Annotated in this window: 55 protein-coding genes and 1 tRNA gene (1 of these 56 running past the window's edge); 6 read left to right on the plus strand and 50 right to left on the minus strand. The window is 44.5% G+C overall.

Going from position 1 to position 57671, the window contains the following annotated elements:
• Window positions 1-365: 365 nt before the first annotated feature.
• The 3 genes from AC6CIF_RS29345 to AC6CIF_RS29355 form a co-directional block, all read right to left on the minus strand.
• On the minus strand, window positions 366-533 hold the full coding sequence (locus AC6CIF_RS29345; protein ID WP_017691462.1) for a CxxH/CxxC protein: 168 nt from the start codon (window positions 531-533) through the stop codon (window positions 366-368).
• 275 nt (window positions 534-808) lie between these two features.
• Entirely contained in the window at window positions 809-1333 is a 525-nt protein-coding gene (locus tag AC6CIF_RS29350; RefSeq protein ID WP_498202522.1) for a hypothetical protein, read from the minus strand.
• A gap of 300 nt (window positions 1334-1633) precedes the next feature.
• The gene (locus AC6CIF_RS29355; RefSeq protein WP_498202523.1) at window positions 1634-2911 is read right to left on the minus strand and encodes a S1C family serine protease; all 1278 of its coding nucleotides are present in this window, start codon (window positions 2909-2911) and stop codon (window positions 1634-1636) included.
• Window positions 2912-3628: 717 nt separating this feature from the next.
• Between AC6CIF_RS29355 and AC6CIF_RS29360 the strand changes: the two genes are divergently transcribed.
• On the plus strand, window positions 3629-3841 hold the full coding sequence (locus tag AC6CIF_RS29360; RefSeq protein WP_036611899.1) for a hypothetical protein: 213 nt from the start codon (window positions 3629-3631) through the stop codon (window positions 3839-3841).
• Here the strand turns inward: AC6CIF_RS29360 and AC6CIF_RS29365 are convergent.
• The 31 genes from AC6CIF_RS29365 to rpsF form a co-directional block, all read right to left on the minus strand.
• Window positions 3810-4616 carry an MBL fold metallo-hydrolase gene (locus tag AC6CIF_RS29365; protein ID WP_036671861.1) on the minus strand — a complete coding sequence of 269 codons (807 nt, stop codon included), beginning with the start codon at window positions 4614-4616 and terminating at the stop codon, window positions 3810-3812. The genes AC6CIF_RS29360 and AC6CIF_RS29365 overlap by 32 nt on opposite strands.
• A 6-nt stretch (window positions 4617-4622) precedes the next feature.
• The gene (gene yycI / locus AC6CIF_RS29370; protein ID WP_047841111.1) at window positions 4623-5366 is read right to left on the minus strand and encodes a two-component system regulatory protein YycI; all 744 of its coding nucleotides are present in this window, start codon (window positions 5364-5366) and stop codon (window positions 4623-4625) included.
• A 235-nt stretch (window positions 5367-5601) separates the two neighbouring features.
• On the minus strand, window positions 5602-6882 hold the full coding sequence (locus AC6CIF_RS29375; protein WP_498202524.1) for a YycH family regulatory protein: 1281 nt from the start codon (window positions 6880-6882) through the stop codon (window positions 5602-5604).
• Entirely contained in the window at window positions 6866-8716 is a 1851-nt protein-coding gene (gene walK / locus AC6CIF_RS29380; RefSeq protein ID WP_133386401.1) for a cell wall metabolism sensor histidine kinase WalK, read from the minus strand. Before walK ends, AC6CIF_RS29375 begins: the two co-directional genes overlap by 17 nt.
• Complete coding sequence (gene yycF, locus AC6CIF_RS29385) at window positions 8716-9438, minus strand: response regulator YycF (RefSeq protein ID WP_017691453.1); 723 nt, start codon at window positions 9436-9438, stop codon at window positions 8716-8718. Before yycF ends, walK begins: the two co-directional genes overlap by 1 nt.
• A 247-nt stretch (window positions 9439-9685) precedes the next feature.
• Window positions 9686-11218 (minus strand): peptidoglycan DD-metalloendopeptidase family protein, encoded by a 1533-nt coding sequence (locus AC6CIF_RS29390; protein WP_498202525.1) that lies wholly within the window; start codon window positions 11216-11218, stop codon window positions 9686-9688.
• A 486-nt stretch (window positions 11219-11704) separates the two neighbouring features.
• Entirely contained in the window at window positions 11705-12514 is an 810-nt protein-coding gene (locus tag AC6CIF_RS29395) for a class I SAM-dependent methyltransferase (protein WP_498202526.1), read from the minus strand.
• 297 nt (window positions 12515-12811) lie between these two features.
• Window positions 12812-13579, minus strand: a complete 768-nt coding sequence (locus tag AC6CIF_RS29400) for a hypothetical protein (protein WP_498202527.1) — start codon at window positions 13577-13579, stop codon at window positions 12812-12814.
• Between the two features lie 219 nt (window positions 13580-13798).
• Window positions 13799-15085: an adenylosuccinate synthase gene (locus AC6CIF_RS29405; protein WP_091012210.1), complete on the minus strand. Its 1287-nt coding sequence runs from the start codon at window positions 15083-15085 to the stop codon at window positions 13799-13801.
• A 445-nt stretch (window positions 15086-15530) separates the two neighbouring features.
• Window positions 15531-16892, minus strand: a complete 1362-nt coding sequence (dnaB, locus tag AC6CIF_RS29410) for a replicative DNA helicase (protein ID WP_036611922.1) — start codon at window positions 16890-16892, stop codon at window positions 15531-15533.
• Between the two features lies 1 nt (window position 16893).
• Window positions 16894-17337 carry a 50S ribosomal protein L9 gene (rplI, locus tag AC6CIF_RS29415; protein WP_036611925.1) on the minus strand — a complete coding sequence of 148 codons (444 nt, stop codon included), beginning with the start codon at window positions 17335-17337 and terminating at the stop codon, window positions 16894-16896.
• On the minus strand, window positions 17334-19325 hold the full coding sequence (locus AC6CIF_RS29420; protein WP_498202528.1) for a DHH family phosphoesterase: 1992 nt from the start codon (window positions 19323-19325) through the stop codon (window positions 17334-17336). The genes rplI and AC6CIF_RS29420 overlap by 4 nt, the downstream gene beginning before the upstream one ends.
• Window positions 19326-19336: 11 nt before the next feature.
• Window positions 19337-20248, minus strand: coding sequence for a DUF2232 domain-containing protein (locus AC6CIF_RS29425; RefSeq protein ID WP_036612044.1), 912 nt, complete (start codon window positions 20246-20248; stop codon window positions 19337-19339).
• Between the two features lie 5 nt (window positions 20249-20253).
• Window positions 20254-20556, minus strand: coding sequence for a MazG-like family protein (locus AC6CIF_RS29430; protein WP_017691445.1), 303 nt, complete (start codon window positions 20554-20556; stop codon window positions 20254-20256).
• Window positions 20557-20820: 264 nt separating this feature from the next.
• Complete coding sequence (locus tag AC6CIF_RS29435; protein WP_017691444.1) at window positions 20821-21246, minus strand: CBS domain-containing protein; 426 nt, start codon at window positions 21244-21246, stop codon at window positions 20821-20823.
• Window positions 21247-21430: 184 nt separating this feature from the next.
• The gene (locus AC6CIF_RS29440) at window positions 21431-22465 is read right to left on the minus strand and encodes an LCP family protein (RefSeq protein ID WP_498202529.1); all 1035 of its coding nucleotides are present in this window, start codon (window positions 22463-22465) and stop codon (window positions 21431-21433) included.
• 437 nt (window positions 22466-22902) lie between these two features.
• Entirely contained in the window at window positions 22903-24489 is a 1587-nt protein-coding gene (locus AC6CIF_RS29445; RefSeq protein ID WP_498202530.1) for an MFS transporter, read from the minus strand.
• Between the two features lie 271 nt (window positions 24490-24760).
• Window positions 24761-25648 carry a D-alanyl-D-alanine carboxypeptidase family protein gene (locus AC6CIF_RS29450; RefSeq protein ID WP_498202531.1) on the minus strand — a complete coding sequence of 296 codons (888 nt, stop codon included), beginning with the start codon at window positions 25646-25648 and terminating at the stop codon, window positions 24761-24763.
• A gap of 301 nt (window positions 25649-25949) precedes the next feature.
• Window positions 25950-27233, minus strand: coding sequence for a hypothetical protein (locus AC6CIF_RS29455; RefSeq protein WP_498202532.1), 1284 nt, complete (start codon window positions 27231-27233; stop codon window positions 25950-25952).
• The gene (locus AC6CIF_RS29460; protein WP_498202533.1) at window positions 27205-27735 is read right to left on the minus strand and encodes an isochorismatase family protein; all 531 of its coding nucleotides are present in this window, start codon (window positions 27733-27735) and stop codon (window positions 27205-27207) included. The genes AC6CIF_RS29455 and AC6CIF_RS29460 overlap by 29 nt, the downstream gene beginning before the upstream one ends.
• Before the next feature lie 3 nt (window positions 27736-27738).
• Entirely contained in the window at window positions 27739-28818 is a 1080-nt protein-coding gene (locus AC6CIF_RS29465; RefSeq protein WP_498202534.1) for an arginase family protein, read from the minus strand.
• A gap of 138 nt (window positions 28819-28956) precedes the next feature.
• Complete coding sequence (locus tag AC6CIF_RS29470) at window positions 28957-30081, minus strand: ThiF family adenylyltransferase (RefSeq protein ID WP_498202535.1); 1125 nt, start codon at window positions 30079-30081, stop codon at window positions 28957-28959.
• A 364-nt stretch (window positions 30082-30445) separates the two neighbouring features.
• Window positions 30446-32272 (minus strand): oligopeptide ABC transporter substrate-binding protein, encoded by a 1827-nt coding sequence (locus tag AC6CIF_RS29475; RefSeq protein WP_498202536.1) that lies wholly within the window; start codon window positions 32270-32272, stop codon window positions 30446-30448.
• Window positions 32273-32290: 18 nt separating this feature from the next.
• Window positions 32291-33196 (minus strand): ABC transporter permease, encoded by a 906-nt coding sequence (locus tag AC6CIF_RS29480; RefSeq protein ID WP_498202537.1) that lies wholly within the window; start codon window positions 33194-33196, stop codon window positions 32291-32293.
• 29 nt (window positions 33197-33225) lie between these two features.
• Complete coding sequence (gene opp4B / locus AC6CIF_RS29485; RefSeq protein ID WP_498202538.1) at window positions 33226-34188, minus strand: oligopeptide ABC transporter permease; 963 nt, start codon at window positions 34186-34188, stop codon at window positions 33226-33228.
• A 7-nt stretch (window positions 34189-34195) separates the two neighbouring features.
• Entirely contained in the window at window positions 34196-35128 is a 933-nt protein-coding gene (locus AC6CIF_RS29490; RefSeq protein ID WP_017691436.1) for an ABC transporter ATP-binding protein, read from the minus strand.
• A 14-nt stretch (window positions 35129-35142) separates the two neighbouring features.
• Window positions 35143-36132 (minus strand): ABC transporter ATP-binding protein, encoded by a 990-nt coding sequence (locus AC6CIF_RS29495; protein WP_498202539.1) that lies wholly within the window; start codon window positions 36130-36132, stop codon window positions 35143-35145.
• A 730-nt stretch (window positions 36133-36862) separates the two neighbouring features.
• On the minus strand, window positions 36863-37450 hold the full coding sequence (locus tag AC6CIF_RS29500) for a M15 family metallopeptidase (protein WP_498202540.1): 588 nt from the start codon (window positions 37448-37450) through the stop codon (window positions 36863-36865).
• Between the two features lie 227 nt (window positions 37451-37677).
• Window positions 37678-37950, minus strand: a complete 273-nt coding sequence (rpsR, locus tag AC6CIF_RS29505) for a 30S ribosomal protein S18 (protein ID WP_017691433.1) — start codon at window positions 37948-37950, stop codon at window positions 37678-37680.
• Between the two features lie 57 nt (window positions 37951-38007).
• Window positions 38008-38493 (minus strand): single-stranded DNA-binding protein, encoded by a 486-nt coding sequence (gene ssb, locus AC6CIF_RS29510; protein ID WP_017691432.1) that lies wholly within the window; start codon window positions 38491-38493, stop codon window positions 38008-38010.
• 48 nt (window positions 38494-38541) lie between these two features.
• Window positions 38542-38835 carry a 30S ribosomal protein S6 gene (gene rpsF / locus AC6CIF_RS29515; protein ID WP_036611944.1) on the minus strand — a complete coding sequence of 98 codons (294 nt, stop codon included), beginning with the start codon at window positions 38833-38835 and terminating at the stop codon, window positions 38542-38544.
• 202 nt (window positions 38836-39037) lie between these two features.
• On the opposite strand from rpsF, the gene AC6CIF_RS29520 reads away from it, so the two are divergent.
• Window positions 39038-39232 (plus strand): YjzC family protein, encoded by a 195-nt coding sequence (locus tag AC6CIF_RS29520; protein ID WP_036671877.1) that lies wholly within the window; start codon window positions 39038-39040, stop codon window positions 39230-39232.
• 439 nt (window positions 39233-39671) lie between these two features.
• On the opposite strand, the gene AC6CIF_RS29525 is transcribed toward AC6CIF_RS29520, so the two are convergent.
• The 4 genes from AC6CIF_RS29525 to AC6CIF_RS29540 all read right to left on the minus strand — a co-directional run bounded on the left by AC6CIF_RS29525 (window position 39672) and on the right by AC6CIF_RS29540 (window position 41278).
• A tRNA-Ser gene (locus AC6CIF_RS29525) sits at window positions 39672-39762 on the minus strand.
• A 103-nt stretch (window positions 39763-39865) separates the two neighbouring features.
• Complete coding sequence (locus AC6CIF_RS29530; protein WP_036611950.1) at window positions 39866-40075, minus strand: DUF951 domain-containing protein; 210 nt, start codon at window positions 40073-40075, stop codon at window positions 39866-39868.
• Complete coding sequence (locus AC6CIF_RS29535; RefSeq protein ID WP_076216643.1) at window positions 40065-41000, minus strand: mechanosensitive ion channel family protein; 936 nt, start codon at window positions 40998-41000, stop codon at window positions 40065-40067. Before AC6CIF_RS29535 ends, AC6CIF_RS29530 begins: the two co-directional genes overlap by 11 nt.
• Before the next feature lie 14 nt (window positions 41001-41014).
• Window positions 41015-41278: a putative Se/S carrier protein gene (locus AC6CIF_RS29540; protein ID WP_017691427.1), complete on the minus strand. Its 264-nt coding sequence runs from the start codon at window positions 41276-41278 to the stop codon at window positions 41015-41017.
• Window positions 41279-41395: 117 nt separating this feature from the next.
• On the opposite strand from AC6CIF_RS29540, the gene yyaC reads away from it, so the two are divergent.
• Window positions 41396-42001 carry a spore protease YyaC gene (gene yyaC / locus AC6CIF_RS29545; RefSeq protein ID WP_036611957.1) on the plus strand — a complete coding sequence of 202 codons (606 nt, stop codon included), beginning with the start codon at window positions 41396-41398 and terminating at the stop codon, window positions 41999-42001.
• Here yyaC and AC6CIF_RS29550 read toward each other — a convergent pair.
• The 12 genes from AC6CIF_RS29550 to rpmH form a co-directional block, all read right to left on the minus strand.
• Complete coding sequence (locus tag AC6CIF_RS29550; RefSeq protein ID WP_036671879.1) at window positions 41976-42476, minus strand: DUF4446 family protein; 501 nt, start codon at window positions 42474-42476, stop codon at window positions 41976-41978. The two genes, yyaC and AC6CIF_RS29550, sit on opposite strands and share 26 nt — an antisense overlap.
• 140 nt (window positions 42477-42616) lie before the next feature.
• A complete protein-coding gene (locus tag AC6CIF_RS29555) occupies window positions 42617-43771 on the minus strand; it encodes an aminotransferase class V-fold PLP-dependent enzyme (protein ID WP_498202541.1) in 1155 nt (384 codons plus the stop codon).
• Between the two features lie 161 nt (window positions 43772-43932).
• On the minus strand, window positions 43933-44778 hold the full coding sequence (locus tag AC6CIF_RS29560; RefSeq protein ID WP_076216640.1) for a ParB/RepB/Spo0J family partition protein: 846 nt from the start codon (window positions 44776-44778) through the stop codon (window positions 43933-43935).
• Complete coding sequence (locus tag AC6CIF_RS29565) at window positions 44771-45532, minus strand: ParA family protein (RefSeq protein ID WP_024629525.1); 762 nt, start codon at window positions 45530-45532, stop codon at window positions 44771-44773. Before AC6CIF_RS29565 ends, AC6CIF_RS29560 begins: the two co-directional genes overlap by 8 nt.
• A gap of 189 nt (window positions 45533-45721) precedes the next feature.
• Complete coding sequence (gene noc, locus AC6CIF_RS29570; protein WP_036611968.1) at window positions 45722-46540, minus strand: nucleoid occlusion protein; 819 nt, start codon at window positions 46538-46540, stop codon at window positions 45722-45724.
• 514 nt (window positions 46541-47054) lie between these two features.
• Window positions 47055-47777: a 16S rRNA (guanine(527)-N(7))-methyltransferase RsmG gene (gene rsmG / locus AC6CIF_RS29575; RefSeq protein WP_076216638.1), complete on the minus strand. Its 723-nt coding sequence runs from the start codon at window positions 47775-47777 to the stop codon at window positions 47055-47057.
• Window positions 47777-49666, minus strand: coding sequence for a tRNA uridine-5-carboxymethylaminomethyl(34) synthesis enzyme MnmG (gene mnmG, locus AC6CIF_RS29580; protein ID WP_498202542.1), 1890 nt, complete (start codon window positions 49664-49666; stop codon window positions 47777-47779). Before mnmG ends, rsmG begins: the two co-directional genes overlap by 1 nt.
• 222 nt (window positions 49667-49888) lie before the next feature.
• Window positions 49889-51265: a tRNA uridine-5-carboxymethylaminomethyl(34) synthesis GTPase MnmE gene (mnmE, locus tag AC6CIF_RS29585; RefSeq protein ID WP_124118699.1), complete on the minus strand. Its 1377-nt coding sequence runs from the start codon at window positions 51263-51265 to the stop codon at window positions 49889-49891.
• A gap of 211 nt (window positions 51266-51476) precedes the next feature.
• The gene (gene jag / locus AC6CIF_RS29590) at window positions 51477-52178 is read right to left on the minus strand and encodes an RNA-binding cell elongation regulator Jag/EloR (RefSeq protein ID WP_339306327.1); all 702 of its coding nucleotides are present in this window, start codon (window positions 52176-52178) and stop codon (window positions 51477-51479) included.
• Complete coding sequence (locus tag AC6CIF_RS29595) at window positions 52175-53053, minus strand: YidC/Oxa1 family membrane protein insertase (RefSeq protein WP_076216630.1); 879 nt, start codon at window positions 53051-53053, stop codon at window positions 52175-52177. The genes jag and AC6CIF_RS29595 overlap by 4 nt, the downstream gene beginning before the upstream one ends.
• A 74-nt stretch (window positions 53054-53127) precedes the next feature.
• Window positions 53128-53478, minus strand: a complete 351-nt coding sequence (gene rnpA / locus AC6CIF_RS29600) for a ribonuclease P protein component (RefSeq protein ID WP_036611981.1) — start codon at window positions 53476-53478, stop codon at window positions 53128-53130.
• A 357-nt stretch (window positions 53479-53835) separates the two neighbouring features.
• Window positions 53836-53970 carry a 50S ribosomal protein L34 gene (rpmH, locus tag AC6CIF_RS29605; protein WP_017691413.1) on the minus strand — a complete coding sequence of 45 codons (135 nt, stop codon included), beginning with the start codon at window positions 53968-53970 and terminating at the stop codon, window positions 53836-53838.
• Window positions 53971-54547: 577 nt separating this feature from the next.
• On the opposite strand from rpmH, the gene AC6CIF_RS29610 reads away from it, so the two are divergent.
• The 3 genes from AC6CIF_RS29610 to gntK all read left to right on the plus strand — a co-directional run.
• Window positions 54548-55222, plus strand: coding sequence for a GntR family transcriptional regulator (locus AC6CIF_RS29610; protein ID WP_498202543.1), 675 nt, complete (start codon window positions 54548-54550; stop codon window positions 55220-55222).
• Window positions 55223-55435: 213 nt separating this feature from the next.
• Window positions 55436-56797 (plus strand): GntT/GntP/DsdX family permease, encoded by a 1362-nt coding sequence (locus AC6CIF_RS29615; protein WP_498202544.1) that lies wholly within the window; start codon window positions 55436-55438, stop codon window positions 56795-56797.
• A 66-nt stretch (window positions 56798-56863) separates the two neighbouring features.
• Window positions 56864-57671: the 5' portion of a gluconokinase gene (gntK, locus tag AC6CIF_RS29620; RefSeq protein ID WP_498202545.1), read on the plus strand. The gene runs 740 nt beyond the window's last position; 808 of the gene's 1548 nt are visible here — the first part of the coding sequence; the start codon lies at window positions 56864-56866; its stop codon lies beyond the right edge, outside the window.

The following is a 57671-nucleotide window of genomic DNA, read 5'->3' on the forward strand; positions in this document are numbered from 1 at the left end:
AGCTACTCGGCCGGTCTACACCCACGTTCCTCCCACATCGCTGTTACCCAACGTCACTTTCACCCATGCCCAGACTTCCATTCTATTACCTACACACCTTGCACGCTTGTTACAACCTAGCTCACTCCCAACTCGGAACTCCGCACCTAACTAACTTTACCTATTACTCTCCCCTACTCCACCGTCATCCCCCACAACCCTCGCCAACGCCACGCTGCCTAACAACCACTCATTCCCCCACAAAGACAAAAAGAGCGCTCATCACGCTCTCCTTGGTTTCTTGCTGTGATGTTCATACCGGATGGAAAGTCAGCCCGAAGCGCCACCTTAAGTCACGCCTCCAGCCGTCTAAGTCCTACAGTACGCTAAACGACGAGGAATTCCGCATGCTGTTCGCACTCGGCGCATTTCGCAGGCGGGTCCCAGTCGGCAAATTCCGTCTCCTTCAGATCAACAATATCTGGAGCGTCCTCATACTCATCGACAAACATGTCAATGGCAATGTCCACGTGTTCTTTGCATACAACGTACATCCGTTAAGCATCCTTTCTGTAACCAGCTATGTTCCCGATTCACAACCGCTTATCCCATTACAGGATAGCCACTTCTCAGTTCTATCACACCTGCCGCCGAAAAGAAACCCCCAGCCCTAATTTATCGTGCCCATCCTCCACCAAACCTCTCCATTCGCCGTAAAAGAACACAAAAAGCATCCCTTCCAGATACCTCCACGGTACCACGAAAAGAATGCCCCTGTAACATTAACAATCCATTTCACATAGTGAATGAATCTTGCTCCACACTCGTTTTAATTCAATCCCGACTGCGCCTTCGTCAACAGCTTCCCACCTTGAAAAGCAATAACCGCATTGGCACCATTGCCGGCTGTACCTTTGTAGTTGTAAACCACCATATTCTCCGCTTCACTCAGCGCTTCACCTTCACCGCCGAGGATCTCGATGACATCTTCCACCGACATGCCAACCTCAAGCTTCTCATACTGGGCAAAGGTAATCAGCACCCCGTCGCCTTTCCCGGCCGATCCGTTGTTTCCCGATGTTACAGGCGTTTGACCACCAGCCTCACCTACCGCAATCACACTTGTACTCAACTCATTCAACTTGGTCTCAAGTGCTGCGATCTTTTGCTCCTGCTCAACGCTCTTGGCTCCCTGCTCCACCAGTTTCTTCTCAAGCCCTGCAATCTTCTCTTGCAGAGCACTTGTATCTACAGATGCTCCTGTCGTAGCTACCTCAGATCCACAGGCGGACAGCACAAACAGTGACAGCGCCAAGCTCGTTCCCCCAAGCATCTTTTTCCTCAAATGTTTCATTATAAATACCCCTTCCATTCTGAAATAAAAATATGATCGACAAACAGATGTTATTGCATCAGCGACCGTCTCCAACATATTGACAACAGTTTACCACAGCCCTAGTCTGATGTATCTGCTCCTTTGGCTCCGGGTCTAACTAATCATGGGAAGATATAAATGGTTAATCTACTCATTTACTGTCGAACGAACACGTCCACCCATAATAACTAAAAAAGAGTGGTCAGTTGATCTGATCACTCTTCTAGCATTCCCTATTTCAATCCACGCAACAGTGTGGGCTCGCTCGTTGATCTTCCCTTACTCCGGTTTATCCGTCAGCTTCACCGATACTTTCTCCACTTTGCCATCCCGGTAGAAGGTCACTTCAATCGTGTCCCCAATCTTCTTCGAATCGTACAGATATTTCCGCAGATCCAGCGTGGAGGTAATTTTTTGCCCGTCAAACTCCGTAATGACATCATTCAGCTTCATACCTGCTTCGGATGCCGGACCGGATGCTTCCAGCACAACCACACCGCTGTCCACATGAGATGGCAGCTTCAGATCCTTGCGCTGCTCGTCATCCAGTGGTGCATAAGGGTTGCTCAGATCAACCGTGTACACGCCTAGGTATGGACGAGAAACTTTGCCGTTCAGTAGCAGGGAATCTACCGTTTTCATCACTTCGTTCATCGGAATCGCGAAGCCAAGACCTTCAACGCCCGTATCCGAGATCTTCATCGTGTTGATGCCGACCACTTTGCCGTTCAGATCGACCAAAGCACCACCGCTATTACCTTCATTAATCGCCGCATCCGTCTGGATCACGTTTTGCTCCCAGTCGTACACCCCGTCCTGATTGATCGATACAGGTAGAATACGATCCGTGTAACTGACAATACCGGATGTCAGGGTACCGCCCAGACCGAGCGGGTTCCCGATCGCCAGCACCGTTTGACCACGCTGAAGTTTGCTGGAATCGCCGATCTCCGCAACCGCACCCAGCCCTTTATCTTCTGCGGATAATACAGCAATGTCACTCACACGGTCCTTGCCGACCAGCTTTGCCTTATGTGTCTCCCCATCTACGGTCACAATCTCCAGATCACTCGCACCCTCCACAACGTGGTGGTTGGTCATAATATATGCCTTGCCATCTTCCTTCTTGAAAATGACCCCTGAGCCCAGCGCCGAATCTTCCATCGATAGACTACTACCCGTTTTATGGTTCACAATGCTCACCACAGAAGGACGAACGTGGGCTGCTGCCTGAATAATCCGATCGTATGGATCAGCTGCCTGCGCTGTCTGTGCACCGCCTCCACCACCGTTGCCTGTAGTATTAGCCAGCGGTAACGAAGCGGGCTGTGTGATGAAGCTAAACAGCATGACGGTCACGATGGAGCTGATCACCGAGCTAATCACAGCTACCTTCACTGTGGAACTGATTCCCGTACGCGATCTGCGCGGATTGCTCCAGCGGTCACGTCCACGTGCTCTGCCTCCAGGGCGGATGATCTGAAGTTTGCCTTTCTGTTCAGGTTCGGCGCGTCTTGATACTTTGGTTGAATAAAAATCGTCTCCAAACAATCCCATCGTGATCCTCTCCCCTTCGTTGTCACGCATCAAGACCCTGACTGCCGCCTAAGTTGTCGCATGGTTCAACGATGGTGTTCTTACGTTACACCACTCCGCCAACAGACGAACCTTCCGATCGCTGTTACTCACAAATTTTTTTGATCCCCTCTTCCAAGGTAAAAATTTGTTCCTAAAGGCGAACACTTTGTTTCTTCAGGTTTCTTCTGTCGTCTTCGTTACGTGAAGACTCCAACGGTTTCCCATGCTTTTTTGCAATTTAATAAAATGGTCTTGCATATCGCCGCATCCCGGCATCAAATCAGGATACAACGTCTATGTACAACAGAACGGACACGCCATTCTGTCAGTGACTCAATCAATCATGCTCTCGCATTCTATGACATGCCATTTCACACGCAAAACAGCCAAAATCACAATGCTCCTCATATACTAAACACGTCAAATCACAAAAAGTTGCATATTCACGAAAATTAAAGCAAATTTCCGCTATAACGCGCTTAACAATAAAGGTCCATAGTATCTATCACCACAAAATCCGGTCCGCTAAGCGCCATTTGGGCAAATTTGAAGAACTTTTTCACCCCTGCATAGTCACAGGTTCAGCATACACGTCTCATCACACAAATGTTAGCGGCAAAAAGAGGAATGTTTTCCATCAAGCCTGACTACAATAATAGTAAAAGACAATTCGAAGCTTCATAGAGGAGGATATATATGGATCGCACACGTACACTCACAGCCATGGATGAAGTTCATATGGCGGCCAAGCTGGCCGATCTCAAGGAAGAACACTATCGCAATACCCTTGCACTCAGCACCATCATTGAACTGCTTATTGATAAAGGCATCCTAACCCGCGAGGAAGTCGAGCGCAAAGCCGCCGAACTGGACAGCTTTATGGCTCACCCACCCTATCCCATGGCGTAGGACGGTCGTAATACGTATCACAGAGTTTGAACTCATGATCCCGATAAAAACATCCACGGCTCTCCATCGCGTCGCGCACCGACATTTTTGCCAAGTCCATCATATTATGATCTCGGCTAAGATGTGCCAGATACGTGCGCTTGATGCGTCCGTTCATCAGTTCACTAAGCGCTGCCCCTGCCGCTTCGTTCGACAAATGCCCAATGTCGCTCAAAATCCGGCGCTTGGTGTTCCATGGATAACGCCCCATACGCAGCAATTCGACATCATGATTCGCCTCCAGCACCAGCACGTCAGAATCGGAGATCGCATCGCGAACCTTGTCGCTCATGTACCCGAGATCCGTTGCAACAGACAGCTTCTCCGTACCATCATCGAATGTGTACCCTACCGGCTCAGCCGCATCATGCGAGATCCCGAAGGATTCCACGCGCAGTGACCCAAAATCATGCTTTTCACCCGTCTCAAATACCCTCCGGTTTTCCTCTGGAATCGCCCCAACCGACTTCTCCAGTGCCGCCCACGTATTCAGATTCGCGTAGATTGGTAAATTATATTTCCGAGACATCGCGCCTAGTCCTTTAATGTGGTCGGAATGTTCATGTGTAACCAGAATCCCGTCCAATTCTGCCCCAGAAATCTCCCTTTCCTGAAACAGTGCATCCAATCGCTTCGCACTAAGACCCGCGTCAATCATGAGAGAGGTACCCCCATGCTGTATGACTGTGGCATTACCTGTCGAACCGCTGGATAACACGGTAAAATATATCCCCATAACGCATTACTCCCCTGGTTTGTCTGTCTTGGGACTGAATACATCCCCACTGATGCCCTGCACGTACAACACTTCGCCACTTTCCAGCACGAACCGCCATGCCGGCATCGCTACCTGTATATCTGAATTGAACAACTGGCCATAATAGCCCAGCTGAATATCTTTGACAATTGCATCATTTGGCAAAAAGTTCTCGATCAGCGTTCCCAGCGCCTTCGACGCCGGAAGCACCTGCTGATCGCTCTCCTCTGCGGTCGTAATCCGCACTGGAGTTTGACGGTAACCCGTTATTTTCTGGTCGCTGTAGAATAACTCCAGACTCACATTGAAGAGCGGCCATTTGCCATCCACCAGTGGGTGAAGCACAAAAGCCCCATCCTCGGCCATCAGCTGATCCAGCCGGTATGTCCCGATCTGTGGAATCTCACGCTCTAATGCATCTTCCAGCTCACTCTGCGAGAAGATCAGCTTGCTATCTACAGGCTGTTCCAGTTCCATATCCACGCCAGCCCTGTCCTCTTCAATGAACTCATAGGACAACTTTGGCAGCTTCGGCGTTTCATTTGGAATCGGAGCCAGCACCTGAATGCCCTTCTCTTCCATCGCCTGCTGTGTATTATCTGCCAGTGAGGTGAAGTCCAGATTGGCTCCGGCCGTCTCCCGCGCATCCATCCAGATCTGGTATCCCAGCACCAGATTGAGCAGCAGAAAGGCATAGATCAACACATTTTTCGCCCGTCCCCAATCCAAAACATTCACCTCCGTCCATTTGATAAAAGCAACTAATATCACACTGGCCCACTCCGCGGTCAGAACAACCTTCCGATCGCTGTTATCCCCAGATTTCTTGATTCCCTTTTCCTAAGGGAGAAATCCGGCGATAAAGGCGAACGCTTCGCTTCTCCAGCTTTTTTCTGCCCTCTCCGTTATCGTGTGACCTTACACCTCGCTCGGATATCGAATGACTCCATTACCCTACAACCCATCAAGAAACGGTGGTTTCCTCCCCATTTCCGAATCGGATCACCCATACCGGAATCAGCTTTAGTCCGTCCTCAATCGAAGAAGGACGATATGCCGGGTACACGTCCACAACCTGGCGATTCTCACCTGCGACCTTTTTAATAAGAGCCTTCAGCTTTTCTCCGCCAGGTAACTTTACCGATTTCTTCGTCTCTGCACCTTCGTTCAGGTATTCCAGTGATCGCTCATAGCTGGATACCGTCTCCTGCTGCATCTCCATACTGATCGTGCCAAAGCGGAACTGCATGGAATCCATAATTGGATAGCTACCATAATACTGCTGGAATTCAAGCTGCGTCTTGCTGTCAGCGGTCTCCAGCATCATGCGTGACCTGCCTTTCCAGCCACCATGCTGATTCACAAAATCAACCGCAGACAACGCATCCTTCGCGGGATCAATCTGTCCCGCAGGCGGTGCCGCCGGATCGGTGTAACTGATCCAGCGCTGTTCCTGTTTTACCTGCAGACTACGTTTACTATCCGTGTAGATCTCCGATCCATCTTTTTCCCGGATATTCCGGGTCATGCTTGGATCGAAAAACAGACTACGCTGCATTTGCTCAACCGTGAACTGCCCTGTCGGCACATCTGCCTCAATCGTCTCCAGAGCTTCGGCCGGGATATAATACCCGCCATCCATCAGCGTATATGGCGTCCAGTTCGTACCGAAGTCAACATGCTGCTGCACGTCTTGTACTGTCAGGTCCGCCTGCGTTGCTTCGTATACCACGTCTCCCTTGGCGCTGAAGAACAGCGCATGGGCCTTCGTTTCATTTTTGGACGTATAGATCGAGATTCGGTTAATGGTCTCCCCTTGGAACAAGGAATCCGTCCCAAGCCTCATCACCCGCTGTAACAATGCTACGGGAATACCTTCTTTGAACGATAGCTCAAACCCAGGGTTCTCCTTGCGAATCTGATCCCAGTTCACCGATTGCACACTGCGGCGCTGAAAATCATCGAACGCCCGCCCCTGTAACCGCGAATAGATTAACTGATAGAACGTATTGCCAGGGTAAAACACCGTATGTTTATCCTCACCCAGATGAATAATCATCTGATCAGGGAAGATCAATTCTTCAATATTGCGTTCCTGACCCATATTTTCCGTCTTCACATAGTTCGTTTCTGACGTCACAATGGAATCCCCGCCTCCGGGCAAACGGTAGATCAGAAAATAACTCTGAACCAGACTGGCTACAACAAGGGCAGCAAGCACCAAGGATTTAATCCGTTCCTTCACGGTGCTCACCCCCTTTCTCACGCATCGGCAGTGTGAACGTTACTGTCGTTCCCACATCTACCTCAGAATCCAAAGAGATGCTTCCATCATGTGCCTTCACAATTTCCCGGGCAATGGACAGTCCTAGCCCTGTGCCTCCCATACTGCGGGAACGAGCCTTGTCCACCCGATAAAACCGCTCAAAAATGCGATCCAGATCGCGCTGTGGGATACCCATTCCGGTATCCGATACCGAGATGGCAAGTGCGTGTTCATCACTGCGTCTAGCCGCAATCGTAATGGTGCCGCCTTCCAATGTATATTTCAGCGCATTGGATACGACATTATCCAGCACCTGATCAATCTGATCACGATCCAGCGGGACAGCCGGAATATCATTTTCCACAGATAATACAGGCTGAATATCCTTCTGATGCATCTGGAACGAGAATCGATCCGTCACTTCCTCCAGCATTTCCAGAATGTCAGTTGGCTGTTTCCGTAGCAAAGCCTCTTTGGAATCAAGCCGCGATAAATGCAGCAGATCCGTAACCAGTCGTATCATTCGCTCCGTCTCGTTCTGAATAACACCTACGAAACGACCGGCAAGCTGCGGATCTTCCAATGCACCGTCATCCAGTGCTTCCGCGTAACTCTTGATCGTAGTCAGTGGTGTGCGCAGTTCATGGGATACATTGGCTACAAATTCACGCCGGGATGCCTCAAGTTCTTCCTGCTCGGTAACATCCTGAAGTACGGCAATGGTTCCCGTGATCCCCCGTTCACGTCGATGAACTGGTGTGAACGTCATCCGAATGACCACAGGTTCTTCTTGTCCTGCGGGTGCAATCTGCAGCAAAGTTGAACCTGTGAAACCACTCGCGAGGGCTTCCGCATCCTCCGGATCAATGCCGAGTAATATGGCAAAGTGTCTTCCTTCAATATCCGCAGGATGCATACCCAGAATGCTGCTGGCACGACGGTTTACGAGAATGACTTTACCATACTCATCCGTAGCCACCACACCATCACTCATATTCGTCAGAATGGAGGTCAACTTCTCCTTTTCCTCTTCATTCAGTGAAAGTGCATCCCGAAGCCTACTGGTCATATAGTTAAAAGCCCGACTGAGCTGACCAATCTCATCCGTGCCAAATACAGGTGTCTGTTGATCAAAGTTACCTTCTGCGACCGCTGTCGCTCTCCGAGTCACTTCCTTAATCGGCTGCGTTATCGTATGAGACAGAATCACGCCAAGCACCGCCGTTAACACCAGGGCAATCAGAATGCCAGAGATGAAGATTTTGTTGATTCCCTCCATCGTGGAATACAGCTCGTTCATGGATGCCGCGATGTAGACCGCACCAATAATCTTGCCGCCAGACAGCACCGGCTTGGCGACGACCTTTTTGCGAACATTATCCTCGTCCACGATATATTCCTCATTATCCCGAATGCCTTGCAGCGCACGGCTGACGACGGTCTGGGTGTTTTTGCGCCCCACATAATCCGAATGTGAACTTAGCGAGGTCGTGAGTACCTTGCCGCTGGCATCCAGCACCTGAATCTCGGCACCGTTAATGTTGAACAGGTTGTTCACCAGCACACGCAGATTTTCCGTTTTGTCCTCACCCGCCTCTGCTTCTCCACCCGCCATCGTCTCCCCCACGAGAACCGACAGCATTTCCGCACGCGCCTGCAAGTCTTCCGTAAAATTGCTCGTTAGTGAGTTCTTCATCGCGCTCACAAAATAAACCCCGATCAATTGCATCGCAATCAGAATCAGCAGTACATAGATAATGATCAATTTCGCCTGAATCGTTCGGAAGAACGAGAATCGCGCGAATCGGCCCATTATATCCCCACGCTTTTGGCACTGCGCACGAGATAACCGAGCCCGCGGCGTGTCAGAATCGTTTCCGGTTTGCTTGGATTCTCCTCAATCTTCTCACGCAGACGACGAATCGTAACATCCACGGTGCGTACATCGCCGAAATATTCATATCCCCATACCGCTTGCAGCAGATGTTCCCGTGTCATAACCTTGCCGGAATGCTTCGCCATATAATAGAGAAGTTCGTATTCACGGTGGGTCAGATCGAGCGGTTCCCCGCCTTTGTAAGCCGTATACATGTCCATATCAAACGCCAGATCAAATAGCCGCATGACCTGCTTCTCTTCGTCTTCGTGCGCTTCTGCCGTAATCGCAAGCTTTTGCCGTCTGCGCATCTGTGCCTTCACCCGTGCAAGCAACTCACGCGTACTGAACGGCTTCGTCACGTAATCATCCGCACCCAGTTCCAGTCCGAGCACCTTGTCGATCTCGCCATCTTTGGCGGTAAGCATAATGATTGGCATCTCCAGATGAGCGCGCACCTCACGACAGACATCCATACCGTCCTTGCCCGGGAGCATCAGATCCAGCAGCATCAGATCCGGTTTCTCGGATAACGCCAGTTCAACCGCACGAATGCCATCAAATGCACAGATGACCTCGTACCCCTCTTTTTCCAAATTAAACTTCAGAATGTCCGCGATGGGCTGTTCATCGTCCACCACCAAAATCTTCCCCTGCATCGGCTAAGTTCACCCCTATATCCTGCTTAATCCGCGTTAGCGTTTATATCTCTCTTCTATGTTTAGCTTGTACGAAGCCTGCTTGATTTGTTTCTCTAGTTTGTTGTTTATACTCTATAGTTTAACATACCTGAAGCACCGTCACATCCCGATCAGGGGCTTGGAAGGTCTTTCATCTGAAAATTTTTTACAGCAGCAAAAAACAAGGCCAGCATTATAGCCAACCTTGCTCTCACTTTACCCTATATTAGTTCAAATACGTCATCGGATTCTCCGCTGTGCCGTTCTTCAGGATCTCGAAGTGCAGATGTGTCCCGGTCGAGCGACCTGTGTTACCCATAACGCCGATGCTCTCCCCTTTTTCAACCACTTGTCCAACCTTCACACCGATACTATCCAGATGACCATACAATGTTTCGTATCCATTACGATGGTTAATAATGATGACATTGCCATAACCACTCTTCTGCCCTGCAAAAGTAACCACGCCCTCATCGGCTGACTTCACATCACGGTTACCTACCAGATCGACACCTTTGTGCTGGCGACCCCAGCGTTGTCCGAAGCTGCTGCTCATCGTTGCATTGGATACCGGCCAAGCAAATTCACCCGTGCCTTCGCCAACAACTTTGGTTCCGCTAAGGACCACTTCAGTTACAGCTGCTTTAATCACTTCCTGACCAAGCCACTCTTCCTGAACCACTTCACCATTTTCTTTGGTTATACGATACTGCATGCTTTTCAACCCACTTTGTCCTGGGCGCACGACTTTTGTGGTACCTGCTTTCAACTCAGCACTTTTGCGTACTTCCACTTGTGGTTTAATCTCAATCTGTTCAACCACTTGTTCAACCGATTTAACGGTTACCGCTGGTTTCGGAACGGTCAAGGTCAGTTCGTCTCCAATTTGAAGCGACGTTTCCTTGATGCCCGGATTATGCTGGCGAATCTCACTTTGTGTAATTTCATACTTGGCTGCAATCGAAGAGATCGTATCTCCTTCATGAACCACATAAGTTACAGGCGCGTCTTTACCGACGGTTAATGCTTTAACCGCCTCGGACACATCCCATATTTTGTTTGGATCAGCCTTCACCACATCCGTCGCTACATCTTCCTTGATGCCTACCGATTTCAGGGTTGTACTTGGTCCCTCGTTTTTCTTCGAGGAATTAGCCGATACCGACTTCGTCTTCAGCGAACTTCGCACAGCCGATGCCGATATGTATTTGCTCTGCACTTGTTCCAGAATTGCATCCGCTGTTGCCTGATCCTTCACAATACCAATGACTTCACCGTCTACCTTGAGCTCAACACCTTTGGCGTAGGCTGTCAGCATGTCACCCAGTTTGTCCAGCGTTTCGTCACTGTTCACTTCAGGTTTGTACGCTCTTACCGTTTCGGTTGTGATGCCATCCGTGTTCAGCACCATCTCTGCATCCGGATATTTATGTTGATATTCCTCAGTTTTGTCTGTAAATAGTTGTTGTAATTGTGCCTCATCTGCAATGGTACCAATCTCGCTACCTTTAACCATTACTTTATAGTATGGTACGGTGTTTGCAGTAACATATTGTTTGCCTGCGAACCCAAGCGATGCTGCGATGAATACACCACATGCTGCTGTAATGATCCATTTGCGCGAGGCCAGAACGCGCTTCTTATTCACACTGAAGGTGGACATGCTCATGTTGTTTTTGTCTTCGGCCGTCCGGTGTTCCCCGGATTGTTCGTGTACCCGGTCTTTGCCCGGTTGGCGTATGCCTCTGAAACCTTTCATGATTCTCTCCTTTTCAGCACTTCTCAGTTCGCATTTCTGTCAAGACATCACCCATCGTGTCTGTCCCATGCTCGTTGATACTTGTATTGGGTGTCCGCAAAATCAGGACTTTAGCTGCGCTCGTAAAAGTGTCAAAATTTTAACCTTTTATCACACCCGTATACTTTAACACAGGTTTTACACTCATTTCAACTCTACACGTCACACCGCAAAGCCACGCCACGCTTGGTTTCCCTGTATTATCCATAAGATGTTATGGCTGATCCATCACCCATTATGCCTCAACATCCGCTGTACTATGTACTTTTGTTCGCAAATTAAGACTAGGTTCTAAGACCCAGTGAAATATGCTTTATTTTTCATAAAAATACATATAAAATCCCTCACCAGATCAACTCTGATAAGGGATTTCGTAAACAACCTGTTTGTGGTTTATCTTAAACTGGATCTCATCTCATGCCACAATAGAAATTAACTTTTATGCCTTTATTCTTTGACTGCAAGAATTACAAATCGCTTCTGCTGTACTTCCCAGAATCCATTTTGCTCCATCTCCATATGAATATCCATTAACGGCTGACGGAACTGTTCCACTTTGAAATCAGGTACTTGCCACGGGATGGTCTTTAGATAATATACCAGTGCGCCTATATCATAGAAACGTTGTGCGGGAGTTGCTTCCCGTTGCTCCAGAATACGGAATCCACACTGTTCCAGCTGAAGAACAGCACGATCCAGTTCCCATTCAGCGTAATCGGCTGGCATAGGAATGCCGAGCCGATCATTGATCTCCCTGCAATCTGACCAACCTACCTGTTGAGTCAGAAACAGTCCTCCTGCGGATAGAATCCGCCTAACTTCCTGCTCATCATACGACTCATGCCGATTAAGAATCAGATCAAATTCCCCTTCTGCGAAAGGGAGATGCGAATCATCAGTCACCGGAAACACCTTCACACCGAGCGGCTGTAAACGTGCCTCTGCAATCGGTATATTGGGGAGATAACCTTCGGTCGCACATGTATATGGAGGAAGGCGGCGAAGTCTGGACAGCATTTCTCCTCCACCAGTCCCCATGTCGAGCATTCGTTCTGTCTGATTCATCAATCGGCGCGCCATCGTTCCATATGACCAAGGCAATATTCCGCTCTGGAGTCGCCCACTCCCTGTTACATAGCTAAAATCCCAGCCACTAAACGGTTGCTCCACCTCTTGCAGCCCTTGCTCGTATCGCTCTTTTGTTGCCTCGACAAACTTTTTTACTGATGGTTCTGAATTAGAATGATATAAGTTCATGTTCAATACAACCTCCAATTCGTGTATTCGGAAACACAAGTCCATCGGTTCTCTTGAAAGCACCTATGAACGGAGGTCCACGAATTGAACTGGAGGTTTCTGCAATGTTGCCTGAACGTTTTTATATGTCGTGTTCTTTACCTTTATACTTCATACGATGTTCCCTCCTGAATAGGCTATACAATTTCCAGTATTTATTTAAATAGATTATATTCAATCACCATCGACAAGTCCATTACATTATGAATCAGGCGATACGTCTATGAGCACGCCTGTCTTCCCTGCCTGCCTATCATCTTACTCCGTTTGCAGTACTTCCATCAGGTTGTCGTACTCTTCACTGGTCAGGTACTTCGAGATCACCTGTTCAATCTCACGTAATTCCTGTTCCGTCAGGCCACCTTCCATGGCGCCTGAGATCTGCTGCATTTCTTTCTGCGGCAGCTTGTTCATGAGCAGGCTGAAGATTTTTTCTTTCTCCTCTGCTGGCAGCTTGTCCTTCGCTCCAGTAATGTCATCCGGTGATACAACAATGGCATCATTGCCTGAAGAAGCACCGCCGCTGGCCGCTCCGGTTCCATTGCCTGAAGCTGAACCACTACCCTGATCTGTTCCTGAGTCATTACCCGTTCCGGTATCCGTCCCATTACCTGCACTTGTGCCTGAGTTTGATCCTACGGTCGTATCTGTACCTGAACCTTCCCCTGTGCCCTCATTTGAGCCGCTCCCTTGGGACTCATCGTTGCCTGCATCTACGCCAGATTGACCACTCTCTGTCCCATTCCCCATAACTGAAACAGCGTCTTCCGGAACCTGCTCTTCGTCCGCTCCTGTCGGCTGGTCTGTCGTCCCATTTCCTGATTTGTTCCCTTCACTGGTTTTACCGCCCAAGGCACCTTGGAACATAGCGGTTAACCCCATGGGTTGACCTTCCCACTGAATATTGAAACTTGCGAGGAGCGACTTCGCATATGACTGTACAATTAATCCGGTCGTGAGCAGTGTCAGTGAACTGACCAGCAACACGGTTAGCACGATTTTGACAAACCACACAAGCAACTTCATTCCGTTCTCTCCCTCCGATTATCCCACCCGTTTAACATGCGCATGTCGGGGTCTGTAACTCTACTGTTAACCAGTATTGACGGAAATCTCGGGATTATATCCGAAAAACATACAAAAAACCTCCAGTCATCGCTATAAAAGCAACAACTGGAGGCCTAAAATGCCTAGTCGGCAGAGGATTCTATTTTATAATTCAAGAAACAATCTCTCTATCTTCGATTACTCGTAGATTGGAAGAACTTGATTCGTTTGCTCACGGTTACGTCCAACGGAGAAGATGGCAATTGGAATGCCTGTCAGTTCGGAAACACGTTTTACATAATTCTGTGTGTTCACTGGCAGGTCTTCAAGTTTCTTCGCTCCAGTAATATCTTCGCTCCAGCCTGGCATCTCTTCGTATACCGCTTCACATTCTGCCAGCATTTTGAGGCTTGCCGGATAGTGTGTGATAACTTCGCCGCGGAATTTGTATCCTGTGCAGATTTTTACGGTTTCCAGACCTGTCATTACGTCCAGAGAGTTCAGGGACAGACCTGTGATTCCACTGACACGACGCGCGTGGCGAACAACAACACTATCGAACCAACCTACACGACGCGGACGTCCAGTTACCGTACCGTACTCATGTCCAGTCTCACGGATTTGGTCACCGATTGCATCATGCAATTCCGTAGGGAATGGGCCATCTCCTACACGGGTTGTGTAAGCTTTCGCCACCCCAATGACTTGCTGAATACGAGCCGGTCCTACGCCAGAACCGATACATACGCCACCTGCGGACGGATTGGATGATGTAACAAATGGATAAGTTCCTTGATCAAGGTCCAACATAACGCCTTGTGCACCTTCAAACAATACTTTTTTGTCCTCATCAATATATTCGTTCAGAACAACGGATGTATCACGTACGTAAGGACGCAGAATTTCAGCATATCCGAGGTAATCTTGCAGAATCTCTTCCACATCAACAGGCTGACCGCCGTAGACTTGCTCGATGACACGGTTCTTTTCTTTGACCAGATGACGCAGTTTCAGTTCGAAATCTTCAGCATCCATCAGGTCAACCATCCGAATACCAATACGGGCTGATTTGTCCATGTAACATGGGCCAATTCCTTTGCCAGTCGTACCAATTTTGTTCGGACCTTTGCTCTCTTCTTCCAGAGCATCCAACACCATGTGATATGGCAGAATGATATGTGCGCGCTCACTGATGGACAGGTTCTTCGTTGTAAAATCATTGTCATGAATATAGTTAATTTCTTCGATGAGTGCCTTCGGGTTGATAACCATTCCGTTACCAATAACACACGCTTTATCCGTGTAGAAAATCCCTGATGGAATCATCGTCAGTTTATATTTTTTGTTATCAATCAGAATTGTATGACCCGCATTGTTACCACCTTGATAACGAGCCACCACATCAGCGCTCTCCGCCAAATAATCCGTGATTTTACCTTTTCCTTCGTCTCCCCATTGCGTTCCCACTACAACTACCGTTGACATAGTTAACATTCCTCCGTGGGTGCCTTGCGCACCTTTGTATTGGTCTGTCCGTCCTCTATCCCGGCAGGCGTGTTACGCAATAAACCGACTGAGAAGCGTGCTAACGGACAGTAAAAATGTCCTTCCGTTACATTCAAGGGAAGGTTTGCGCTGCTTTAACGCAGCAGTATTAGTGTACCAGTACCCTTTTTCAAAGTCAAATCAAATGGCGAACAATTAGATATAGTACAACCGTAATGTTCGGGATTTACCCATTATTTCAACACAAAAAACCGGAGACTTCAGTCCAAGCTTGCTTGACTGCTATCACCGGTTCAAGGATACCCATTTCAATGTGAATCTATATCTGGTATTTATAACACATGTTTGAGTTCAGTTGCTCTAATGGTTGATCTTCGGGACAGACGATTTTGGCTTCTTAATCGAAGCCGTCAGCACCTGCCCATTACATCGCGAAGGCATCATTGTGTGCCCTCTCGTAATTGACGAATTTATTAAAGTTTTTCAGGAAGACCAGTTCTACCGTACCTACCGGACCGTTACGCTGTTTAGCGATAATGATCTCGATAATATTTTTCTTCTCGGTCTCCTGGTTATAGTAGTCATCCCGGTACAGGAACGCTACGATGTCGGCATCTTGCTCGATCGAACCCGATTCCCGCAAGTCGCTCATCATCGGACGTTTGTCCTGACGTTGCTCTACACCCCGGCTCAGCTGGGACAAGGCAATAACCGGAACTTCCAGTTCCCGGCCAATCTGTTTCAGTGTACGTGAAATCTCGGATACCTCTTGTTGACGGTTCTCCCCTGCTTTACCACGTCCACTAATCAGTTGAAGATAGTCGATCAGGATCATGCCAAGGCCTTTCTCTTTCTTCAGGCGACGGCATTTGGCACGAATATCCGCTACGGTAATCCCTGGCGTATCATCTATGAAGATGTTGGCTTCTGACAAAGCTGCAATACCCATCGTCAGCTTCTGCCAGTCTTCATCACCCTTGAAGTCACCCATACGCATCACGCTGGCATCCAGGTTGGCTTCCGCACAGATCATACGTTGCACCAGCTGGGCAGCTGACATCTCCAGACTGAAGATGGCTACCGTCTCCTGGGCCCGAATGGCTACGTTCTGAGCGATATTCAGGGCAAAGGCCGTCTTACCTACGGAAGGACGGGCCGCTACTATGATCAAGTCACTGCGCTGGAATCCGGCAGTCATCTTGTCCAGATCGATAAACCCGGACGGAATACCTGTCGTTGTACCCTTATTCTGATGAAGTGTTTCCACACGATCGAATACTTCCATCAGTACGTCCTGAATGGCTATAAAACCACTACTGGAGCGACGGTTGGAGATCTCCAGAATGCGACGTTCAGCTTCTCCAAGCATCGCTGCAACATCTTCGCCGCCTGTATATCCTTCACTCACGATCTGTGTTGCCGTACGAATCAGGCGACGCAGCATCGATTTCTCTTCGATAATCTGAGCGTAATAGTCTACGTTCGCGGCTGTAGGTACACCATGGGCTAGCTTAGCCAGATAACTAACGCCCCCGATGTCCTCCAGCTCACCTTTATCCTTCAGAAGCGAAGTCAGTGTCACGAGGTCAATCGGTTGATTTCCCTCACCAAGCTGGATCATCGCTTCAAAGATTAATTGATGGGGCTTATCATAGAAATCCTCGGTTTGCACCCGTTCCATCGCTGTAATCAGGGCCTCGCCCTGCAACAGGATTGCACCCAGCACGGCCTGTTCGGCTTCCAGGTTCTGCGGGGGAATCCGGTCGAATAACATTTCTCCGCCCATCTTACTCTTCCGTTACCTGTACCTTCAAGGTTGCCTTCACTTCAGGGTGAACCTTGACAGTTACTTGTGTTACGCCGAGTGTACGAATAGGCTCGTCCAGCTCAATTTTGCGTTTGTCTACTTTCAGACCCTTTTTAGACAAAGCTTCTGCGATCTGTTTGCTGGTAATGGCGCCAAACAGACGACCACCTTCGCCGGACTTCGCTTTCAGTTCAGTCACTTCTGCTTCCAGCTTTTTCGCAAGTGCTTCCGCTTCCGCTTTCTCTTCCTGTTTGAGTCTTTCTTCAGCCGCCTTCTGGTTATCCAGTGTCTTCATGTTGCCGTCCGTTGCCAGACGTGCGATTCCCCGTGGCAATAGGAAGTTCTGTGCGTAACCCTCAGATACTTCTTTCACTTGCCCTTTCTTGCCTTGACCCTTCATATCTTTTATAAAAATGACTTTCATTCGAACAGCCCCTCTTCCTTTTCGATTTCAGCCAGTACGTTCGTCAGCCGTTTTTCTGCCTCTCCAAGCGTTCCTTCAAGCTGCACGGCAGCATTCGTCAAATGTCCACCACCGCCCAGTCGTTCCATGACAACCTGAACATTCATGCGCCCCAGCGATCTCGCGCTGATGCCAATCAATCCATCCGGACGCTCGCTGATAACAAATGAAGCAGCTACATCAGTCATGTTCAGCAATGTGTCCGCCACCTGGGCAATCATCATCTGTGAAATCTTGCTGCCAGGGTCCGTGACCGCCAGCGCAATGTTTCCATATACCATTTTAGCATGCTTTATGATTTCTGCCTTAGCAATATATTCTGACAGATCCTCTTTCATCAACCGCTGGACCATAATGGTGTCCGCACCGCTACGACGCAGGAAGCCTGCCGCTTCGAACGTTCTGGACCCAGTATGCAGTGCAAAATGCTTCGTATCCATCGTAATTCCGGCAAGTAGAGCCGTAGCTTCGAGCGGAGTGAACTGTACCTTGTCATGAATGTATTGCAAGAGCTCCGTTACCAGTTCCGCAGCTGAGGACGCGTAAGGCTCCAGGTAGATCAACACAGCATCATTGATGAACTCCTCACCCCGACGGTGGTGATCCACAACGACGACACGGGTTGCAGACTGCACCAGTTTTGGCTCCATGGTCATGGAGGCCTTATGTGTATCCACCACAACCAGCAGCGTATGCTCTGTCATCATCTGGGTTGCCTGTTCCGGTGATACAAATGCTTTTGACAACTTCTCGTCCTTGTTCACTTGCTCCATCATGCGTTCAATCGATGGATTAATTCCATCCAGAACAATTCGTGCTTCCACATTGTACAGACTGGCCGCTTTCCATACGCCGATGGATGCGCCGATCGCGTCCATATCCGGAATTTTGTGCCCCATGATGAGCACCCGATCACTCTCCTGCATGAGATCACGCAGCGCGTGCGCAATAACACGTGCTCTTACCCGTGTCCGTTTCTCCACTGCGTTAGACTTACCGCCATAGAAAGACAGACGTTGTCCGGACTTCACGGCAGCCTGATCACCACCGCGTCCAAGTGCCATGTCCAGACTGGACTGTGCCAGTTCTCCCATCTCGCTGATGCTATCCGAACCAAACGCCAGTCCGACACTGAGTGTCATTGGCACTTTGAGGTCAGCAGTCATCTCCCGAACTTCATCCAAAATGACAAATCGGCTCTGCTCCAGTTCCTGCAAAGACTTATGATTCAGCATCAACAGATAACGATCAGAAGACAGCCGGCGCAGGTACACTTCGTACTGCTTGGCCCATGATGTAATCTCGCTAGTCACTCGGGCAATCAGCGCTGTACGCTGTTGATCGTCCATGCCTTGGGCAGCCTCGTCCAGATTATCGAGAACGAGAATGCCCAATGCAAGGCGTTCATTTTCATATTTATCACGAAGAATGGCTAGCTCCGTAATCTCGTATACATATACATACCGCTCCTGCGGGTTATGAATAACTCCATAATGCCGATCATCCAATTGGAATTCGTCATGGAACTCCTTGGATGAATGTTCCTTTGTCCCATCCTTCTTCTCTTTAGGCTGAGGAAGTTTGGGAAACAAATTGAGTAACGGATTACCCACCATTGTCTTCTCCTGGAACATCTCCGCGACAAAGCGGTTATGCCACTCTACCGTACGATCTTCGCTGTACAGCACAATTCCGAATGGAAGCATGCTGACCGCTTCGCCCTCCATCCGTTTGATTCGAATAGATAGGCCATTAATGTAGTCGTTAAGCTCACGGCGGAACGCGAGCTCCGCCTTAATCATGACGATTCCCAGCGCCGAAGCCAGTATCAGACTAATCAAACCAAGCGTCCAGTTATAAACTGTAACGAACATAACGAGCAACAGCAGCAGTATGAACGCCCATACGGTATAGTAGCCGTGCCAGCGTTTCTTCAGAAATTTAGGCATGACTCATCACCCTATCGTTTTGATTTCGATATTGCCTCACGAAGCGGGAACGCCAGATCGATAATTCCGATAATCCGAAGCGGACCAATGAAGAAGACCGCAGCCGCCAGGAAATATGGTATAACCGGATTCCATTTCTTTGTATGTGAGAGAAAGAAGAAGAAACCGATCGCCTGAATCATGAAGCCCAGATTGATTAACGGCGACAGATTCATGGCAATCATGGTCCAGTATGTTCCATCACTTTGTCTGGAGATCACTTCGATCAACAGAGCAAGGAAATAATACCAGATCAACGCACGCGGCATACGCCACTCTCTCGCTGGTGGAAGCTTCGATACCACCACACCCATCACGTTCAGAATTGGACGAGCAATGGCGTGTGTAATAAAGGCCATGACCATCGACGTGACAACGAGAGCAAACGGAATCATAAGCTGTGTTTGTTTGGCTACATCCTCGGTCATCTCAGGTGTCCATGCAAACCCGTTGATCATCTGATTTGATGTATTGGTTAACGGTTCAATGGTCAATTTGACCACATCTTCAATATAACTGGACAGGTCGAATTGGAAAATGACACTACCGACCAAGAGCAACAACAAGTATTCTGCCAACATCATGCCACTTCCCGCCATCAGGGCGAACAGGGCTGATTTGCGTGTTTTATACGCGTGACCCATAACGATCGCAGGCAGGGTAAAGATGAGTAATAGTAACAGATAGATGGGGTGGAATACGACCAAAATAACGGCTACGGGCACGAGATGCCATATAAATGATTTTAAAGATAATGAAGCATACAAAATAACTCCCGGAATCATCATAAAAAATATGGCAAGTACCGATAAAGGAGTTAACAGCGAAAGTAGCAAGAGCAGATAGACTGCGCTCCAAACAGCTGATTTAAAGCTAAATTTCAACAAATTCACCTCTTACGCATATGATCTTCTAGCGCGGAAATATCTTGGTACCAGTCTTCAAGCTGGTGACCTTCCTGTTTATGCTTTTTCAACTTCTCCACTAGCAGTGCATCCAGATCCTTGAAAGGAATACCGAGCCTGCGGCCCAATATGTAACTACTCATAATCAAACTGGCAAGACTGTCCCCGATTCGAGTTGTACTGCCTTCCCATAACGCCTTGAATAATCGGGATACCTGATCAAGTACTTCGGTTTTCAGCCATTCAATCACTTTAGCGCGTTTGGCTACATCCAGTTCTTTAGGCATTTGGCGAAAGTCACTCTCCCCCGAAAAAGCTTTATTCTCGATTATAGCATAAAAAGAGGGCCCGCAAAATTACCCCAAAAAGCGGAGAAGTTCTCCGAAACTGATGTCAGGTACTTATGCGGAGTCCTCCGTACATCCTATCGACCTATATATTTGTAAAAAACTTCGAATGCCCCCCTGGTTTAGGACTTCTTAAGTTTAACATGATACCGGACGGCTGTGATTATCCCTAATGACACAATAATGTTTAAATTCGTAACAGCCTTACTTGGCCTTGATCGATTCTTTGGCTACAATGCCCTCGCAGTACTCAATAATCTGACTCCGTCTGACAATACCAATGAACCGATCCATATCATCGACCACAGGAACAAAGTTCTGAACTTTAGCCAGATTAATCAGGTCCTCCATGTTGGCGTTAATCGATACAGGTTTAATATCCAAGCGAAGGGGAACATCCTTGAGCAAGAACTTTGAAGCGTTTTCAAATGAAATCTTTCCCTCGGCATTCTTCATATACCACAGTAAGTCGCCTTCGGTAACCGTACCAATATATTTGCCCTCTTTATTCAAAATGGGTACCGCCGTAAAACGATGATATTCCATTCGTTCCAACGTTTGCCGCAGCGTAGAATCCGACGTCACACACGTAACCTCTTGTTTGGGTAGCAAAAAAAATGCGATGTTCATACCCTTGTGTATCCTCCTTGTGAATTTCTTCGTTCAACTTATCTCGTTCAACTTATATTATACGGATCAGAACGCAGGATGTTCCAAAAGGATAATAGTTCTCACTACAAAGAAAAAAAACAGCAGCCCGCGAATAAACGTACTGCTGATTGTGGTCTACAACACATCATTGGTATGGAATTGGTTATTCAATCTTTTGCCGGTCAGGGATCATTACTTCACCGGCTGGGGTCGATTGATCCATCCAGTTGTTAATCAGCTCTTTGGCATATTGGACATCTTTCTCGTCAGCCTGACCATAATAGATACCATCTTTTTTCATCCCCTCACCCATAATGGTGAAGCTTGAAATCTGCGGTTTCTCCTGAGTAAGCACTTGTTTGGCCAGATCAATAATGAAAGAAGCTCGCATATCCGTCTGGAAGCTGTCTCCCATGATCTGAATCAATTCTGGAATTTTGGCGATCTGATTCAAATTCAGCATCTCATTCGCCATCGCGTTCAGGAAAATCTGCTGCCGCTTGGTACGATTAAAATCGCTATCCTCACGGTATCTTACATAATACAGTGCTTCCTGGCCGTCATAGATCGGCTTACCACCCTCAATCGTGAATTGCACATGATCCGGGTTTTTGTTCACAATGTCCTCATCAATTGGCAGTTTTACTCCACCGAGCGCATCAACCACTTTTTTGATTCCATCGAAGTTGATCGTTGCATAATAACCTACATCAGCATCAAGGAATTTCTCCACCGTATTGATGGACATATTCTCTCCACCAAAAGCATAGGCATGCGCCAGCTTATCATAATCATCTACGCCGTCCTTGTTGGCATCCCGTCCTACAATCTGCACATACGTATCACGTGGAATGGATACCAACAGCACACGGGATTCCTTCGGACGTACTACAGCATAGATGACGGTATCCGAACGTCCTCGCGTTTTCTCATAGGCGCGTTTGTCCGAACCGAGCAGTAACACGGAGAATGGTTCCTTACGGTATACCGTTGGATCAGGCGTATTGTTGCCTTCTTGCGGTACATAAGAGCGGGATAGCTGATCTTCTACTGAACCGGCGAGAAACAGATCAAATGCCGCTACAGCCAGCTGTTGACGGAACAAATAACCTCCGATTAACAAAACAACAAGTGAAACGAGCGTTATATATAGGCCTTTTCTTCTTTTCTTCTTCTTATCTTTAGTTCTGCTTTTCATCCATTAATTCCTTCTTCACTATCAAAATGATACTGCCTACTATATAAGCTTCATCTAATATTTACACTAATAACGGAGAGGTCAGAAAAAACCTGAAAAAGCGTAGCGCTCGCCTTTATCACGGATTTTTACCTTTTGATTAAAGGTAATTTAAAAAAATCTGGGGATAACAGCGATCGGAAGGTTATTCTGAACTCGCAGTGATGAAGTGTAACGATTCGTTCAACTTATATAATACCAATTAAACGTCTGGGTTGCCTTGTGACTCGGTGTTCTCTGAAGTTTTCTCTCTCTGGAATCAAGACACCGCTTACGCTCGTTCTATTGTAATCATTGCAGGAGCAAGAAAAGTTACAATCCGGTTAAATTGAAAAGAACAGCGACTCCTTTTTAGATACAAAAGGTGCACTGTTCTCTTCATTTCTAACGTTATCGAATCAGTTTGTGGATATACTTTCCACATGTTGGCTCTTCTCTTTTTGACGCAGACGTCCCGTTATAAGCGCAGCTACCAGCGTAAGCACACTGAATACCACCGCAGACCAGAAAAGGCCATTGTAACCCTGCCCTGTCGTTTGATGCACTGCCTGGAGCAACACATCACGGATACCTGCATCAGGAATCTGGGACAGACCCTCTGTCAGACTGGATACATCACTCCCTGCTGCTCCACCCAAGGCATATTGCTCCAGCATTTCAGGCGGCACCTGAATTCCTTTGTCAGCGAATCCTGCCTGAATGTTGGACCCCAGATTAATGAAAGAACGTGCCAGGAATCCAGCGAAAATCGTAGGTGCAATAGCCATCGCCATCTGGCGAAATAACGAGCTGGTCGCTACCGCGATGCCTTTGTTGTTCTCCCCCGCCTGTTCCGTGACAAGTACGTTAACTGGCGCACCAAGCATCATGCCGAAGCCGATACCTACGAGTGTGCTCGCGATGACAAATTGCCAGATATGCTCCACCCATAGCGGGAACAGCAGGAATCCAACGGCAGATAGCAGCCCCGCAACAGATAACGTCCAGATTGGCCCTTTGCGGTCAACGAGGTATCCACCTCCACCTGCCCCGATGCCAGATGCCAGCGCGAGCGGAGTAAACCAGTACCCGGAAGCTGTATTGGATACGCCAAGATATTGTTCAACAAATCCGGGAATAAAGATCACCGAGGCCAGAATGGCTCCGGAGAAAAAGGCAATCAACAGCGTCCAGCGAAAGGACGCAATGCCCAGAAGTTGTGTCGATACAACAGGTTCACGTTCAGATCCTTCCAGCCTTTTTTCCATGAAGTAAAAGAGCACCAGAATGATCACACCTGCCAAGAAGAAACCGTAGAACATCGGTGATCCCAAGCTTTGAAGCATGTTCACACCGTCCAGATTGCTGAAGCTATACATTAAACTGAGTACACCCAACGTTAGGACAGCAATACCGCTCCAGTCCACTGCTGCACGATTCAGTTCCTGCTCTTCCTGAATATATCGAATACCTGCAATGAATAGCAGAATGGCAATAGGTACATTGATCAGGAATAACCAATGCCAGTTGCCCGTAAGATCCAGTATAAAAGCACCTACATTGGGTCCCAAAATAGCGGCAACACCATTCATCCCTCCGAGCAGACCCAAGGCTGTACCTTGTCGCTCCGCCGGGAACTTGCTTAATACATATGAGCTGGCAATGATAAAAATCCCCCCACCGCCCAAAGCTTGAATGACACGAGCAATCAGGAAAAAGGTAAACGATGTGCTCAGCGCGACGAGCAGGGACCCGATCCCAAACAACGCCACTTCAATCAGAAATAGTTTCTTGCGACCATAACGGTCCGACAGTTTGCCTGCAATAGGTACACTCACCGCAAGCCCAAGCGTGTAAAGCGTAACCGTCCAAGCTCCCCATGTTGGCGACACACCAAATGATGCATTTAAGGTGGTCAGTGAAGAGGTGATGATCCCGTTATCCAGCGCAGCCATAAATACCCCTATGGCAAACAGGATTAGCGGCCATTTCATTTGTTTTTGCATCACATATTACCTCCCGATCAGATCATAAATTCAGTATCGTACAGTTGGTTTGGTACATATATATTAAACTGAATTGAATAATAATGACTCACTGGTCATTCTAAAACAAAAGAAAACCATATGTCAATTTAATAATATGGATATATGGCTCAATTTACCTCTGATTCGATAAAATAGAGCTGCCACAGGTTCAGTCGCACCTGCGGGACAGCCCCTCATATCTTATCTAACGTACTACCGCTTGCGTAATGCCTCAATAATCTGGTCGGACTCAGTTTCCCGAAAACCCATAGTTGAATAACTTCCGTGTCTCCACAAAACGCCCTTCACGAGTATCTGTTCCAAATACAACTGAAATTAGTCTTTTGCCATCACGTTCAGCTGTCCCCACAAAATGATATCCGGAATCTTCATCGTACCCGGTCTTCAATCCGTCATTCCCATCATAAGCATACGGTCCACCAATAGAGGACAACATCCAGTTCGTGTTACTCATGTACATCCCTTTTTGATGCATTGATACTTGCATTTGACTGGAGATTCTTAAAATCTCGGGATGGTTATTCAGCAGATATCGCGCAAGCTTGCATGCATCTATAGCCGTCATTAAGGTCTGCCCTTGTATTTCCATCGGACGGTTAGGACCAAGCAACTTTTCACTGAGGCCCGTTGAATTCGTGAATTGTGTATCCTCAGAAAGTCCAATCTGAGTTGCTTTCTGATTCATCTGTTGCACAAACTTCTGCTCTGTACCACTGATATGTTCAGCCAGAGCAACCGCTGCATCATTGGCTGAATAGACAGCTACGACCTCGAACAACTCCTGAACGGTGAATTGCTCTCCCTGTTTCAGGGTCAGTTGACTGCCCCCCACGGAGCTGGCATACAGACTCACATTAACAAGATCATTCCAGCCTATATCACCATTGATCACGGCCTCCATTACTAACAGTTCTGTCATCAACTTACTGACGCCTGCCGGAGCAATCTCTTCGGAGCCGTTATAATCCATTAAGATCTGTTCAGAATTCATATCCATTAATACCGCAGATTCAGCTTTAATTCCCGGTTTACCTACCAGCATGTCCGGTTTCACACCCAAATATATAATAAGCAAGAGAGCCAGCAGCATACCTGCCCTTTTCCACCATTTTTTCATAAGATGATCACCTCTTACCTATATAGACGAAGTAAAGAGGCATTTTGTCTGCACTTTTTTGAAAAAAAGTTAAATTTTTTTTATTTTTTGGTTACAAAAAAAACATGAACCCCATACACCCATGCCAGAGTGTACAGAATCCATGTTTTTAAAGACACTCTCAAAATCGAAGCGCTTTATTTTTTCCCTTTAAATTTCTTGAATATTTCAATTCTAGTTACTCCTATTGGATTAAACCAATCGGAATTTCTCTTTTGTTATTCATTGATTCACAACTTTCAGTTTAACCCAATTCTTTGAATCACTTTCTTCTAGTAGCTACCTTTGACTTGTATATTTCTTCATTTTTCGTTTTAATTTTCTCTTTGAGATAGATAAATATTAAAAAACAGAGTTCTCCTACAATCAAAATAGTAGCTAAAAAGTTACCATAATCATTTAAGCTATTATTGGGAAATCTACTGAAGGCTTGAAGTATATTTTCGGCCGAAAAAACAAAAAAAGGAATAATAAACTTTAAAAATATTATTATTTCTATAGTGCTGGATAATAACATAATTACAGTGTAAATTCGTAATTGTTTGCTCGCACCAAACCAATTCTTAATGTTTTTTAATAATTTAACAGAATCTTGATGCAAATTCGGGAGTTCTAAGCTATCACTTATCAAATAATATATATCGGTTCTCATGTATAATTTTAGTTCAAATAAAATACCTAGCAATAGTGTCAAAGTTATAATTCTCATAATGTAATATAAAACAATCAATCCTTGAAGAAGAAAAAAATGGCCTATTATTGTAATTAAAGTTATAAGAAAACAGTCTGCTATCATACCCGAAAGATACATTATCCTTCTGCCTTTTTTACTTACTGACCATGTATTTGGAATTTGCGTTTGATACACCAAGTGTATTAAACGCCTTCCGATATTAATATTAATATTTTGAATACCATAATATCTAGCAGCCACAACATGTGCCGTTTCATGATACAATCCTAATACGATATCACTTGAGTAAAACAAAAAGTATAAGAATAGTAAATTGGGAATATAATTAAACTCTTCAATATTAGGAATTACGTCATGACCATAATAGAAGTATTCAATCAACTTTACTACAAAGAACAATACAAACGTAATAATTAATATTGATATGAATTTTCTACTAAAATAAATATCTACGTAGGGTTTGTTCAAATATTTCGACTTTAACTTTAGACCAAACCTTTTCACATTAGAACTGTCACTAGGTTTGATAATTTGATATTCTCCATACTGCTCTATAAAGCCTAAACCAATCAAACTTATAACAAAATCTTTGTATTCAATATCATCTCCAATATAATTGGAAATATTTGATACATTATTATAGTTCTTAATATAGTTAATAATATCTAAAGCTATTTTAGGAAGTTTAATAAACTTTTCCTCTATTTTGCATCCTACTATATACATTTCATTTTTGTCAGCTTCAGAAACATACAAGTTTTCAATGATCTTAATATTTACTTCATCCATCATTTGTATGTTTATATTGGTTAATAATTCTTCCTTAGTAATATATACTTTTGAATTCATCATAGTAAAGCACCTCTACACAATTAGACCAGTTCAAAATAGAACCAATAAAATCGTGAATATCAAGTCCTTTCATATCATAGGTATCTTCGCTATTTACCGTACCAGTAGCATCTTCAATAAATGTAACTTTGTACCCCTCATGATGAGCATTAATTGCAGTAAATAAGCAACAGTATTCTGTATTAAATCCGACAATCACCAAATGCTCTATTTTTTTACTCTCCAGTAATGGTTTTAAACTATTGTTACTGAACCCACTAGGTTCGTTTTTTTCCAAAACTATATTATTTTTTGTATCAAAATCTATCTTTATACTATCGTAATTTTTATAGAATAAATTGTTTTCTTCATCAATTTTATTTATATGACGAAAGAAAATTATTTCTTCATTTCTTTCCTCAAACTTATTAATTAAGTCATTTATTTTCTCAGTAATTGGAGAGAATTCACCTTGATTCAAAATTCCATTCTGCAAATCTAAAACCAATAGAGCTTTTATCATTTTTTATATACCTCCTATCAGTTCAATACATTTTCTCAATATGTTCGTACAGATATACTGGTCCTTTTTCTGTGAATCTAAGCTAGAGTTAAATTCCATTAAATCAATCCCTACTATATTAAATTGTTTCAGTTTTTCTATATAAAATAATATTTGCTCGATTTGCAGACCAAATGGTACAAGAAAACCTGTCGAGTTAAACTGAACTGGGTCGATAACATCAAAATCAATAGATATATATATATTATTTCCCAATTCTTTTATACTATCAATTAAATTAAATGTATTAATTTGATCAGGTGAGACTACCACATCTTTTTCATTTAATACCTTATTAAATAGATTTTCACGAACTCCTATGTGAAATATTTTTTTTATATTTTTCATCTTGTTAATCTCACACACAAAGTTAGCATGATTTATATTTTCATAATCTTTTTTTATGTTATTGTCAAAGTGAGCGTCAAATTTTATAAAAACTATGTTTTCAATATCCAATGACTTTATTAATGGAAGAGTACAACTGTGATCCCCACCAACTGAAACAAACTTTCTTATACCATGTTTCTCTTTCAAATAGTCTATGGCTTTTTCAATTCTTTTGTGAAATGAATCACCAGATTCACCTGGGATATACAAGATATCTCCACAATCATAAATATTAACTGAGTAAACTGGATCTAAAAGATTATACTCCCTCTCAGTTAACATGATATCCATAGATTTTGTCATATAGCCAGAAGTTAATCGTCTTAGAACATTTGGAGAATTACTACTTCCAGTCAGTCCTGTGGAACATGCATCAAAAGGCAAACCCAAAATACCAATTCCATTTTCTTTGAAACCTTTAACTTTTTGATAATCAAAAAAATTATTTTTGTGTTTACTAAATAGTGGTGCATCTACTCTCTGAGAAAAGAAGCCACTTTCTTGAAGAGCATCTAGTATAATGTTATTTTCTTGAATACCTTTAAGCTGTTCCTTATTAAGCTTTACTATTTTATTGTTTTTCTTATTCTGCAACGTGTATACATCTTTATCTATATCAATAACTTCTATCGAATTAGTATCAATTATATCCATACAAAATACTCCTTTATAATAAAAATAAGAGCACTAGGCATATTTGATCTCCTAGTGCTTTTATTTATTAATTAAGATTCACCCAGTACGTTGCGACCACCACGTTTTGTAAGTTCAACTTCAGTTAGTTCAATAATTTCAATTTTCATTTTTTTCACCTCCTTCAGTTAGTATAGAACAAGCACACTGAGGGTTCTTGGGAATGTTTGTTTCGTGAAGCTCCATTGTCAAGTAATCAAACTTAACTATCGAATTATTCGATTTAAGTGAAGTCATATCAGTTAGAAACTTTATAAAATCAAAGATCATCATCGAGCCTAAAATACTAGAAGATGCAGCTATACAATTATTTTCGGGTGCAGGTTGAAATTTTCGTATATAATCTAACTTTTCAAGTGCTTCTTGTAATTCATTATCCTTGAAATTATATTCTGAGCATTCGAAACATGATGTTTGAGAAGGGTTAACTAATCTATAGAACGATACCGTTTCACTATTTCCTCCATAAATCCACGGTATACCCCTTCTAATAGAAACACTATTAACCCAATCATTTATTAATACAGAAGGTCTATCTGCCGCACAAATAATAAATGTACATCCGCTATCACTAATAATTTTATCTAAATCTTCTTCACTTTCAATCTTCTTGTTAACAGTACTAAATTTGATTGAGGAGTTAAATTGATTTACAGTCCTCTCAGCTGCATCAACTTTGTTGTGACCGACATCAGCTTCCCTATACAAAATTTGTCTATTCAAATTAGTTGTATCTACTTTATCAAAATCCACTCCAGTGATACTTTTCACTCCAAGTGCAGCAAGATTGTACAAAACTACCGAGCCCACTCCTCCAAGTCCTAACAGTAATACCTTTTGGTTTTGAATTTTTTCAATATATTCGTACTTTTCATGTCCTTCAGGAGAAAAGTTAGACAAAAAATTTATATTCCTTTTGTGCCTTTCTTTTGATACATCTTTAAAGAAGTTATTATAATTATCATTATCTTCCAATATGTATTTTTTTTCAATCAACAGTTCTATTAACTTTTCAACGTCCTGTCTTTCAATCTCTTTAAACTCCAATTTAACATTTTCATAAATCTGATTAACTTCATTCTTTCCATCACACAATTCAATTATTTTAAATATAACTCCGGTTGGGTCTAGTATTTCAATTGCTCTGTTTATAGAACTCCCAATGCTAATTTTACCATTATACTTAGTAACAAGTAAATAATTTCTTATTTTAGGATATTTCATTTTTTTCTCCTATGTATGTATATTATTTCTTTTATTATACATATAATTCCTTTGTTTGTAAACAAAAAAGAATAATTAATTTACAACTTACTTAAAGATTTTTTATACTTAATTGTTATAGATAATTCTTATTTAATATCTAAAATAAAAGTTCCATTATTATCTCAAAATTTTCAAAAATTTAATTATAAGATAAATTTATAGTGAATCCACTCTCTAGTACGTGGTGGATTCACTATAAACTATATTTTTCAACGCTGTAAAAGTAATTGATAATCTACAATACTTTATGAGTATCAATTCGTTTTAACAATTCAACTCTCGTCACAACGATTGAATTTAACCCGCTAGATTAAAATCAAGACTACTCAGCTACAACTGCTTTGTCTGCATTAACTTGCAGGTCACTTAGGTAAACGCCTGTTCCATCACCAATCGCATAGTTCATTACACGTTTGTTAACTGGTGCTACAACTGCACGATACAGTGTAGGGAATACAGGAACTTCGTCTACCATGTATTGCTGCCATTGATTGTAGATCTCTTTACGCTTGTCTACATCAAATGCTTCAGCAGAGATACCTTGTGCCAATAATTTGTCATTCTCTTCGCTGGAGAATCTGGAGAAGTTGTAGAGTGCATCACGGCCGTACAGGCCAGATGGATCTACGTCAATACCAACGCCCCATGCTGCTTGATATACGTCTACGTTTGGATCATCTTTACCTGTATTGCCTACACGATCATAGAAGCTGTTGAACTCAACCATTTCCAGGTTTACTTTCAAACCAATTGCAGCCCATGACTGAACATAATATTGAGCTAGTGGCTGTGCAATATCTCCACCCGTCATCGAAATGAAATTAATTTCTAATGGTGATCCATCCGGATTCGTACGGAATTCACCATCCAGTTTGTAACCAGCTTCATCGAGCAATGCTTTCGCTGCTTCTGGATCATACGTTACACCCGGATTGTTGGAATCATGGAATTCTGGGTGAGACGGTGGAATTAGGGTTGTTGCATTCCAACGAAGGCCATTATAGAAACGTTTACCTACTTGATCGTTATCTACAGCCATCCACATTGCTTTACGCAAGTTTTTGTCGCCCATTTTTGCTTCAGCATTGCTTACTACTTTTCCGTTCTCTTCATCCCACGTGCCCAGTTTGAAACCGATGTACGTATAAGCACGATCGATGGCACCCAGGAATTCTACGTTGGACAGGTTAGCATTATCTTTGTATTGATCTGTCGGGAATGCATCCACGAGGTCTACCCCGCCAGATTTCAGTTCTTGAACAACCGTTGTCGGGTTGATAACTTTTAGAGTCACTTTGTCCAGTTTCGGAGCCCCACGCCAGTAGTCTTCGTTCTTAACATAAGTTACAGACTCACCCGGAGTGATGACATCCACTTTAAATGGACCAAAACCAATTGGTTTTTCACGTACTTCTTTGGAAGAAGACATTTTTGCTACATCCATATCTCCGAAGATATGTTTAGCGAGTGGGTATGTCCATACGCCACCTGTCAGCAGGGACGGAGTGGATTCTTTATACGTAATGCTGATTTGTTTGTCGCTCAGCACTTTAATACCAGAGATTGTTTTTGCTTTTCCAGCATGAAACTCATCCATACCTACTACACTAGTGAATTGGGAGTCGTAACGTGGACCATCATAGCCTTTGCTACCGATTACTTCATAAGCAAACTGCAGATCTTCAGCTGTTACCGGCTTGCCATCATGCCAGTTTACGTTGTCACGAATCGTCAGTGTGAATGTTTTGCCATCTTCAGAAGTTTCATATGTTGCCGCACCTTCGTTGGTGTATACATAGTCTTTATCCCACAACAGCAAAGGTTCGTCGAACCATTCAAGGACTTTAGAATCCGGGTTACCGGAATAGAAGTTAAAGTTCAGTGTACCTTCAAAAGCAGTATCGGAAACGAGACCATACGTAATTGATCCGCCTTCAATCGCAGTACCTTCATTCGTTTTGACATTGTTGAAGTCATCAATGGAGTAAACGCCCTCTTCATTAGCAGGTTTTTCCTCCGTTTTTCCCTCTTCTGTGTTGGAAGCTGGAGCTGGAGTAGCTGCTTCTTTCTCAGAGCACGCTGCGAGCACCAATACAAAGACCAACATCATCGTGAAAAATAGTCCCCGTGAAAATAATCCCTTTTTCATGAACCTTTCCTCCCTTTTTTAACCTCTTCTTTGTCTTGCATCAGTCGCACGCTTTAGGGCTTGACCGACATTATTTATACTCAACATCAATACCAGAATCAGTACCGATGCGGGTAGCCATATCCACCATCTGGATTCCAGGGTTTGCGGATTACGTGCATAACTTACGAGTGTTCCAAGACTAGGCGTACTTTCGGGAAAACCAAACCCGAGGAAAGACAGCCCGGATTCGAGGCCAATGTTGGCAGCGAGATTCAATGTCATCGTTACGATAATAATGGAGCTCAGATTCGGAAGAACCTGTGAGAGCATAATCTTCAGATGAGAAGAGCCCAATGTTTTTGAAGCTTTTACATAGTCCAGTTCCCGTTCCTGTAATGCTTTGGAGCGAATCAATCTGGCGATACCCATCCAGAGAAATGCCGTCATGATAAGAGAGAACGAGATGATATTGTATTTCGGTACTGCCGTAACAAACGCGATAACAATCATCAACATCGGAAGGATCATGAAGAAATCAACAACACGCATAAACAGGTTGTCTATCATTCCACCGAAATAACCGGATAAAAGGCCAATTAAGATACCTATGAAGCCAGTCATTAACGTTACGATAATTCCAATGGTCAGGGAGTTACGTGTACCGATGACCAGTTGGCCAAATACATCACGACCTCCATAGTCCGTTCCAAGCCAATACTTAGCGGATGGTGGTTCATATAAGGCAAACAGATCCACGTGTACGATATCATCCTGATTCAGAATGAGAGACGTGCCATATACCAGCAACATGACCAAGCCCAAGAAAATGAGCGAGATTAGTGCCACCTTATCTCTGACAAGCTCCCTCCATAAAATACTCAAACTGGAGGGGCTTTTATCAACCTTTTGTGAAGTTACAACTACCTCGTTGGCCTTGCTCATCTTGTTTTCACCCCGAAATCTTCAAGTTCTTACTTGATCCGTATACGTGGATCTACAATTCCCAGAATTATGTCAGACAGCAATGCCCCGAGAATGGAAGCTACGCCATACAACAATACGAGTGCAGTCACAACGCTGAAGTCACGCAATGAGATGGAACTCAGGAACAACTGCCCCATACCTGGATAACTGAATATACTTTCGATGAATACCGTACCTCCGATAAGCCCTGTAATCTCATATCCGAAGAACGCGGCGATAGGTAATAATGAGTTCCTCAAGATATGCCTGTTGTAGATCCGGGATTCCGAGGCGCCTTTGGCTCTGGCAGTAATAACGAATTCCTTATGCTTGATATCAATGATTTCACTACGTAAATATTGAACCGTAGATACCGTTGTAATTAGTGCCATGGATAATGCCGGCATTAATAGATGATAGAACTTACTCATTATGTAGCTGAATGTGCCTGGTGTAAGTCCTGGCGCAACACTACCTCCTGTCGGGAACCAACCAAAGTGGAATCCGAAGATCCATACCATCACCAGTGCGAAGATGAACAATGGTGCGGCAAAGCCCAGGTAGGTGTATCCCGTGATCAACCGATCAGACCAGGTATCGTTGTAACGACCACTGATGATACCCAGTGGAATAGCGATCAGGTAAGTCAGTACAAGTGTCGCCAGTGCGAGCCAGAATGTGTTTGCTACACGCTGACCGATCAAGTCCGTAACCGGCATTTTGAAACGGAAGGATTGTCCAAAATCACCTTGGATGGCGTTTTTGATCCAGTCCCAATATTGCACGTACCAGGGATTATTCAATCCCAGTCTCTCTCGCTGGGCTTCCAATGCTTTGGGATCAACGCTTGGATCAAGCAATCCTGTTAGCGCGTCGCCCGGCATGGCCTTGGCCATCAGAAAGACCAAAAGACTAAGTAAAAAGATCTGAGGGATCATTATGATAATTCTGCGTACTATCGTTTTCCACATATGGCCTTCAACCTTTCTGAGGTAGAGCTACTCGGTGAGTATCGGAAATGGATTTGAGCGAGTATGCAAGCCCTTCCTCATCAAAGAAATTTCGGTATGAATGTTCATACTCGGATTTGACCTGTTGACGGAAGGCTACCATTTCCTCTCGTTTGGTTGGGTCCATATCCGGAATGGCTGCAATGAGACGTTTGGTATAGATGTGTTGCGGATTCTCAAAAATATCATTTGTTGTGCCCTGTTCCACATATCGACCTTTATACATAATTCCAATCTCATCACACATATGACGGATGATGCCCAGATCGTGACTGATGAACAGATAGGTCAGATTCAGTTCTTTTTGAATTTCCTGCATGAAGTTGAGTACCTGAGCCTGTACCGATACATCAAGTGCAGATACAGGTTCATCAGCGATAATTAACTTCGGCTTCAGTGCAATAGCCCGTGCAATGCCGATCCGTTGACGCTGCCCCCCTGAGAATTCATGCGGATATTTGTAGATTGATTCCGGACTCAGGCCAACCTTTTCAAGTAATTCTCTTACTTGTCTTTTTTCCTCGGTAGCTGTCAGTCGCTCATAGTTACGAAACGGCTCAGCGATAATATCGATAACCCGCTTCTTTGGATTCAGTGATGAATATGGGTCTTGAAAAATCATTTGTACATCCCGCTGGAGCTGCCTGTTCTTACGTCGCTCCGTAGCCAGATTTTTGCCGTTAAACAGAATCTTTCCGTCAGTGACATGGTTTAGCCCAATAATGGCTCTGCCTGTTGTTGTCTTACCTGAACCTGATTCGCCAACCAGACCATAGGTCTGTCCTTCTTCAATGGAGAAGCTAACATCATCAACAGCCTTTACACTGCCAATTTCCCGTTTAAGCAATCCACCGCGAATCGGAAAGTGTATCTTGAGCCCTTCTACTTCGAGTAATGCCATTATGTTATTCCTCCTCAGCTTTGGTCAGGGAAATGAAAGTGCTGGTAACAGGTACACCGTACAAAGTGACCTGGTGCAATTTCATGCATCTGTGGGTTCTCTTCATGAGCCGATTCACTAATCCATGGAATTCGGGCTTTGAATCTGCACCCTTTGCGAGGAAGATTTTTGAGTGATGGTACGATACCTTGTATGACATGTAATTTGGATCTTTCTTCAGACAGGGTGGGAATAGAGTTCAACAATGAGCGGGTATATGGATGCTTCGCATCGTTCATCAATGTGAAGATATCTGCGATTTCAACAATTTCGCCTGCATACATAACTGCTACGCGATCAGCCATCTCAGCTACGACACCCAGATCATGTGTAATCAGAATAATGCCTGCGTTAATTTCATTCTTCAGATCACGGATCAGCTCCAGAATCTGTAGTTGAATCGTAACGTCAAGCGCCGTCGTTGGTTCATCGGCTATGAGTAGTTCCGGTTTGTTGGCAATCGCAATGGCAATAACAATTCTCTGTCTCATACCACCAGATAGTTCGTGGGGATACTGCTTGTATATTTGTTCGGGACGTGGAATCCCTACCTGATTCAATAAGTGAATGACCTTTTCTCTCTTCTCTCTGGAAGACAGTTTGGACTGATGAAGTGTGAGAATCTCTTCAATCTGTTCACCAATAATCATTAGAGGGTTTAGTGCGGACAATGGGTCCTGAAAAATCATGCCCATTTCTTTACCGCGTAGCTTGTTTAACTTGTTTGGGGAGATGTTGGCAATATCTTGTCCTTTATAGAGAATCTGGCCTTCGATTTTTGCTTTGTTATGCAAACCCATAAGAGAGAATGCAAAAGCACTTTTACCTGACCCGGATTCACCTACAATCGCCAACACTTCATTTTTCTTCACCGTAAGGTTAACGTGATCCACTGCTGCATAATAGTAATCTTCAATTCTGAATGATGTTGTTAGATTTCTGACTTCCAATAGCTCTGTATTCAAATCAATCACCCTAACCCCATAATTTCCGTAGATTGTATTCGTGTGTAGAGGAATGCATCCACTGTATATTTCCAAGTTCTTGAAGATAACGAACAATAGCTTATACAAAATACCAAATTGTTAGGAGAAACAAGTTTAAGAGACTCATATTTAGACCATTGGTCAATTAATGTTGATAATTCCTAGCGGAATTATATATCAAAATAATTAATGTAATCATACGTGTAATTTTAGCTAACGTCAATGCTTATTTTGAGATTTTTGGTATAAATGTTTTTTATACTACAGATTTGGATATTAGTAATACTATAAAGGCATATAGCAGGAATTTTGAGAGGTGTTATCTTGTTTTTGGCTGTGAGGTGTACATAGGCAATTGGTGAAAATAACATATACATAACATAGTAGTTACATCTAGTGTATGTGTACGTTTTGATTTAAGTAGACATTCTTACTTTTGCGTGAGGTAAATGTTACATATATGAGTGGTGAGTGTATCTCAATCTATAGCTGAATTTTATTGAACCGGAGCCGTTATGCTCACAATTGAAATAATATGTGCGATCAAAGTAAAAAATCTAGTTAATCTAGTATAGTTTTATTTATTTGCTAATGTAAAGACCAAATTGTCATCTTTTATCATTTATTTTACAAAAGAAAGAAAAAAGCCCTGCAAAATGCAGAGCTTATCTAATATTTATTCATTTAAGTGTATATATAATACCCTTTACTAAGAATCAGGAGGTCTTTTACCACGTTTTAACTCATTGATACTCAAGCCAAAATCCATCTGCAAGTGAGGATAGTCCGGAAAGTTTGCCCAGTCTCCACCCCAAGTAAAACCTAACTCTTTGGCGAGATCCACAACTTCCATCCAGTCTGCCTTGCCATTCCCGTTATCATCACGTTCCATATCCCACACCACATCACCGTCAGGCGTCCTCAATGCAAAATCAATTGCTAATCCGTAGTTATGATATGACTCACCACCACGCGCATTAGTAACGATATTGCCTGCACTTGAGCGTCCTTGGTTGAATAGTGCATCTTGCTCCTCGGAACTTCGGTAACCGTGGGTGATAACAATCTCTATTCCACGTCTCGCTGCCTTACGTACCAATAACTCTTCATTTTCTGCCACTACAGGGTGTAGACCTGTAATTGGTACAGCATCTTGGATTGTTGTCCCAGGCCACATATTATCTATATCATCTTTTTGCTGTAACCACACATATATAATGGAAAGTAAAAGAGTAGCTATAATCCAGTTTTTCAGACTCTTTTTTCTCTGTTTGCCTTTACGTTTTGATGTATTCATATCCACTCCTGGTGTTTATTCTGAAATAAACAGCTATTCCTGCTGCCTGTACCTTTTCAGTAGATTAGACTCTATTATAATTCATTTGAGCCTTGAATGCTTCTATCACCACAGTATTGAATTGTTCCATTTGTTAGAGTGGATCTGTTATTTCTATTCTTCTATTGATATATACAAAAAAGCAGCCGGCTATAAGCCGACTGCTTCGTATGCAAGCTGAGTAAAAACTACTCAGTTGTGTATGGCAATAATGCGATTTGACGGGAGCGTTTGATTGCAATCGTCAGCATGCGTTGATATTTAGCGCTAGTACCTGTTACACGGCGTGGCAAAATTTTTCCACGTTCGCTGATAAATTTACGAAGCAAGTCCGTATCTTTATAATCGATGTGAGTAATTTTGTTAGCTGTGAAGAAGCACACTTTACGACGTTTATTACGGCCGCCACGACGTGCCGGTCTTTTATCGTTGTCTCCGCCTTCTCTTTGCTTGAAGCCCATGCTTTTCAGTCCTTTCCTATCATGTAACCCATATCTCCTAAGAGTTATCAGCTCATGTTAAAATGGCAAATCATCATCCGATATATCAATCGGTTTTCCGTCATCGGAAAAAGGATCCTGATTGTTGCTACGCGAATTATTGTTATTGTTCGCGCGTCCGCCGCCTCCATAAGAAGGCTCTTCACGCATTGGTTGCCCACCGCCGCCACCGCTATTATCACGGTTAGCTGACTCCAAGAAACGGACATTATCGGCAATGACTTCGGTCACGTATACACGTTTTCCTTCGTTATTCTCGTAGTTCCGTACTTGAATGCGTCCTTCGACTGCAGCCAGGCGTCCTTTGCGCAAGTAGTTCGCACAGGTCTCGGCAAGCTGTCTCCAGGTTACGACCGGAATGAAATCGGCTTCCTTTTCTCCCCCTTGGCTTGTAAACGGTCTGTCCACTGCCAAAGTAAATTGCGTAACTGCCACTCCTGCTGGAGTGTAACGCAACTCAGGGTCCCGGGTTAACCGGCCGATCAGAATGACACGGTTCAACAATGTAATCCCCTCCTTCAGAGCGTATTGGTGCGTTAATCACGAGTAGTCTTAAGCAGACTTAACGTCGTTGGTAATGAGATAACGAATTACTTCGTCAGAAATCTTCATGAGACGCTCAAGTTCAGTTACAACTGCTGGTTCAGCAGTGAAATGTACCAGAACATAAAAACCATCACGGAATTTCTTGATCTCATACGCAAGACGGCGTTTACCCATAACGTCGTGAGCTGTAACTTCACCACCGCCGTTGGAGATGATGCCTTGGAATTTATCGACTGTAGCTTGAACAACTTCTTGCTCAATGTCAGGACGAATAATGTACATCACTTCATATTTGCGCATAATTTTCACCTCCTTATGGACTCTGGCCCTCAATCTAGGTTGAGAGCAAGGAACGAGCACAAACTCGAACTATATTAATATAACAAATACCGAGTCAAAGTGCAAGCAAACGTTCCCTGTACATATTGGCACATGATCAGCCTGGCTATGGAGCACACTACAGAAGCAACAAAGTAACATAATCTGCAGAGGAGGTTTTATCATGGGTGAAAAAACCGAGTTTGAACCAGGAGACAAAGCCCCAAACGATGGAGAGTACACAGAAGTTGGGGAAAAAAGCTTTGTCACGGAAATTCAGAACCCAAAGCGGGTAACGCTGCAAAAAGGTGAGGCTTTTCCCGAAACAAGCAATCATAATCGCAAGTGGAAGAAGCTGACCAAAGCCCGCGTCCATTAATCGCAATACTTTTTTTTCGATCCATGTATATAAAACGGAATAAAGCACATAATACAATCAGGCGGTGCACGAGAGAGGTGTGGTTCCGTTGGACAACGAAGCCGATCATTCGCTGTTGGAGATTCATCACGTAATTTAAGAAGCAAGTGGTTATGTGTAGTAAGGCCCTTCGTCTGAAGCACGCGTATTGCTACGTGCAGTACACCAAGTGTCTGATTGTTACGACCGATTGTTTCCTAACAAACAAATGCACCGCCGGATAAAGAGCCCTTCGGGGCTCTTTATTTTTCGTTTTAGTCATTAATGATGCATCTGATATAGATACGTGTTCAATACATATTCAATAAAACGTTATACAAAAAAAGACTTTCCTAATGGAAAGTCTTCTTATCGATCTTTTTATTAAACTCAATGTGTATTGAGTAAATTACAACTGAAGTGGCGGAAAGGGTGGGATTCGAACCCACGCACGCTGTGACACGCCTAACTGATTTCGAGTCAGCCCCCTTGGGCCTCTTGGGTACCTTTCCGCAGCAATATTGATTATAGCATGATCATTTACAGAACGCAACACTCATACAGAGCCTGCATGTAAACGTTATTACGCGTACTGCATACCGAATTATTGCAAGATCAGGATTCAGTGGAATCTTCGGCTGAACGCAGTACCTTCTTCATGTTTTTCTCGAATTTCGCTCTTGGAATCAACACGCTGTGTTTACATCCGACACACTTAATCCGAATATCCATACCCATACGAATGATCTCCATCTCATTGCTGCCACAGGGATGCTGCTTCTTCATCTGCACGATATCCCCAAGCTGGAAACTTTTACGCTCCACCTGTGCCATCCCCCTCATCTTTCTCCAAAGCTACTGCCTGTTCCAATACGGCTTGATTGCTCATCTCATGATACTCCAGCGTTTTTTTTACATCGCCCTGAATCTGACGTTCCACCGAAGCACGAGAGTTAGGCATACATTCAGCCACAATTCGCACCACATACTCAGATGTGGACATCGACTGTATACCGAGCACATCCGGCACCTTTACAATATTTAGGTCACGCTCTTCAATTCCAACCAAAGACTTTTTCACCAGATGTACCGACTCATCGAGACTTAAGGCCGCCTTCATCGGAATATCCACTACAGCCAGCGAATTCGACATGGAGTAGTTCGTTACACTTGCAATCGCCCCGTTTGGGATAATGTGCACTTCACCTTGCCAGCTGACCAGTTTCGTTGTTCTAAGTCCGATCACCTCAACCGTTCCCTTGTAGGTTCCCGTCTGAATAACATCCCCCACAGCGAACTGGTCCTCCAATATAATGAAGAAACCGGTAATAACATCCTTGACCAAACCCTGTGCACCAAAACCAATGGCAAGCCCAAGCACACCGGCACTCGCGAGTAGTGGCCCAACCTGAATATTGATCTCAGATAACAGTAGCAGAATCATAATAAAATTACATGTTATGGAGGTCGCATTTTTCAACAGTTCCCCTACAGTTACGAATCTGCGCGGATTCACGCGAATCTTGCCTTCCTGCTTGCGCTCCATGGAACGATCTATAATCCGATATACCACCTTAATGACAATACGGGTGATGATAAAAATAATAATGATCCGGATTGAGCTGAACATAATGTTAAGCCAAATATCGGGATCTGCAATTTTGTTCCAGACTTTATCCGTCCAACGAAGGGCCTCATTTACAGCACCAGTAGCACCGTCATTCCCTTGAGCAAACTGAAATGACAACATTCATCATCCCTCCTCTACATCGGTATGTTATCATAGCTGTCTTCTGTTTTAAAATAGAGGCCTCGGATCTCTACGAACTCGTTACGAATGATCTTCTGTACTCGCTCCAGATCCTCCTTTGGAAACTGAATACACAGCGCACACCCTGCTGTAATTTCTTTTGGTGTAGGGAACAAATCAATCTCTATCTCAGCAAACTCCAGCAGCATTTCAGCACGCAGCGCCTGCTGGGTTGAATCAAACGCAATCAGCATCCAATCGTTAATCCATTCGTCCATGTTCGGCTCCTTTCGCCATACGTCCAACCCTAGAGAAAAAGCTTGTCCTCGTGAAGTATAAAACGCTCTACCTTTCCATATACTGTTACTACTATTCCAAGGGAAAGGATAGATCCTATGAATCCTACTTCGCGTTCCTTTTCATCACAAGACATGACCAGTTTGAAAATCCCCCATACCGATCCAGGTATTCACTCGGCCATTACCCATCGTTTAATGTTTCACCTCTATAAAGCCCATTCTCTGCAAAATGTAGTGATTGTCTGCATCGGCACAGATCGCTCAACAGGCGACTGCCTTGGTCCTCTGGTCGGATCAGCCCTTTCCAAGTGGGACAGCCCTTTATTCCATCTATATGGTACCTTGGATGAACCAGTCCATGCGATGAACCTGCAAGATACACTCCACAACATACAGAAAACACACCATAACCCTTATGTGATTGGCATTGACGCCTGTCTCGGTCAATCATCCAGTGTGGGTTGCATTCAAGTTGTGAATGGTCCACTCAAGCCGGGTGCGGGGGTAAATAAAGAATTACCGCCGGTCGGCGATATCCATCTGACAGGTATCGTTAACGTCGGCGGCTTTATGGAATACTTTGTTCTACAGAACACACGGCTCAGTCTTGTTATGCGCATGTCCGAGATTATATCCAGCAGTCTGTACTCGGCCATTCGGGAATGGCATACACGTTCTACTCTGCTTGCTGTGCCAGAGTAATAGCTTCCTTTTCCTCTGGGGACAGAGTATACGTGGACTCTCCCCCTTTAAGAGGTTTGGCATATACGTAAGAACCGTCACGGTTATATATCCCCGTAAGGATCATGCCATCCTGGCTATCATTAATCATGGCCATTGAGAAGCTCAGATCACTGCCACGCTCTCCATATGCATTGTACCTTTTCACGCCAACTTTTCCTTGAATGCGGGTCAGCTTTTGCATGACAACTTGCAGCTGATTCGTTTGCAGTTTGTGTTCATCCTCAATGCTGTCCATCTGAATTTTCAGATTAATCAGCAACGATTCCAGGTCCTCTACTCCACTGCCAGCCATCATGGCTTCATATTTACGTTTAAATTTTCGTAACTTTGCCCCTTGAACAATACTCACAATAAGCAAGATCACCGTAAGTAATGCCATTCCGCCAATAATCCATAACAGCTGTTCCAGAATCAGCTCGTTTAATTCAGCCATGTAATTGCAACTACCCCTCTATATTTTTGATCAGATTAACGTCTGTCCTGTAATATTATCATTCATTATAAATCAACCCGATATCCATAAGCTTAATCAAGCAACCCTGTATCAAATGAGTTCATCATTTCAACTCTAATCTAGTCTGCCCCAGTCAATTCCAACACTGCCTTAACGAGTTCTTCCACATGTACTCTAGTTGAATTGTATCCCACACTGGCCCTTACTGCTCCGGTAGCGGTTGTACCAGCAGATTCATGTGCAAGCGGTGTGCAATGAAAACCGGAGCGAACCGCAATCCCATAATTCCGATCTAAACGGAAGGCGAGTTGTGCTGAATCATACCCATCTACAGTAAAAGATACTAATCCGGTGCGTGGCTGTCCAATCTCTGGACCAAGCATTCGAATGCCCTTAACGGATGCCAGCCCATCTATCATAAGTTGGGTCAGTTCCCACTCATGTTGGTAGATGACCGCTGGTGTCATCTCAAGTACATGTTTCACACCCGCATTCAGCCCTGCGATCCCGACTGTATTCGGCGTCCCCGCTTCATACCGATCAGGACGCACCTTTGGCTGCTCCAGAGCTTCTGACTGACTTCCTGTTCCTCCATGAAGTAAAGGCTCTATATCGAGCTCTGGAGCAATGTACAAGCCCCCTGTACCCTGAGGACCAAGCAGTCCCTTATGCCCTGGAAAAGCCAACATATCAATGCCCAATTGTTGTACATTCACAGGCATAACCCCAGCACTCTGAGCTGCATCTACCAACAAGATCGCTTGATGTTTACGACATAGGAGCGAAATTTCTCCAATAGGAAGAATACTGCCAAGCAGATTGGAACTATGTGTACATACCACCAATCTGGTATTCGAACGAAACATACGTTCCATTTGCATCAGATCAATGGCTCCCGTAGCATTAACAGGCACATAATCAATCTCCACATTTCGGAGTCTGCGCATATACTCTAGTGGTCGTCTGACTGAGTTATGTTCAGCCATGGTGGCAATCACATGGTTGCCCTCTCTGAGCGAGCCTTGAATAGCTAGATTTAGCGCTTCAGTCGTATTTGATCCGAATGCAATATCATTCGCATTTTTGATTCCAAAGATACTGGATATGGATTTTCTCGCCTCGAACAATACACGACTTGCCTGAACAGCCATACGGTGACTTCCTCTGCCAGGATTAGCTCCGGCAATCTCCAATGCACTCAACATCGCGTCACCGACAGCAGGTGGTTTGGGCCAAGATGTTGCTGCATGATCTAGATAGATAACTCCCTCCACCTCACAACCACCTCTGTCCTATAAATTAATAATTCGCCTTCACATATTGCACATATAACCCTATAAACAAAGAATGACATATCGTTTCTCCATGGTACAGAGGCGATATGTCATGACATGAGTAAGCCCCGCATGTTGTTAATGAATCATAGACCCGACTATTATTGTAACAATTCTAATAGCCGTTCCAGATCCTGTTGACTGTAGTAGTTGAGCTCAATTTTACCTTTATCTTTATTGTGCTTAATTTTCACTGTTGTTTTGAAACGTTCACGAAGAGATTCTTCCAATGTATCAATGAATGGATCTTTCTTTTTTAACTTCGATTTGGCTTTAGCCTCACCTGTTTTGGAGCGATCCAGTTGTTGAACAGCTTCCTCCAACTCACGTACACTCCATTGCTGATCAATGGTCTGTTTCGCAAGTTGCTTCACTATAACCTCGTCTTTAACACCTACGATCGCACGTGCATGTCCCATAGATAATGTTCCACGTGAAACATGGTCTTTTACTTCTTCGGGCAATGATAACAGACGCAAAAAGTTAGCAATGTGAGAACGTGATTTACCTACTTTTACAGATAACTCTTCCTGAGTCAACGCGAATTGATCCATTAACCCCTGATAAGCAACTGCAATTTCCATGGCGTTCAGATTCTCCCTTTGCAGGTTTTCGATCAACGCAATCTCCATTACCTGCTGATCACTGAAGTTGCGGACTACAGCCGGTACCGTGGCATTACCACAATATTGCGAAGCTCTGAACCGTCGTTCTCCGGCAATAATCTCATAACCTCGTAATACAGGACGAACAATAATGGGTTGTATGACACCATGTTGACGAATGGACTCAGCCAGTTCATGTATTGCGCCCTCATCAAATACTTTACGTGGTTGATAGGGGTTAGCCCGCAGTTGACTAATCGGGATTTCTACGACTTTATCATCGTCATTAATTGAAAGCGAAGGAATGAGGGCATCAAGACCTTTTCCAAGCCGCTTACTCATAAGAAATCACTTCCTTTGCGAGCTCTAAATACACTTCCGCCCCTCTTGAACGAGGGTCATACGTGATAATGGATTGACCATGAGATGGTGCTTCACTCAGCCGTACGTTACGCGGAATAATTGTTTGATATACTTTTTGTTGAAAATACTTTTTCACTTCTTCAATAACCTGAATTCCCAGATTGGTCCGCGCATCAAACATCGTCAGCAATACCCCTTCAATCTGCAGGGATGTATTCAGATGTTTCTGTACCAGACGAACTGTATTAAGCAACTGGCTTAATCCTTCAAGTGCATAATACTCACACTGAATCGGAATGATCACCGAATCGGAAGCAGTTAACGAATTGATCGTTAACATACCAAGGGATGGTGGACAATCGATCAGTATGTAATCATAGTTTTTTTTCACCATGGCGAGTGATTTTTTCAGGCGAACTTCCCGTGATATCGTGGACACCAATTCGATCTCGGCTCCGGCAAGCTGAATCGTTGCAGGTATGATATGAAGGCCTTCAATCTGAGTCTCCACAATCGCTTCTTGAGGAGGAACCTCATTAATAATGACATCATATATACAATTAGCCACATCTGCTTTATTGATTCCGACTCCGCTGGTTGTATTCCCCTGAGGGTCAATATCGACAAGCAATACTCTTTTCCCGAGTGAAGCCAGTCCTGCACCCAAGTTAACAGATGTCGTCGTTTTCCCCACACCGCCCTTTTGATTTGCTACGGCCATAATCTTAGACAATTACTTCACCTCAAATAAAATAGGAGTCTTTTCTGTAGGTTGTGAGATATTGTTAACAAAAAGCAGGCGGCCATCGTCCACACAAACAACAACTACCGTTCCATCAATATACCGACCGTTCTTTAAAAATTTCAGACCTAACTTGCTTTATAGACATAAAAAGCGGCCCATTGCCGCCATAAGCTTCAATTATTTACGTTTTGGAATATGGATAACGATCTCATAATGATCCTCATGGTCTGCTTCTTTGGTTTTGATGTCCAGACCAGAGCCAGTTACCATATCAATGGATTGGCGAATTGTATTAAGTGCAAGCCTTACATCCTTGGTAAAGGAAACACGTCTAGATTTTTTAATCTTAGAAGATTCCTTGTAGAAGGCAACACGTGCCTCTGTCTGTTTCACATTCAATTCTTTTTCGATAATCTCACCGAGCAACTTCATCTGCAGTTCTTCCGTATCCAGAGAAAGTAATGCTCTTGCATGCCGTTCAGAAATTTTGCGTTCCATCAATGCGGCCTTAATGCCGTCCGGAAGCTGTAACAACCGAATTTTGTTCGCGATGGTTGACTGGCTTTTGCCGAGTCGTTGTGCCAGACTTTCCTGTGTCAATTGATGCAAGTCGATCAGCTTCTGATAAGCGACAGCTTCCTCAATTGAGGTCAATCCTTCACGCTGCAAGTTCTCAATCAGTGCAATGGATGCGGCCTGAGAGTCGTTGAATTCACGCACAATAGCCGGAATCGTATCCAAACCCAATTTTCGAACTGCACGCCAGCGACGTTCCCCGGCAATAATCTCATATGATCCATTTCGCACGCGAACGACAATAGGCTGAATTACACCATGTGTTTTGATCGTCTGCAACAACTCATCAATTTTATCATCATCAAAAATAGTACGGGGTTGGTATGGGCTACTCACAATTTCATTAACCGGAATCTGTTTGATCTCATCTCCGTTATTGCGCTCCGCCAAACCAAACAACTTCGAAAATTGTTCTTTCATTCCGCAGATTACCACCTAGTTTCGTAATAGCTCCCACAGTCTTTGCAGGTGCTTCTTATTCAATAAGCGACCTTTTACATGCATCGTTCTTGGAATAAGTTTTGCCTTTCATAACGCTTTCTGTCATGCAACATCGAACGCATATCCATCTATCTATACATATAATCTATGATCGCTGTGACCCAAGATCGGATACTTCTATTCTATCATCTTTTCTATCATAATCCTATGCTTACCTATTCTTTAAACTCTGCTAATTTTCCTGCTTTTTCTTTGTGAATATTGGAAATATGACGACTTGCACACATTCAATTAATGAAATTGTTCATGAGTTACTCTGCGTGAAATTCATCATTACAGGTTCTTTAAGAGATATGTAATACGAAGTATCTGTGATGTTGATCCAGTCCTCCATTTCAGAAAACAAAAAAAGAGAATGTTTCACGTGAAACATCCTCTTTATCTATGTCTAAATTTCTATTTTATTTTGACTCACTTCAAAACCATCACACAGCTATATCAGCGGAGTCTTCATTGGAGTACCTGGTTTGCGCGGATACTTATATGGTGTCTTATCAAATTTCTGAATCAGAATGATGTGACGCTCTGATTCTTCAACCGGCAGCTGGAATGGATGAACGGCCTTAACCCGTCCTTTCAGCTGATTGAAGCTGAACTCCGCTTCCTTCATTTCATCACGCGGGTCTCCGCCCTTCATGGCAGCGAACATTCCACCTTTGCGAACAAAAGGAAGGCAGAATTCATTCAGCACAGCCAGCTTGGCTACTGCACGCGCCGTAACGAGATCGTAGCTGTCACGATACCCTTCTTTGCGTCCAATCTCTTCAGCACGTCCATGAACCAATTCCACATCAGTCAGACCAAGGATGTCTACCACATGCTGTAGAAAACCAATACGTTTATTCAATGAATCAATGATCGTAAGCTTAATATGCGGGAAACAGATCTTCAGTGGTAATCCTGGAAAACCCGCTCCTGATCCAATGTCAGCAAGCTTATTCACTTTGGTCATGTCAGTATAAAAAGCCAGCGATACCGAATCATAGAAATGCTTGGTATACACTTGCTCCCGATCCGTTATGCCCGTCAGATTCATCTTTTCATTCCAGGATACCAATTCCTGATAATACAGTTCGAATTGCTCCAATTGGAGTTCTCCCAGCTCTAATCCATGTTTCTTTAAGCGCCGCTGCAGTTGCTGTTGAATATCGTCCATTATTGTCCCCTTGCTGCGGTTACACGGTTATAATGCTCCAAGTAGACCAGCAGAATGGAAATGTCGGCAGGAGTAACTCCAGCAATACGAGAAGCCTGACCAATCGAGATTGGACGAATCGTAGCGAGCTTCTGTTTGGCTTCCATAGCAAGACCATGAATCTCATCATATACGATAGTGTCCGGAATTTTCTTTTTCTCCATCTTTTGCAAACGTTCCACGTGGATCAATTGTTTCTCAATATAACCCGCATATTTAATTTGTATTTCCACTTGTTCTTTCATATCTGCTGTCAGTTCTACCTCAGATGGTGAGAGCTGTTCAATCAGTTCATACCCCAGCTCCGGGCGACGCAGCAAGGTAAGCAACGTACTGCCATCCTGAATAGGTGTAGATCCGTACTCTTCCAGCTTGGCATTCACTTCAACCGGGCGAGCTTTAGCCACTTTCAGACGTGCAACTTCCTGCTCGACTTTCGCCTTTTTATCCAGGAATTTTGCATAACGCTCTTCAGGGATCAGGCCAATATCATATCCTATTTCCGTCAAACGCATATCTGCATTATCATGGCGAAGCAACAGACGATACTCAGCGCGTGAAGTCAACAGACGATATGGTTCATTTGTACCCTTTGTCACCAGATCATCAATCAGCACGCCAATATAACCTTGGGAACGATCCAGTATTACCGGCTCTCTCCCCTGTACTTTGAGTGCAGCGTTGATTCCAGCCATAACACCTTGTCCTGCTGCTTCTTCATAACCGGAGGTACCATTAATCTGACCCGCCGTAAACAGACCTGGTAGACGTTTAGTTTCCAGTGAAGGCCACAATTGTGTAGGCACCATCGCATCGTATTCAATCGCATAACCATTACGCATCATTTCCACTTTTTCCATACCTGGAATTGAACGCAACATAGCCAGTTGTACGTCTTCTGGCATACTCGTAGACAATCCCTGTACGTAATACTCGGATGTGTTCTTGCCTTCCGGCTCAAGGAATATCTGATGTTTCGGCTTGTCGCTGAAACGAACAATTTTATCTTCAATGGAAGGGCAATAACGTGGTCCGGTTCCTTCAATAAGCCCCGAGAACATCGGAGCACGATGCAGATTATCATTAATAATCTGATGTGTATCCACAGATGTATACGTCAACCAGCAAGGCAACTGCTCATTATCGGAAGATTCTGTTTCATAGGAAAAGAACTTCGGCTTGTCATCACCAGGCTGAATTTCGGTTTTGCTAAAATCAATCGTATCCTTATGCACACGTGGTGGTGTACCCGTTTTGAAACGAACCAGATCAAAGCCCAGTTCACGCAGATTTTCTGACAATTTAAGAGAGGGTTGTTGATTGTTCGGTCCACTCTCATACATCAGCTCGCCCATAATTACTTTACCGCGCAAGTATGTGCCTGTCGTTAGAACGACTGCTTTAGCCCGATACTCTGTTCCGGTCTGAGTCACAACGCCTACACATTTTCCGTCTTCAACGATCAGTGAATCAACCATACCCTGACGCATCGTCAGATTACGTTCATTCTCCATCGTTTCCTTCATTTTATGCTGGTAGGAGAATTTATCTGCCTGAGCACGAAGCGCGTGAACAGCAGGCCCTTTACCCGTGTTAAGCATCCGCATCTGAATAAAGGTTTTATCGATATTCCGTCCCATTTCTCCACCAAGTGCATCAATCTCGCGCACAACATGTCCTTTGGCCGGTCCCCCAATAGATGGGTTACAAGGCATAAAGGCCACCATGTCCAGATTGATCGTAATCATTAGTGTTTTGGACCCCATACGAGCTGCGGCCAGTGCGGATTCCACACCAGCATGTCCTGCACCAACGACGATTACATCATAACTGCCACCATCAAAAGCCATTCCCGTTTACCTCCTTATTCCGCTGCATTTGGTGTAACTCACGCAGACGGATCATGTTTTACAATAATGAAACTACTTCTAACCGTTCATCGGAACTTGCATTCCTATCTATATGAAACCAACACGTAATGGCTACAATATCATTCCATCCTTTGACAACAGGCAGAAATTGTACCTCTCCATCATACACTACGATTTAACTCAATCGGCAGTATATTATTTTTACTTTCCTAGACAGAACTGGGAGAAAATCTGATCAATTAATGCATCATGTGCTGTATCTCCAACAATCTCACCCAAATGCTCCCACGCCAAACGAACATCAATCTGTATCATATCGATCGGAATGAACTGCTCTGCTGCTTCATAGGCATCAACCAGGGACTGCTTCGCTTTTTTGAGCAAAGCAATGTGACGCACATTACTGACATAAGTCAGGTCTGCGGACTCCAGTTTACCACTGAAGAATAGCGTAGAGATGGCATCTTCCAGTCGATCCACACCCAGATCATCTTTCACCGACATCGGTACAAGCCGTTCTTCCGGAATGTAACGAAGCAGCACGTCACGTTCTACCTGTGGCGTTAAGTCCATTTTATTCATAATAATTATCGATTGTCTACCGCGGATTTGTTCCAATAATTCAATCTCATCGGGATGAAGTGGCTCCGCAGCATTCACAACCATCAAGATCAGATCGGCTTCACTTACCGCAGAACGAGAGCGTTCTACCCCGATCTTCTCTACAACGTCCATGGTTTCCCGGATTCCTGCCGTATCCAGCAACTTCAGTGGGATATTATTGATCGTAATGAACTCCTCGATCACATCACGAGTTGTTCCTGGAATGTCCGTGACGATAGCCCGATTGTCTTGCGCAAGTGTATTCATCAAGGAGGATTTACCTACGTTAGGTCGTCCAACGATAGCTGTTGTAATACCTTCTCGCAGGATCTTTCCTTGCTCTGCTGTAGTCAGCAATTTATCAATTTCAGTCATAACCTGACTGGACTTCTCTTTAATAAAATCAGACGTTAACGACTCCACATCATGCTCGGGATAATCGATATTCACTTCAATGTGAGCTAGTGTTTCCACCAATGTATATCGTAGATCACGCAATTTGGAAGACAGTTTGCCTTCAACTTGTTTCAGCGCAACCGAGAAAGCCCGGTCCGATTTGGAACGAATAAGATCCATGACACCTTCAGCCTGAGACAAGTCAATCCGCCCATTAAGGAAAGCACGCTTCGTGAACTCACCGGGTTCAGCCAGACGAATATCAAGCTGCAACAGCAGGTCCATGACCCGTTTTACAGACACTACACCGCCATGCGCACTGATCTCCACGACATCTTCTGTTGTGAACGACCGAGGTGCTCGCATGACCGTAACCAATACTTCCTCAATCTTTTCCCCATTAACGGGATCTATGATATGACCATAATGAACCGTGTGAGATGCTGCCTGGGTTAAAGGGGTTTTGCTGCGAAAAATCTTTTCCGTCTCCGACACTGCATCCGGGCCGCTGACCCGGATCACGGCGATACCCGCCTCTCCGACAGCCGTTGATATCGCTGTGATCGTATCACTGATCATGGTTATCTCTCCTTGCTCTATTTTAAAATTGCCGCCCCTCAGGGGACGCCACATCCATTTTCAAATCTATTAATGATATAACATATGACATGCTGCTTATCGTATTAAGTTCACTCTTTACTTGTTCTACGCACCTTATCAAATTACTTCTGTACGAAAAAAGCAATGGCTTCTGCACCGGGCAGGAAGCCATTGCGTCTTCAATTTCGTGTTATTTCGTCGTAATAACCACACGCCGATTAGGCTCCTCACCCTTACTTAAGGTCTTAATCTGCGGGTGGTTTTGCAGTTTTGCATGGATGACTTTTCGTTCGAGCGGAGGCATTGGTTCCAGTACAACTTCCTTACCGGTACGGATTGCTTGTCCAGCCAACCGTTCAGCCAGATCCTCCAGCGTCTTCCGCCGACGTTGACGGAAATTCTCCGCGTCGAGCACAATTCGAACGAAGCTTTCCGAATATCGGTTCGCTACAATGTTTGTTAGATACTGAAGCGCATCCAGCGTCTGTCCACGTCTGCCAATAATCATGCCCAGATCTTCACCAGCAATATTAAAGATATGTCCATCCCGCTGTTTTTTGATATGCACTTCAACATCCAGTCCCATACCTGCTGCGACCTCTTTCAAGAAAGCAGCCGCTTCTTCATAGGGATTTTTAGCTGCAACATCCTCAAGTAATGCATCTAATTCAGGTTTGTATGCAGCTGGCTTGATCGGCTGTGGAACAACTTCCGGTACAGGCAATAATTTCACTTCAACTTTGGCCGCCCTCACCCCGAACAAACCCAGGAATCCTTTTGACGGCTGCTCTAACACTTGTATCTCGACCTTGTCCCGACTTACGCCAAGCTCGGTCAATCCTTGGTTTACAGCATCTTCAACGGTTTTTCCTGACGTAATGACTTTGGTCATTTCGATTTTTTGGCCCCTTTCGACCCTTTTCCAGAGACGGTTGCTTTGCCACCGTTTTTGCGTTTAGCTCCATTTTTGGAAGAGCTATTCTGCTTCACGTTGACCTCAGCCACGATTTTATCATTATTCCGGTAAAGGAAATAGTTTTGCACGATCGTGTAGATGTTACTGTAGAACCAGTACAGCGGAAGTGCTGACGGGAACTGGTAAGACATCACGAAGATCAAAATTGGGTATACCCACAGCATAAACTGCATCGGACCAATTTGCTGTGCAGGGTTCATACGCATCATCATCCATGTTTGAATGAATGTTGTGATGGCAGCCAGCACTGGCAAAATAAACAGGTGATCCGGTTCCCCGAGCTGGAGCCACAAGAAATCATGTGTTCTCAGACTGGAGTTTCCGTAAATTGAGTTATAAAGTGCGATGTAAATCGGCATCTGAATCAGAAGTGGCAGACAACCCGCCATCGGATTAACTTTGTTCTCCTGAAACAACTTCATTGTTTCTTGCTGAACTTTCTCAGGTGTATCTTTAAACTTGGCTTGAATCTCCTTCAGCTGCGGCTGAATCGCCTGCATAGCTTTGGAGCTACGGACTTGTTTCATTGTTAATGGTAAAATCAATGTCCGTACAATAAGCACCATCACGAGGACAGCCAGTCCATATTCACCGTTAAACCAGTTGGCGAATGTATCCAGCGCCAGTGAGAACCAGTACACAACATTGCTTTGCCAGAATGAGCCACTATTCTTCAGATCTTCCGTAGTAACCCCGGCTCCTTGTGGAGTACATCCGGCGAGTACAGTGACCATTGCAATGACTGCAATGAGGAGAATCCACTTCCCCTTTGATGTCTTCAATCGCGACACTTCATAACCCCTCTCTTAACCATTCCATTCCACCGTAAATCATACCATAATTAGGAGGACAAATAAACCGAAGCTTACCGCTTGCTCGACTTCAAAAGAGAGCCCTTTCGCATCGCATGTAGCAGGCTTTTTTCCATTTCCTTATAGGGCATGTCCAGTGCACCTTTTCTGACGATAAAAATCAGATCCATCTGCGTGACGATCTCATGCTCATGATGACGAACAATTTCCTTGATCATGCGTCTCATCCGGTTGCGTACGACAGCGTTTCCGATTTTCTTGCTGCATGATACACCTACCCGGAATTGTTCCGTATCTTTACGGCGGCAGCCATACACCACGAATTGATGATTGGCAAACGATTTCCCATACCGGTATACGCGGCTAAAGTCCGCCCGGTTTCGTAGACGCAGTCTTTTATACACGGCGCTTCTCCTTGCTGTTCTCCATCATTGATATTGACGGAGGCCTCATTACTGATTTAGTATAGGCTTTCTTGAATGACGGTAAACCGTCTTGGCGACAACTTCATTTGGGTTGATTGTTAATCAGCTACTTGAACTGATCAGCATTCATCCGGGATGAATGTTGATTGGCCATTAAAACCTATCAACGATTCATCATTATATAAGGTAAGTTTTCGAAAAACGGAAAACTCACTCAACATACATCGTGTGTGTTTCAGCACTTTTTCGCAGACCATTCAGACCTGATCTGTAGCAGCATCCAGTCTGATTTGAGCTAATTAAGAAAAAAAAGACCACCTCGGTGGTCTTCAATGCTTAAGCACTCAGGTTTTTACGGCCTTTAAGGCGACGTGCGGCCAAAATTTTACGGCCATTGCTCGTGCTCATTCTTTTCCGGAAACCATGAACTTTTTTACGTTTGCTAACGTTCGGTTTGAATGTAGGTCTCAATGTATTGCACCTCCTCACAAGGAAATACTTATGTGATGAATCACTTTCATCTTCACAGAAAACACCTTTATATATTTAACCATGATCACCTGGAAAAGTCAACTGCATGGCTCAAGGCTTCTCCCTCTTTTATTTACACTCTTCATCCCACCCAAAGTAATGACCACAGTTCGTTCACTTCAATACCATTACCAAGCCCCGAAGAGAGTCCTGAAAGTTATCCCCAGACCCTGATCAGATCACCATATTTCAGCATTTATAGTTATCCACACCCTCCAATACCCGCTATTTCCTTTATCACGTCCTGTTTGAAGTTATTCACATGTGGATAATGATTATATGCTATACATATCGTCGAATTCTGATCAGGTTGTATCCGCTTCAATTAAGGTTTACAAGCTTTTGAGAAAGGTGTAGGATAAAAATCACATCTTGTATACAAGTAGTCCTTTGAAAAAAAACATTAGCCGTTAGCTTGTAGCTACAGACTATGGGTTGAACTGAATGTCCAGTCCGCAAAATAGTTATGCTATGATCAGTAATGAACTGATTACTTATTAATAGGAGCGTTAGCCATATGTTATTTCCTTCTTCCTGGCTTCAAGGAGCTTCCCGTGGTGAAGCCATTGCCTGCGAATTAAGGCTGCGGATCATCAGCGGTACCCTTCGACCTGGAGAGATTTTGTCGGAAAATCGAATTGCGGCTGATTTTGACAGCAGTCGTTCACCTGTCCGTGAAGCTTTACGAACATTGTCCAATGAAGGACTTATTCGACTTGAACGTATGGGTGTCGTTGTCATTGGACTACGAATCAAGGATGTCGAAGAATTGTATGATGTCCGTTTCCTGATTGAAAGTTTTGTGCAGCAGCGACTCGCTGGTGATGTTCCACAATCATTAATCACCCAACTGCGTAACGTGATCGACAAAATGCAACTGGCTGGACAGCATCAGGACGCCGTCGAATTCGCCTATCAGGATCTCGTTTTCCACGAAACCATCATTGAAGCTGCTCAGCATTCCCGTATTTCACATCTATGGAAGAGTATTCGATATGTTGTGATGACCGTTATGCTGCTCACAACACGCAGAGTATTCGTTCAAGGCGAGCAGAAAGTAAGCGCTGTAATTGAGAAACACCGTTTGCTCGTTGAAGCACTGGAATCCGGTGACAAAATGCTCATTCAGGCTGGAGTCCGCACGTATTTCCAAGATTCCGGTAAAACACTGCACGAAAGCTTTGATTCCTAATCGATGCAAGGCGTTTGCAATCATATCCGTCGTGATTGATTGCGGCTTAACTTGTCGACAAGTATACAAAATGCGATTTTCTTTCAATTTCGGGCATGATAAAACTACATTTTTCGCCAACACCTCTTCTTCATTCTGGGCACAAAATTTAATTGGTGACGATAATTTTACTTGTAAGCGTTCTATATCAGAAATAAAGGAGCACACAACATCATGAGCACTCTTTTTGGACTATCCCACAACGCAACATTATTGGTCTGGACATTCATTGCAATCGTTTTTCTGATCGTTTTGATCTCCAAGTATAAATGGAATCCCTTTATCACCCTGCTGTTGTCCGCATTAATGCTCGGTTTGCTTACAGGCATGAAACCTGCCGATGTGATCTCTTCCATTACCGGGGGACTTGGCGGCACACTTGGAACCATCGCAATTGTTATTGCTCTCGGTACAATGCTTGGTAAGATGATGGCCGAATCTGGCGGTGCCGAGCGCATTGCAACTACATTAGTTGATCGGTTTGGTGTAAAACGTGTGCACTGGGCCATGATGATTGTTGGATTTATCGTTGGTATTCCCGTTTTCTTCGAAGTCGGCGTTATTCTGATGATCCCCATCATTTTTACCGTTGCACGTAAAACCAACATGTCTTTGCTGCAGATTGGTATTCCCATTCTGGCGGGTCTGTCGACTGTACACGGTTTGGTTCCACCCCATCCAGCGCCAATGATTGCGATTGAAGCCTTCAGCGCGGATCTGGGTAAAACCATTCTGTACTCCCTTATTGTTGGTATTCCTACAGCGATTATTGCAGGTCCCTTATTTGGTAAATTTATTGGTAAAAGAATACACACCGATCCGCCAGCAGAACTGGCTGAACAATTCGCAACCAAAACAAACAGCAACATGCCTGGGTTTGGTATTACCCTGTTTACCATATTGCTGCCTGTTATTTTGATGCTGATTGGCTCCATTGCAAGCATCATTGACCCAAATGCCACGAGCGGTTTCACCGTTTTCAGTGAATTTATCGGTCATGAGATCATTGCTCTGCTCATTTCAGTTGTATTTGCTCTCTTTTCACTCGGCTTTGCACGTGGGTTTACCAAACACGATATTTCTCGCTTCACCAGTGAATGTCTGGCGCCTACGGCGACCATCATTCTCATTATTGGCGGAGGGGGTGCCTTCAAACAGGTATTGATCAATAGTGGTGTAGGTAGCGCCATTGCTGAAGTCGCTACCCATGCCAACATCAACGTGATCCTGTTTGCCTGGCTTGTCGCTGCGCTCATTCGTGTAGCTACCGGTTCAGCCACCGTAGCCATGACAACAGCCGCCGGTATTGTCGCTCCAGTGCTTGCACTCACACCAGGGGCCAATATTGAGCTGGTTGTACTCGCCACAGGTGCGGGGTCACTCATCTTGTCTCATGTAAACGATGCAGGATTCTGGATGATCAAAGAATTCTTCAATATGAGCGTTTCCCAGACATTGAAAACGTGGACCGTTATGGAAACACTATTATCTGTAGTGGGACTGATCTTTATTTTGCTGCTGAGTACAGTGGTATAAATGGAGTATCTATAGTAGAAAAAAATTAAAATCTCATCGCTTTCTGGAGAAAGAAGGATTAAATACATGAACAACTATATGATTGGGATCGATATTGGTACCACCAGTACCAAATCCGTATTATTTACCGAGCAAGGCTCTGTCGTCAGTACCTCAACGCAGGAATATCCTTTGTATACCCCAGCACCCGATGTTGCCGAGCAGGACCCTGAAGAGATTGTACAGGCGGCCCTCCGCTCTGTACGAGGAGTCATGGATCAGAGTGGTGTTGCTGCCGAGCAGATCCTGTTTGTGTCCTGCAGCTCGGCTATGCATAGTGTCATTGCCATGGGACAGGATAATAAACCCTTAACCCGTTGCATCACCTGGGCGGATAATCGAAGTGCAGCTTGGTCTGCCAAGCTGCAAGAGAATGGATTGGGCCATCGCATCTATCTGCGCACAGGTACACCGATCCATCCCATGTCACCGCTGACCAAATTAATGTGGCTGCGCCACGATGAACCTGAACTTTTTGAGCGCACCGCCAAATTTATTTCGATTAAAGAATATCTGTTCTTCCGTCTATTCGGACAATATGTCGTCGACCATTCCATCGCTTCCTGCACAGGTTTGCTCAATCTGGAACAACTGGACTGGGACGCGGAAGCCCTTGAGGTTGCAGGCATTACACCCGACCATCTCTCGAAGCTCGTACCTACAACACATATATTAGAAGGAATGAATCACGAATCGGCTGAAAAAATGGCTCTCTCCCCCTCCACGCCCTTTGTTATCGGCGCAAGTGACGGGGTTTTATCCAATCTCGGCGTGAACGCCATTGAACCTGGTGTTGTCGCAGCAACCATCGGAACCAGCGGGGCCATTCGTACCG

This window comes from Paenibacillus sp. GQ49, assembly GCF_059759055.1.

Bases quoted from the DNA above. Each gene is read 5' to 3' on its own strand.
- AC6CIF_RS29395 (WP_498202526.1), bottom strand. From the start codon at position 12,514: ATGAACTTATATCATTCTAATTCAGAACCATCAGTAAAAAAGTTTGTC.
- AC6CIF_RS29365 (WP_036671861.1), bottom strand. From the start codon at position 4,616: ATGGGGATATATTTTACCGTGTTATCCAGCGGTTCGACAGGTAATGCC.
- rsmG (WP_076216638.1), bottom strand. From the start codon at position 47,777: ATGGACGATATTCAACAGCAACTGCAGCGGCGCTTAAAGAAACATGGA.
- AC6CIF_RS29460 (WP_498202533.1), bottom strand. From the start codon at position 27,735: ATGATAAAAGCTCTATTGGTTTTAGATTTGCAGAATGGAATTTTGAAT.
- AC6CIF_RS29520 (WP_036671877.1), top strand. From the start codon at position 39,038: ATGGGTGAAAAAACCGAGTTTGAACCAGGAGACAAAGCCCCAAACGAT.
- AC6CIF_RS29480 (WP_498202537.1), bottom strand. From the start codon at position 33,196: ATGAGCAAGGCCAACGAGGTAGTTGTAACTTCACAAAAGGTTGATAAA.
- mnmE (WP_124118699.1), bottom strand. From the start codon at position 51,265: ATGATCAGTGATACGATCACAGCGATATCAACGGCTGTCGGAGAGGCG.
- AC6CIF_RS29440 (WP_498202529.1), bottom strand. From the start codon at position 22,465: ATGAAAAGCAGAACTAAAGATAAGAAGAAGAAAAGAAGAAAAGGCCTA.
- walK (WP_133386401.1), bottom strand. From the start codon at position 8,716: ATGGGCCGATTCGCGCGATTCTCGTTCTTCCGAACGATTCAGGCGAAA.
- AC6CIF_RS29390 (WP_498202525.1), bottom strand. From the start codon at position 11,218: ATGAAAGGTTTCAGAGGCATACGCCAACCGGGCAAAGACCGGGTACAC.
- AC6CIF_RS29560 (WP_076216640.1), bottom strand. From the start codon at position 44,778: ATGAGTAAGCGGCTTGGAAAAGGTCTTGATGCCCTCATTCCTTCGCTT.
- AC6CIF_RS29450 (WP_498202531.1), bottom strand. From the start codon at position 25,648: ATGAAAAAATGGTGGAAAAGGGCAGGTATGCTGCTGGCTCTCTTGCTT.
- AC6CIF_RS29435 (WP_017691444.1), bottom strand. From the start codon at position 21,246: ATGAACATCGCATTTTTTTTGCTACCCAAACAAGAGGTTACGTGTGTG.
- yycF (WP_017691453.1), bottom strand. From the start codon at position 9,438: ATGCAGGGGAAGATTTTGGTGGTGGACGATGAACAGCCCATCGCGGAC.
- AC6CIF_RS29540 (WP_017691427.1), bottom strand. From the start codon at position 41,278: ATGGACGAATGGATTAACGATTGGATGCTGATTGCGTTTGATTCAACC.
- rpsR (WP_017691433.1), bottom strand. From the start codon at position 37,950: ATGGGCTTCAAGCAAAGAGAAGGCGGAGACAACGATAAAAGACCGGCA.
- AC6CIF_RS29360 (WP_036611899.1), top strand. From the start codon at position 3,629: ATGGATCGCACACGTACACTCACAGCCATGGATGAAGTTCATATGGCG.
- AC6CIF_RS29355 (WP_498202523.1), bottom strand. From the start codon at position 2,911: ATGGGATTGTTTGGAGACGATTTTTATTCAACCAAAGTATCAAGACGC.
- AC6CIF_RS29615 (WP_498202544.1), top strand. From the start codon at position 55,436: ATGAGCACTCTTTTTGGACTATCCCACAACGCAACATTATTGGTCTGG.
- AC6CIF_RS29550 (WP_036671879.1), bottom strand. From the start codon at position 42,476: ATGGCTGAATTAAACGAGCTGATTCTGGAACAGCTGTTATGGATTATT.
- rpsF (WP_036611944.1), bottom strand. From the start codon at position 38,835: ATGCGCAAATATGAAGTGATGTACATTATTCGTCCTGACATTGAGCAA.
- AC6CIF_RS29470 (WP_498202535.1), bottom strand. From the start codon at position 30,081: ATGAAATATCCTAAAATAAGAAATTATTTACTTGTTACTAAGTATAAT.
- AC6CIF_RS29445 (WP_498202530.1), bottom strand. From the start codon at position 24,489: ATGCAAAAACAAATGAAATGGCCGCTAATCCTGTTTGCCATAGGGGTA.
- jag (WP_339306327.1), bottom strand. From the start codon at position 52,178: ATGACCAAAGTCATTACGTCAGGAAAAACCGTTGAAGATGCTGTAAAC.
- AC6CIF_RS29490 (WP_017691436.1), bottom strand. From the start codon at position 35,128: ATGGCATTACTCGAAGTAGAAGGGCTCAAGATACACTTTCCGATTCGC.
- AC6CIF_RS29405 (WP_091012210.1), bottom strand. From the start codon at position 15,085: ATGTCAACGGTAGTTGTAGTGGGAACGCAATGGGGAGACGAAGGAAAA.
- AC6CIF_RS29430 (WP_017691445.1), bottom strand. From the start codon at position 20,556: ATGCCTAAAGAACTGGATGTAGCCAAACGCGCTAAAGTGATTGAATGG.
- AC6CIF_RS29535 (WP_076216643.1), bottom strand. From the start codon at position 41,000: ATGTTGTCATTTCAGTTTGCTCAAGGGAATGACGGTGCTACTGGTGCT.
- yyaC (WP_036611957.1), top strand. From the start codon at position 41,396: ATGAATCCTACTTCGCGTTCCTTTTCATCACAAGACATGACCAGTTTG.
- dnaB (WP_036611922.1), bottom strand. From the start codon at position 16,892: ATGGGCGGAGAAATGTTATTCGACCGGATTCCCCCGCAGAACCTGGAA.
- rplI (WP_036611925.1), bottom strand. From the start codon at position 17,337: ATGAAAGTCATTTTTATAAAAGATATGAAGGGTCAAGGCAAGAAAGGG.
- opp4B (WP_498202538.1), bottom strand. From the start codon at position 34,188: ATGTGGAAAACGATAGTACGCAGAATTATCATAATGATCCCTCAGATC.
- AC6CIF_RS29465 (WP_498202534.1), bottom strand. From the start codon at position 28,818: ATGGATATAATTGATACTAATTCGATAGAAGTTATTGATATAGATAAA.
- mnmG (WP_498202542.1), bottom strand. From the start codon at position 49,666: ATGGCTTTTGATGGTGGCAGTTATGATGTAATCGTCGTTGGTGCAGGA.
- AC6CIF_RS29350 (WP_498202522.1), bottom strand. From the start codon at position 1,333: ATGAAACATTTGAGGAAAAAGATGCTTGGGGGAACGAGCTTGGCGCTG.
- AC6CIF_RS29420 (WP_498202528.1), bottom strand. From the start codon at position 19,325: ATGCCTAAATTTCTGAAGAAACGCTGGCACGGCTACTATACCGTATGG.
- AC6CIF_RS29610 (WP_498202543.1), top strand. From the start codon at position 54,548: ATGTTATTTCCTTCTTCCTGGCTTCAAGGAGCTTCCCGTGGTGAAGCC.
- AC6CIF_RS29345 (WP_017691462.1), bottom strand. From the start codon at position 533: ATGTACGTTGTATGCAAAGAACACGTGGACATTGCCATTGACATGTTT.
- AC6CIF_RS29475 (WP_498202536.1), bottom strand. From the start codon at position 32,272: ATGAAAAAGGGATTATTTTCACGGGGACTATTTTTCACGATGATGTTG.
- AC6CIF_RS29400 (WP_498202527.1), bottom strand. From the start codon at position 13,579: ATGAAGTTGCTTGTGTGGTTTGTCAAAATCGTGCTAACCGTGTTGCTG.
- AC6CIF_RS29500 (WP_498202540.1), bottom strand. From the start codon at position 37,450: ATGAATACATCAAAACGTAAAGGCAAACAGAGAAAAAAGAGTCTGAAA.
- noc (WP_036611968.1), bottom strand. From the start codon at position 46,540: ATGAAAGAACAATTTTCGAAGTTGTTTGGTTTGGCGGAGCGCAATAAC.
- AC6CIF_RS29455 (WP_498202532.1), bottom strand. From the start codon at position 27,233: ATGATGAATTCAAAAGTATATATTACTAAGGAAGAATTATTAACCAAT.